This window comes from Streptomyces sp. NPDC028419 (genome assembly GCF_055565515.1).
Genome location: NZ_JBVHUE010000009.1, coordinates 68,983 through 126,653, shown reverse-complemented (window position 1 = coordinate 126,653; position 57,671 = coordinate 68,983). Strand labels below are relative to the sequence as shown.

Annotated in this window: 47 protein-coding genes (1 of these 47 running past the window's edge); 30 read left to right on the top strand and 17 right to left on the bottom strand. The window is 71.7% G+C overall.

Going from position 1 to position 57,671, the window contains the following annotated elements; genetic code table 11:
- Nucleotides 1–1,572 carry the 3' portion of a helix-turn-helix transcriptional regulator gene (locus tag ACZ4UB_RS13375; RefSeq protein ID WP_468070298.1) on the top strand. Its footprint begins 1,464 nt before the window's first position, so only the last 1,572 of its 3,036 coding nucleotides appear in the window; its start codon lies beyond the left edge, outside the window; it ends in the stop codon at nucleotides 1,570–1,572.
- Between the two features lie 57 nt (nucleotides 1,573–1,629).
- On the opposite strand, the gene ACZ4UB_RS13370 is transcribed toward ACZ4UB_RS13375, so the two are convergent.
- On the bottom strand, nucleotides 1,630–2,784 hold the full coding sequence (locus ACZ4UB_RS13370; protein ID WP_468070297.1) for a PQQ-dependent sugar dehydrogenase: 1,155 nt from the start codon (nucleotides 2,782–2,784) through the stop codon (nucleotides 1,630–1,632).
- A gap of 270 nt (nucleotides 2,785–3,054) precedes the next feature.
- Nucleotides 3,055–4,074, bottom strand: coding sequence for an aldo/keto reductase (locus tag ACZ4UB_RS13365; protein WP_354380018.1), 1,020 nt, complete (start codon nucleotides 4,072–4,074; stop codon nucleotides 3,055–3,057).
- Between the two features lie 73 nt (nucleotides 4,075–4,147).
- Here ACZ4UB_RS13365 and ACZ4UB_RS13360 point away from each other — a divergent pair, with 73 nt between their 5' ends.
- The 8 genes from ACZ4UB_RS13360 (at nucleotide 4,148) to ACZ4UB_RS13325 (ending at nucleotide 16,138) form a co-directional block, all read left to right on the top strand.
- On the top strand, nucleotides 4,148–5,095 hold the full coding sequence (locus ACZ4UB_RS13360; protein WP_468070228.1) for a 2-hydroxyacid dehydrogenase: 948 nt from the start codon (nucleotides 4,148–4,150) through the stop codon (nucleotides 5,093–5,095).
- A 275-nt stretch (nucleotides 5,096–5,370) separates the two neighbouring features.
- Nucleotides 5,371–8,373 (top strand): putative bifunctional diguanylate cyclase/phosphodiesterase, encoded by a 3,003-nt coding sequence (locus ACZ4UB_RS13355; RefSeq protein ID WP_468070227.1) that lies wholly within the window; start codon nucleotides 5,371–5,373, stop codon nucleotides 8,371–8,373.
- Nucleotides 8,374–8,577: 204 nt separating this feature from the next.
- Nucleotides 8,578–10,467, top strand: coding sequence for an acetolactate synthase large subunit (locus ACZ4UB_RS13350; protein ID WP_468070226.1), 1,890 nt, complete (start codon nucleotides 8,578–8,580; stop codon nucleotides 10,465–10,467).
- A 28-nt stretch (nucleotides 10,468–10,495) separates the two neighbouring features.
- A complete protein-coding gene (gene ilvN / locus ACZ4UB_RS13345) occupies nucleotides 10,496–11,020 on the top strand; it encodes an acetolactate synthase small subunit (RefSeq protein ID WP_354380022.1) in 525 nt (174 codons plus the stop codon).
- A 145-nt stretch (nucleotides 11,021–11,165) separates the two neighbouring features.
- Nucleotides 11,166–12,167 (top strand): ketol-acid reductoisomerase, encoded by a 1,002-nt coding sequence (ilvC, locus tag ACZ4UB_RS13340; protein WP_354380023.1) that lies wholly within the window; start codon nucleotides 11,166–11,168, stop codon nucleotides 12,165–12,167.
- A gap of 270 nt (nucleotides 12,168–12,437) precedes the next feature.
- Complete coding sequence (gene serA, locus ACZ4UB_RS13335) at nucleotides 12,438–14,027, top strand: phosphoglycerate dehydrogenase (RefSeq protein ID WP_468070225.1); 1,590 nt, start codon at nucleotides 12,438–12,440, stop codon at nucleotides 14,025–14,027.
- Nucleotides 14,028–14,154: 127 nt separating this feature from the next.
- Entirely contained in the window at nucleotides 14,155–15,384 is a 1,230-nt protein-coding gene (locus tag ACZ4UB_RS13330; RefSeq protein ID WP_468070224.1) for a hypothetical protein, read from the top strand.
- Nucleotides 15,368–16,138 carry a hypothetical protein gene (locus ACZ4UB_RS13325; protein ID WP_468070223.1) on the top strand — a complete coding sequence of 257 codons (771 nt, stop codon included), beginning with the start codon at nucleotides 15,368–15,370 and terminating at the stop codon, nucleotides 16,136–16,138. Before ACZ4UB_RS13330 ends, ACZ4UB_RS13325 begins: the two co-directional genes overlap by 17 nt.
- Nucleotides 16,139–16,193: 55 nt before the next feature.
- On the opposite strand, the gene ACZ4UB_RS13320 is transcribed toward ACZ4UB_RS13325, so the two are convergent.
- Nucleotides 16,194–17,408, bottom strand: a complete 1,215-nt coding sequence (locus ACZ4UB_RS13320; protein WP_468070222.1) for a PucR family transcriptional regulator — start codon at nucleotides 17,406–17,408, stop codon at nucleotides 16,194–16,196.
- A gap of 162 nt (nucleotides 17,409–17,570) precedes the next feature.
- Between ACZ4UB_RS13320 and ACZ4UB_RS13315 the strand changes: the two genes are divergently transcribed.
- The gene (locus tag ACZ4UB_RS13315) at nucleotides 17,571–18,497 is read left to right on the top strand and encodes a proline dehydrogenase family protein (protein WP_468070296.1); all 927 of its coding nucleotides are present in this window, start codon (nucleotides 17,571–17,573) and stop codon (nucleotides 18,495–18,497) included.
- 38 nt (nucleotides 18,498–18,535) lie between these two features.
- The gene (gene pruA / locus ACZ4UB_RS13310) at nucleotides 18,536–20,167 is read left to right on the top strand and encodes an L-glutamate gamma-semialdehyde dehydrogenase (protein WP_468070221.1); all 1,632 of its coding nucleotides are present in this window, start codon (nucleotides 18,536–18,538) and stop codon (nucleotides 20,165–20,167) included.
- 104 nt (nucleotides 20,168–20,271) lie between these two features.
- On the opposite strand, the gene ACZ4UB_RS13305 is transcribed toward pruA, so the two are convergent.
- Nucleotides 20,272–21,192, bottom strand: a complete 921-nt coding sequence (locus tag ACZ4UB_RS13305; RefSeq protein ID WP_468070220.1) for a quinone oxidoreductase family protein — start codon at nucleotides 21,190–21,192, stop codon at nucleotides 20,272–20,274.
- A 239-nt stretch (nucleotides 21,193–21,431) separates the two neighbouring features.
- Between ACZ4UB_RS13305 and ACZ4UB_RS13300 the strand changes: the two genes are divergently transcribed.
- Both ACZ4UB_RS13300 and ACZ4UB_RS13295 read left to right on the top strand, forming a co-directional pair.
- Nucleotides 21,432–22,271: a hypothetical protein gene (locus tag ACZ4UB_RS13300; protein WP_468070219.1), complete on the top strand. Its 840-nt coding sequence runs from the start codon at nucleotides 21,432–21,434 to the stop codon at nucleotides 22,269–22,271.
- A complete protein-coding gene (locus ACZ4UB_RS13295) occupies nucleotides 22,265–22,459 on the top strand; it encodes a hypothetical protein (RefSeq protein ID WP_399265609.1) in 195 nt (64 codons plus the stop codon). Before ACZ4UB_RS13300 ends, ACZ4UB_RS13295 begins: the two co-directional genes overlap by 7 nt.
- Here the strand turns inward: ACZ4UB_RS13295 and ACZ4UB_RS13290 are convergent.
- On the bottom strand, nucleotides 22,456–23,157 hold the full coding sequence (locus tag ACZ4UB_RS13290) for a nitroreductase family protein (RefSeq protein ID WP_354380033.1): 702 nt from the start codon (nucleotides 23,155–23,157) through the stop codon (nucleotides 22,456–22,458). The two genes, ACZ4UB_RS13295 and ACZ4UB_RS13290, sit on opposite strands and share 4 nt — an antisense overlap.
- Before the next feature lie 104 nt (nucleotides 23,158–23,261).
- On the opposite strand from ACZ4UB_RS13290, the gene ACZ4UB_RS13285 reads away from it, so the two are divergent.
- Nucleotides 23,262–23,798 (top strand): GNAT family N-acetyltransferase, encoded by a 537-nt coding sequence (locus ACZ4UB_RS13285; RefSeq protein ID WP_468070218.1) that lies wholly within the window; start codon nucleotides 23,262–23,264, stop codon nucleotides 23,796–23,798.
- Between the two features lie 21 nt (nucleotides 23,799–23,819).
- Here ACZ4UB_RS13285 and ACZ4UB_RS13280 read toward each other — a convergent pair whose 3' ends face one another.
- Together ACZ4UB_RS13280 and ACZ4UB_RS13275 are read right to left on the bottom strand one after the other, a co-directional pair.
- Nucleotides 23,820–25,844 carry a phosphocholine-specific phospholipase C gene (locus ACZ4UB_RS13280; protein ID WP_468070217.1) on the bottom strand — a complete coding sequence of 675 codons (2,025 nt, stop codon included), beginning with the start codon at nucleotides 25,842–25,844 and terminating at the stop codon, nucleotides 23,820–23,822.
- Between the two features lie 117 nt (nucleotides 25,845–25,961).
- Nucleotides 25,962–26,975, bottom strand: coding sequence for an NADP-dependent oxidoreductase (locus ACZ4UB_RS13275; RefSeq protein WP_468070216.1), 1,014 nt, complete (start codon nucleotides 26,973–26,975; stop codon nucleotides 25,962–25,964).
- A 79-nt stretch (nucleotides 26,976–27,054) separates the two neighbouring features.
- On the opposite strand from ACZ4UB_RS13275, the gene ACZ4UB_RS13270 reads away from it, so the two are divergent.
- The 4 genes from ACZ4UB_RS13270 to ACZ4UB_RS13255 all read left to right on the top strand — a co-directional run bounded on the left by ACZ4UB_RS13270 (nucleotide 27,055) and on the right by ACZ4UB_RS13255 (nucleotide 30,771).
- On the top strand, nucleotides 27,055–27,954 hold the full coding sequence (locus tag ACZ4UB_RS13270) for a LysR family transcriptional regulator (RefSeq protein ID WP_468070215.1): 900 nt from the start codon (nucleotides 27,055–27,057) through the stop codon (nucleotides 27,952–27,954).
- Nucleotides 27,955–28,205: 251 nt separating this feature from the next.
- Nucleotides 28,206–28,337 carry a hypothetical protein gene (locus ACZ4UB_RS13265; RefSeq protein WP_356412621.1) on the top strand — a complete coding sequence of 44 codons (132 nt, stop codon included), beginning with the start codon at nucleotides 28,206–28,208 and terminating at the stop codon, nucleotides 28,335–28,337.
- Between the two features lie 80 nt (nucleotides 28,338–28,417).
- Complete coding sequence (locus tag ACZ4UB_RS13260; protein WP_354380037.1) at nucleotides 28,418–29,458, top strand: 3-isopropylmalate dehydrogenase; 1,041 nt, start codon at nucleotides 28,418–28,420, stop codon at nucleotides 29,456–29,458.
- Nucleotides 29,459–29,685: 227 nt separating this feature from the next.
- Complete coding sequence (locus ACZ4UB_RS13255; protein ID WP_468070214.1) at nucleotides 29,686–30,771, top strand: branched-chain amino acid aminotransferase; 1,086 nt, start codon at nucleotides 29,686–29,688, stop codon at nucleotides 30,769–30,771.
- An 80-nt stretch (nucleotides 30,772–30,851) separates the two neighbouring features.
- Here the strand turns inward: ACZ4UB_RS13255 and ACZ4UB_RS13250 are convergent, their stop codons facing one another.
- The gene (locus tag ACZ4UB_RS13250) at nucleotides 30,852–32,282 is read right to left on the bottom strand and encodes a cytosine permease (protein WP_468070213.1); all 1,431 of its coding nucleotides are present in this window, start codon (nucleotides 32,280–32,282) and stop codon (nucleotides 30,852–30,854) included.
- A gap of 156 nt (nucleotides 32,283–32,438) precedes the next feature.
- Between ACZ4UB_RS13250 and ureA the strand changes: the two genes are divergently transcribed.
- The 6 genes from ureA to ACZ4UB_RS13220 all read left to right on the top strand — a co-directional run bounded on the left by ureA (nucleotide 32,439) and on the right by ACZ4UB_RS13220 (nucleotide 40,050).
- Nucleotides 32,439–33,176, top strand: a complete 738-nt coding sequence (ureA, locus tag ACZ4UB_RS13245; protein ID WP_468070212.1) for an urease subunit gamma — start codon at nucleotides 32,439–32,441, stop codon at nucleotides 33,174–33,176.
- Between the two features lie 47 nt (nucleotides 33,177–33,223).
- Nucleotides 33,224–34,906, top strand: coding sequence for an urease subunit alpha (locus ACZ4UB_RS13240; protein ID WP_468070295.1), 1,683 nt, complete (start codon nucleotides 33,224–33,226; stop codon nucleotides 34,904–34,906).
- A gap of 55 nt (nucleotides 34,907–34,961) precedes the next feature.
- Entirely contained in the window at nucleotides 34,962–36,026 is a 1,065-nt protein-coding gene (locus ACZ4UB_RS13235) for an agmatine deiminase family protein (RefSeq protein ID WP_468070211.1), read from the top strand.
- A 27-nt stretch (nucleotides 36,027–36,053) separates the two neighbouring features.
- A complete protein-coding gene (locus ACZ4UB_RS13230; protein ID WP_468070210.1) occupies nucleotides 36,054–36,698 on the top strand; it encodes a TetR/AcrR family transcriptional regulator in 645 nt (214 codons plus the stop codon).
- Nucleotides 36,699–36,993: 295 nt separating this feature from the next.
- Nucleotides 36,994–38,616, top strand: coding sequence for a citramalate synthase (gene cimA, locus ACZ4UB_RS13225; protein WP_354380043.1), 1,623 nt, complete (start codon nucleotides 36,994–36,996; stop codon nucleotides 38,614–38,616).
- Between the two features lie 96 nt (nucleotides 38,617–38,712).
- On the top strand, nucleotides 38,713–40,050 hold the full coding sequence (locus tag ACZ4UB_RS13220; RefSeq protein ID WP_468070209.1) for a hypothetical protein: 1,338 nt from the start codon (nucleotides 38,713–38,715) through the stop codon (nucleotides 40,048–40,050).
- A gap of 64 nt (nucleotides 40,051–40,114) precedes the next feature.
- Here the strand turns inward: ACZ4UB_RS13220 and ACZ4UB_RS13215 are convergent, their stop codons facing one another.
- Nucleotides 40,115–40,741 (bottom strand): YceI family protein, encoded by a 627-nt coding sequence (locus tag ACZ4UB_RS13215; RefSeq protein ID WP_468070208.1) that lies wholly within the window; start codon nucleotides 40,739–40,741, stop codon nucleotides 40,115–40,117.
- A 278-nt stretch (nucleotides 40,742–41,019) separates the two neighbouring features.
- Here ACZ4UB_RS13215 and ACZ4UB_RS13210 point away from each other — a divergent pair, with 278 nt between their 5' ends.
- Both ACZ4UB_RS13210 and ACZ4UB_RS13205 read left to right on the top strand, forming a co-directional pair.
- On the top strand, nucleotides 41,020–42,603 hold the full coding sequence (locus ACZ4UB_RS13210; RefSeq protein WP_404004823.1) for an acyl-CoA carboxylase subunit beta: 1,584 nt from the start codon (nucleotides 41,020–41,022) through the stop codon (nucleotides 42,601–42,603).
- A gap of 23 nt (nucleotides 42,604–42,626) precedes the next feature.
- Nucleotides 42,627–42,830, top strand: coding sequence for an acyl-CoA carboxylase subunit epsilon (locus ACZ4UB_RS13205; RefSeq protein WP_468070207.1), 204 nt, complete (start codon nucleotides 42,627–42,629; stop codon nucleotides 42,828–42,830).
- A gap of 102 nt (nucleotides 42,831–42,932) precedes the next feature.
- On the opposite strand, the gene ACZ4UB_RS13200 is transcribed toward ACZ4UB_RS13205, so the two are convergent.
- The 8 genes from ACZ4UB_RS13200 to ACZ4UB_RS13165 form a co-directional block, all read right to left on the bottom strand.
- Nucleotides 42,933–43,520 carry a GTP-binding protein gene (locus ACZ4UB_RS13200; protein ID WP_351048370.1) on the bottom strand — a complete coding sequence of 196 codons (588 nt, stop codon included), beginning with the start codon at nucleotides 43,518–43,520 and terminating at the stop codon, nucleotides 42,933–42,935.
- Nucleotides 43,501–44,088 (bottom strand): DUF742 domain-containing protein, encoded by a 588-nt coding sequence (locus tag ACZ4UB_RS13195; protein ID WP_468070206.1) that lies wholly within the window; start codon nucleotides 44,086–44,088, stop codon nucleotides 43,501–43,503. The genes ACZ4UB_RS13200 and ACZ4UB_RS13195 overlap by 20 nt, the downstream gene beginning before the upstream one ends.
- Nucleotides 44,089–44,181: 93 nt before the next feature.
- Complete coding sequence (locus ACZ4UB_RS13190; RefSeq protein WP_319722215.1) at nucleotides 44,182–44,595, bottom strand: roadblock/LC7 domain-containing protein; 414 nt, start codon at nucleotides 44,593–44,595, stop codon at nucleotides 44,182–44,184.
- 10 nt (nucleotides 44,596–44,605) lie between these two features.
- Nucleotides 44,606–47,842: a sensor histidine kinase gene (locus tag ACZ4UB_RS13185; protein WP_468070205.1), complete on the bottom strand. Its 3,237-nt coding sequence runs from the start codon at nucleotides 47,840–47,842 to the stop codon at nucleotides 44,606–44,608.
- Between the two features lie 292 nt (nucleotides 47,843–48,134).
- Nucleotides 48,135–48,722 (bottom strand): GTP-binding protein, encoded by a 588-nt coding sequence (locus tag ACZ4UB_RS13180; RefSeq protein ID WP_283459846.1) that lies wholly within the window; start codon nucleotides 48,720–48,722, stop codon nucleotides 48,135–48,137.
- The gene (locus tag ACZ4UB_RS13175) at nucleotides 48,703–49,098 is read right to left on the bottom strand and encodes a DUF742 domain-containing protein (RefSeq protein WP_330332826.1); all 396 of its coding nucleotides are present in this window, start codon (nucleotides 49,096–49,098) and stop codon (nucleotides 48,703–48,705) included. The genes ACZ4UB_RS13180 and ACZ4UB_RS13175 overlap by 20 nt, the downstream gene beginning before the upstream one ends.
- Nucleotides 49,099–49,246: 148 nt before the next feature.
- Nucleotides 49,247–49,660: a roadblock/LC7 domain-containing protein gene (locus ACZ4UB_RS13170; protein WP_008739864.1), complete on the bottom strand. Its 414-nt coding sequence runs from the start codon at nucleotides 49,658–49,660 to the stop codon at nucleotides 49,247–49,249.
- A 9-nt stretch (nucleotides 49,661–49,669) separates the two neighbouring features.
- Nucleotides 49,670–53,635, bottom strand: a complete 3,966-nt coding sequence (locus tag ACZ4UB_RS13165) for a sensor histidine kinase (protein ID WP_468070204.1) — start codon at nucleotides 53,633–53,635, stop codon at nucleotides 49,670–49,672.
- A gap of 583 nt (nucleotides 53,636–54,218) precedes the next feature.
- Here ACZ4UB_RS13165 and ACZ4UB_RS13160 point away from each other — a divergent pair.
- The 4 genes from ACZ4UB_RS13160 to ACZ4UB_RS13145 all read left to right on the top strand — a co-directional run.
- Nucleotides 54,219–54,413, top strand: coding sequence for a hypothetical protein (locus ACZ4UB_RS13160; RefSeq protein ID WP_354380053.1), 195 nt, complete (start codon nucleotides 54,219–54,221; stop codon nucleotides 54,411–54,413).
- A gap of 134 nt (nucleotides 54,414–54,547) precedes the next feature.
- On the top strand, nucleotides 54,548–55,351 hold the full coding sequence (locus tag ACZ4UB_RS13155; RefSeq protein ID WP_354380054.1) for a fumarylacetoacetate hydrolase family protein: 804 nt from the start codon (nucleotides 54,548–54,550) through the stop codon (nucleotides 55,349–55,351).
- The gene (gene gltX / locus ACZ4UB_RS13150; protein WP_468070203.1) at nucleotides 55,344–56,819 is read left to right on the top strand and encodes a glutamate--tRNA ligase; all 1,476 of its coding nucleotides are present in this window, start codon (nucleotides 55,344–55,346) and stop codon (nucleotides 56,817–56,819) included. The genes ACZ4UB_RS13155 and gltX overlap by 8 nt, the downstream gene beginning before the upstream one ends.
- 78 nt (nucleotides 56,820–56,897) lie before the next feature.
- Nucleotides 56,898–57,671, top strand: a 774-nt coding sequence (locus ACZ4UB_RS13145) for an HAD family hydrolase (RefSeq protein WP_468070202.1), incomplete at its 3' end; no start/stop codon positions are given.

The window sequence follows — 57,671 nt, the reverse complement described above, 5'->3', positions numbered from 1 at the left end:
ATAACCAAGATGGCCCTGCGGATGCTGGAGGACGAGGACGACCCGCTGCGCTCCGCCTGGTTCTGGACCGAGCGGTCCAAGCTGGTCGCCAGCCTGGGCCGCGGCGACGGCTGGGCCGAACTGAGCACCGCCCAGGAACTCGTCCAAGGGCTGCCCCCGTCCCACGTGCACGCCGAAGTGCTCTCCCGCGCCGCGGGGTGGGGCATGATCCACAACCCCGGCCTCGACAACATCGCGGCCGCCGAACGCGCCGTCGAGTACGCGCGGATGGTCGGCGCCCAGGAAGTCGAACTGCACTCCCGCATCACCCTGGGCTCCCTGCTCGCGGACGCCGGGGACGTGCCGGGCGGGCTCGCCCTGATGGAGGAGGTCAAGGAACGGGCCGCCGAACTCGGCCTGACCATGCTCTCGGGTCGCGTTCACATCAATCTCACCTCTCAGCTCGAAAACAACGGCCGCTCACGGGAAGCGGTGGAACTCGCGGAAGCGGGCGTCCAACTCGTCGGAGCCTCCCGGCTCCTGGACTCCGAGGCCTGGGTCCGCGGCAACATGGCGGAGAGCCTGTACAGCCTCGGCCGCTGGGACGAGGCCACCGAGGCGGCCCAACGCACCCTGCGCGTCAGCCAGAGCGCCGCCCCGCGCGGCATGGCCTCGGCGCGCCTGTCCTACCTCGCCCTGGCCCGCGGCGACGTGGCCGGCGCCGCCGAGTGGCTCGCCGCCGCCCACGAACACTTCGGCACCCACGACGCCCAGCCCCAGCACCGGATCCCGATGTACCGCCTGGCGGTCGGCCTGGCCGCGCTGGAGGGCCGGATCATCGACGTCCGCACGGAGGTCGCCGAGGCGATCCGCGCCGGATTCCCGCTCGGCCACCACCGCTACGCCTGGCCCCTGCTCCTGGCCGCCGCCTCCGCCGAGGCCGACGCCCGGGGCCTCCCGGCCGCCGCCGCGGGCCACGAGGAGGCCGTGCGGACCCTGCGCCGGGCCATGCTCGACCTGGCCGCCCCGGTGCCGCTGTGGGCCGCCCACGCCGACTTCGTCCGCGCCGAACTGCTGCGCGCCGAGGACCGCGACACCCCCGCCGACTGGATCGCCGTCGAGGCCGCGATCGAGCCGCTGGACCGCCCGTACCTGCTGGCCCGGGTCCGCCACCGGGTCGCCGAGTCACTGCTGGCCGCGGGCGGCGACCGCGAGCACGCCGCCGCGCTCGTCCGCGCGGCCCACGCGACCGCCGAGCACCTGGGCTCGCTCCGGCTCCGCGACGACCTGGCCCTGCTCGCCCGGCGCGGCCGCCTCCAGCTCACCGACCCCGACGAGGGCGCCGCCCCGGCTCCCGCCGGGCCCGACACCGACCCGGTCGAGAGCCTGGGCCTGACCAGCCGCGAGCGGGACGTACTGCGCCTGGTCGCGGCGGGCCACAGCAACCGTCAGATCGCCGAGGAGCTCTTCATCTCCCCGAAGACGGCCAGCGTCCACGTCTCGAACATCCTGGCCAAGCTGGGCGTCGCCGGCCGCGGCGAGGCGGCCGCCCTCGCCCACCGCCTGCGCCTGTTCACCCCCGTCCCCTCCTGAGGCAGCGGCTCCCGGCCCCGGCGGCCGGGGCCGGCCGGGCCCACCGGGAGCGGCGGGCTACCGGACCGTCAGGCTCAGGATCCGGTCGTCCCCCGCCTCGGGCGTCCCGCGCCCGTCCGTCTCGCTCGTGACCAGCAGCAGCTTGTCCCCGCCCAGGGACACCACCGTCCGCAGGCGCCCGTACGTCCCCTGGAGGAAGGCCTCGGGCTCCGCGAGCGCCTTGGTGCCGTCCAACGGGATCCGCCACAGCCGGGCGCCCTTGAGGCCCGCCATCCAGATCGAGCCCTGCGCGAAGGCGATCCCGCTCGGTGAGGCGTCATCGGTCTTCCACTGGGCCACCGGGTCGATGAGACCGGGCTTGCCCGCCTTCCCCTCGGCATCGGGCCAGCCGTAGTTCCCGCCGGGCCGGATCAGATTCAGCTCGTCCCAGGTGTCCTGGCCGAACTCAGAGGCCCACAGCCGCTTGTCCTTGTCCCAGGCCAGCCCCTGCACATTGCGGTGCCCGTAGGAGTAGACGACCGAATCGGCCTCCGGATTCCCGTGCACGGGCTGCCCGTCCGGGGTCATCCGGAGGATCTTCCCGCCCAGCGACTTCTTGTCCTGAGCGAGCCCGGTCTCCCCGGTCTCGCCCGTCCCCGCGTAGAGCATCTTGTCCGGGCCGAAGGCGATCCGACCGCCGTTGTGCACGAGCCCCTTGGGGATCCCCCGGAACACGGTGTCCGGGGCGCCCAGTTGCTGGCCGGGCTGTCTCTGCTCGTCGTACCTGAGCCGGGCGATCCGGTTGTCGGACTCCGTCGTGAAGTACACGTAGACCAGGTGGTCCGAGGCGTACGAGGGGGACAGGGCCAGACCGAGCAGCCCGCCCTCGCCGCCCGGAGCCACCCCGGAGACCTTGCCGATCTCCGTCGCCTTCCCCGTGCTGGCGTCGACCCGGGTGATCGTGCCCTTGTCCCGCGAGGCGACCAGGAGGTCCCCTCCCGGCAACGGGGCCACGCCCCACGGCGATTCCAGGCCCTTGGCCACCTCACCGGACACCGTCACCGCCCCCTTCGCCGGTGGCCCCGGGGCCGAGGCCCCCGCGGAGGCGGCACCGCCCCCGGAAGGACTGGCCCCCCGCGCCGGTGGCGAGGAACCCGCCGGAGCCCCGGACCCCGGCCCGCCGGCCGGAGCGCACCCGGCCACCAGCAACGCCCCGCAGCCGACCACGGCCACGGCCGCCCACACACCCCGTGCCGCCCCGCTCCGTACCGCCCCGCCCCGTACCGCCGCGCTCCCCGTCGCGCCGCGGCCCCGCATCGCTCCCGCACCCATCGCCCTGCTCCCTTCCACTGTCCACTGCCCGTCGATCCTGCCGGTCACCAGTCTCAACAGCCGGCGCGGCCGGCGAAGTTCCAGCCCTTCGTACACTCGATCGAGTGGGGATGGACGGCCCCGAACGGGGAAGAGGGCGATCGGACGGCCGGGCGGACCACCGCGTCCCGGTCAGTCCCAGGCCCCCACCGCCACCGGCAGCGCCGCGACCTCCTCCAGGTCCAGCGCCGTCAGCCGCACCTCCGCCGCCCCCGCGTTCTCCGCCGCCCAGGACGCCCGCTCCGCCCCCGGCACCGGCACCACCTGCGGCCCCTGGGCCAGTACCCACGCCAGCGCCACCTGGGCCACCGTCGCGGGCCGCCCGCCCGGCCCCTCGTGCCGCCGGGCTATCCGCCGCAGCCCCGCGACGAGCACCTGGTTCGCCGCCATCGCGTCCGCCGTGAACCGCGGGTGCCGGGCCCGCGCGTCCGCCTCCTCGAAGCCCTGCCCCGGCGTCAGCGTCCCGGTCAGGAAGCCGCTGCCCACCGGCATGGCCGCCAGCAGCCCCACCCCGCGCGTGCGGCACCACGGCAGCAGCTGCCAGGCCGCCTCCGGCGACCACACCGACAGCTCCGCCTGCACCGCGCTCACCGGGAACACCTGCTGCATCCGGTCCAAGTGGCGCAGGGTCGCCGTGTAGGCGCGGTCCCCGAGCCGCCCCGCCCCGGGCCCCGCGCCCGCCCCGAGCGCGCAGAAGCCCAACGCGCGCACCTTGCCGGCCCCGACCAACTCGGCCATGGCCCCCCAGGTCTCCTCCACCGGCACGTCGGGATCCACCCGGTGCAACTGGTAGAGGTCTATGACGTCGGTCCGCAGCCGCCGCAGCGAGGCGTCACAGGCCCGCCGCACGTACCCGGGCCGCCCGTCGGCCACCACGTGCTGGTCGCCCGCCCGCAGCCCGACCTTGGCCGAGACGAACGCCTCCGCCCGGCGCTCCTGGAGCACCCGCCCCACCAACAGCTCGTTGGTGTAGGGCCCGTAGATGTCGGCCGTGTCCAGCAGGCTGGCGCCCAGATCCAGCGCGGTGTGCACCGTCCGCAGCGATTCCTCGCTCCGGCGCCCCGAGGCGGCGTACCCCCAGCTCATCGGCATGCAGCCGAGCCCGATGGCACCCACCGTCAGAGCCGATGCCCCGATCGACCTGCGCTCCACTCCTGGGTCCCCCTCCCGGTCCGCCACACAAACTAACGGCTCGACCTGGATCGCTTCGCATAGCCTCGCGATCATGACTTCAAAGATCGAGGACGTCTGGCTGCCCTTCCCCGCCGAGGAGATCGAGGGTCTCCCCGACGCCTACCGCTACCGGCACTGGGACGGCGAGGAGGAGTTCCCGGCCGACCCGGCCGCCTGCGTCTTCTACGTCACCCCCTACATGAAGTCCCCGGAAGTCACCCTGCGTCCGCTCGCCCACATGCCCGACCTGCGCGTGGTGCAGACCCTGACCGCGGGCATCGACCACGTCCTGGGCGGCCTCGACGACCTGCGGCCCGGCGTGCACCTCTGCAACGCCCGCGGCGTCCACGAGGCCAGTACGGCCGAGCTGGCCCTCACCCTCGTCCTCGCCTCCCTGCGCGGGATCCCCGGCATGGTCCGCGGCCAGGACCGCGAGGAGTGGCGCTCCGGCTTCTACGACGCCCTCGCCGACAAGACCGTCCTCGTCGTCGGCTACGGATCGATCGGCGCCGCCATCGAGGACCGGCTCGCCCCCTTCGAGTGCGCACGGATCATCCGCGTCGCCCGCTCGGCGCGCACCGCCGCCCACGGCCCCGTGCACGCCCTCGCCGACCTGCCGGGGCTGCTGCCGCAGGCCGACGTGGTGATCCTCTCCACCCCGCTCACCGAGGACACCCGGGGGCTCGCGGGAGCCGGGTTCCTGGCCCGGATGCGGGACGGCGCGCTGCTCGTCAACGTCGCGCGCGGACCGGTCGTCGACACCAACTCCCTGCTGAAGGAGGTGGAATCGGGCCGGCTGCGGGCGGCCCTCGACGTCACCGACCCCGAACCGCTGCCCCAGGGGCACCCCCTCTGGCATGCTCCGAATGTCCTGATCACCCCCCATGTCGGTGGCAGCAGCTCCGCTTTCGAGCCACGGGCGAAGCGACTGGTGGTCCGCCAACTCACCGCGCTGGCCGCCGGCGAGCCGCTCGCGAACACGGTGCTGACCACGACCTGAGCCGGCCCCGCGCACCGCCCGTAGTCGCGCGAGCGCACCGCGTGTCCACAACTCCCCTGGTGGTGACGGAGAGTAGAGCATCTATGTCCCTGAGTGACGAAAGTGGTGTATCGTCCGGACCAAGGGGCTGCAGCGCGTTCGTCTGGCGCTGGGGAGTGATTCAGACATTTTGGGGGGCGACGGGCGATGTACGGCCAATGGGTGAACGATCCGACGCGGCTCGGCCGCCGGAAGCGACGACAGTGCGTGCGGAAACCGGCCAGCGGGGCGGACCGGTGAGCGCCCCCGGGGCCCTGCTGACCCGGCCGCCCGCCGTCAGCGGCGGCCGGGGTCTGGCGGCGCAGCTCCTCCTCGCCGTGATCAGCGCCGGCTATGCCGTAGGGGCCGCCGTCGGCTGGGGGTCCAAGGAAGCCGCCGAGATCATGGGCGACTTCGGCCTCAGCGGCGCCGGATTACTGGCCGCGGTCTCCTGCTACCACTACGCGAGGACCATCGGCCGCCGCGAACGCCCCGCCTGGCTGCTGTTCGCGTTCTCCTCGCTCATGGCGGCCGTCGGCAACCTCGTCTGGGGCTGGTACGAGGTCGTCCTCGGCCAGGAAGTGCCGAAACCCTCGGTCGCCGACTTCGCCTTCCTCTGCTTCGCACCGTCCGCCATCGTCGGACTCCTCGTCCTCGCCAAGCGCCCCGTCACCCGGGCCGGCTGGGTCTGCCTCGCACTCGACTCCTGGCTGATCGCCGGATCCCTGCTGACCCTGTCCTGGAGCCTGGCCCTCGCGCACGCCGCCCGGACCGCCCAGTCGGGCGCCCTCGGCAGCGTCCCGCGCGCCGCGCTGTCCCTGGCCTACCCGCTGCTGGACATCGCGCTGGTCTCCATGGTGCTGGTCCTGCACTTCCGCCGCTCCGCGACGAACCGCTCGGCCGTCAACACGGCCATCGCGGCCCTCGCGCTCACCGTGCTCAGCGACGCCCTCTTCACCTCGCCGCTGCTGAGCGCCCACTACCAGTCCGGCCAGCTGCTCGACGCGGGCTGGTTCGCCGGCTCGCTGCTCCTGGCCTACGCGCCCTGGGGCGCCCGGCGGATGCATCCGGTCCCCGAGGCGCCCCGCCCCGCGCCCGACCCGCGCCCGCGGCGCGGGCGCGGGGGAGCGGGCCGCACGGCAGCGGCCCGGCGGGGCGCCGTGCACGGCGCCGAGCAGCTCTCCGCGCACGCGCGCGAGGGCCGCCCGGTCAGCCGCCCGATCACCGGGTCGCTGCCCGCGCTGACCCCGTACCTCGCCGCCGCCGTGTGCACCCTGGGCATCCTCTACAACGTGATCGAGGGCCGGAAGGTCGACCGCATGGTCGTCTTCACCGGCTGCACCGTCGTGCTCGCCCTGGTCATCCGGCAGGGCATCATGCTCCTCGACAACATCGCGCTGACCCAGGAACTGGCCCAGAAGGAGAACCACTTCCGCTCCCTGGTCCAGGGCTCCAGCGATGTGATCATGATCGCCGCGCCCACCGGGATACTGCGCTACGTCAGCCCCGCCGCCGCCGGGGTCTACGGCCGCGACGCCGAGGAGCTGGTCGGCAGCGAACTCTCCGCCCTCATCCACCCCGAGGACCTCGGCCGGGTGGTCCACGAGGTGCGCCGGTTCCTCGCCGCGCCGCCGGCCGAGGAGCCCACCACCCGCATCGAATGCCGCTTCAAGTCCGGTGACGGCGAGTGGCTCAATGTGGAGTCCACCGTCAACCGGCACCAGGGCGGGCTCATCCTCAACAGCCGGGACGTCACCGAGCGGGTCCGGCTGCAGGCCCAGCTCCAGCACAGCGCCGAGCACGATCCGCTGACCGACCTGCCCAACCGGGCCCTGTTCACCCGCCGGGTCCGCCAGGCCCTCACCGGCCGCCGCGCCGGGGACCACAGCACCGCGGTGCTCTTCATCGACCTCGACGGCTTCAAGGCCGTCAACGACACCATCGGCCACCAGGCGGGCGACGAACTGCTCATCGAGGCCGCCCGCCGCCTGCAGGACTCCGTCCGGGCCGGCGACACCGCGGCCCGGCTCGGCGGGGACGAGTTCGCCGCGCTGATCCTCGGCGACGGCAACCGGGACCGCTCCGCCCGCGAGTACCAGGTCCACGAGATCGCCGACCGGCTGCGCACCACGCTCTCCCAGCCCTACCGGATCGCGGGCAGCGAGGTCCGGGTCGCTGCCAGCATCGGCGTGGCCTTCGCCGACCCCGGCATCACCCCTTCGGACCTGATGCGCAATGCGGATCTGGCCATGTACCGGGCGAAGGCCGGCGGCAAGAACCGGGTGGAGCTGTACGCGCCCCAGATGCAGGCCGAGGTGGTCCGCAAGGCGGAGCTGGCCGGGCGGCTGCGCACCGCGCTCCATGAGGGCGAGTTCGCGCTGCTCCACCAGCCCGTCGTCTGCCTCGGCAATGGCGCGGTCACGGCATTGGCCGCGCAGGCCCGCTGGCGATCGGCCCAGGGGATCCTCTTCACCCCCGCGGAATTCCTCCGGGTGGCCGAGTACAGCGAGGGCGCGGCGGGCCCCGGCGGACCCGCGGGACCGGCCGGGGCCGCCGCGCCGGACGCCACCCGGACCGCCGAGCTGAGCCGCTGGCTGCTGGAGGAGGCGGTGGACCAGGCGGCCGACCGCCACCGCTCCGGGCACGACGTACCGGTGGCCGTCCGGATGACCGCTCAGCGGCTCCTGGACCGGTCGATGCCGGGCGGCTCGGTGGAGTCCCTGCTGACCCGCTACGGGCTGCCCCCGGACGCGTTGGTGATCGAGCTGGCGGACAGCGACCCCAGAGTGCCCTTCGACGAGCTGGAGCGCCGCCTGACGGCCTTGCGGCGGCTAGGCGTCCGGATCGCCCTGGACGGCTTCGGCAGCGGTTACGCGGCCATCAGCGCCCTCCGCAGGCTCCCCGTCGACGTGCTCAAGCTGGACCGCGGCCTGGTCGAAGGCGTGGTCGAATCGCCCAGACTGCACAAGATCACCGCAGGTCTGTTGCGGATCGCAAACGATCTGGGAATGCAGTCGGTGGCCGACGGGGTGGACCTGCCCGAGCAGCTCATGGCGCTGCGCGCGATGGGCTGCACGCACGGCCAGGGAATGGCCTTCTCCGGGCCACTCGACGAGTACCGGCTGCGCCGCGCGCTCGTGCGCGGTACGTTCCCTGTACCGGGCGCGGCGGTTCACCCCGCCTTGGCCGGCGGGCCCCTCGGGGGCTCGATGGCCGTCCATAGGGGCTCAAATAATGAGACGCCCGTCCCACCCGCTTGACATCGACCTCCCGCCGGAGGGAGGGTCAGTGCCATGCGCACCCGAATTCTCGTACTTGGAAAGCGCGTCGGCTGAAGCAGGGTCAATCATGCCCCCGCTCACTGCACCCGACGCGCTCCCCTCGCTTGCCTCCCGGCACGAGGGGTTTTTTGTTGCACTGGCACACACCGAACCCTCGCAAAAACCCTCAGCTTCGAGAAGAGAATGCCGATGACCGAGCAGGCCACCGGGGCCCACCATCCGCAGCCGCGGGCCCGTAACGGCGGATCCCACACCGCCGCAGTTGAGCACGTCACGGGTGCGCAGTCCCTCATCCGCTCTCTCGAAGAGGTGGGGTGCGACACGGTCTTCGGCATCCCGGGCGGCGCCATCCTCCCCGCGTACGACCCGATGATGGACAGCCGCAAGGTCCGTCACATCCTGGTCCGCCACGAGCAGGGCGCCGGTCACGCCGCCACCGGCTACGCGCAGGCCACCGGCAAGGTCGGCGTCTGCATGGCGACCTCCGGGCCCGGCGCCACCAACCTCGTCACGCCGATCGCCGACGCGCACATGGACTCCGTGCCGCTCGTCGCGATCACCGGTCAGGTCTCCTCCAAGGCGATCGGCACCGACGCCTTCCAGGAGGCGGACATCGTCGGCATCACGATGCCGATCACCAAGCACAACTTCCTGGTCACCAAGGCCGAGGACATCCCGCGCACGATCGCCGAGGCCTTCCACATCGCCTCCACCGGCCGCCCGGGACCGGTCCTGGTCGACATCGCCAAGGACGCCCTCCAGGCGAAGACCACCTTCAGCTGGCCGCCGCACCTGGACCTCCCGGGCTACCGGCCGGTCACCAAGCCGCACGCCAAGCAGATCCGCGAGGCCGCCAAGCTCATCTGTCAGGCCAAGCGCCCGGTCCTGTACGTCGGTGGCGGCATCATGAAGTCCGGCGCGACCGCCGAACTGAAGGTCCTCGCCGAGCTGACCGGCGTCCCGGTCACCACCACGCTGATGGCGCTCGGTTCCTTCCCCGACAGCCACCCGCTGCACGTGGGCATGCCCGGCATGCACGGCGCCGTCACCGCGGTCACCGCGCTGCAGAAGGCCGACCTGCTGATCGCGCTCGGCACCCGCTTCGACGACCGCGTCACCGGCAAGCTGGACAGCTTCGCCCCCTTCGCGAAGATCATCCACGCGGACATCGACCCGGCCGAGATCGGCAAGAACCGCGCCGTCGACGTCCCGATCGTCGGTGACGCCCGCGAGGTCATCGCCGACCTGGTCCAAGCCGTCCAGGCCGAGCACACCGACGGCCACGCGGGCGACTACACCGCCTGGTGGAACGACCTCAACCGCTGGCGCGAGACCTACCCGCTGGGCTACGACCTGCCCGAGGACGGCATGCTCTCGCCGCAGCAGGTCATCGAGCGGATCGGCGCGCTCGCGCCGAAGAGCACGATCTTCGCCGCGGGCGTCGGCCAGCATCAGATGTGGGCCTCGCACTTCGTCAAGTACGAGGAGCCCCGCACCTGGCTGAACTCCGGCGGCGCCGGCACCATGGGCTACGCGGTCCCGGCCGCGATGGGCGCCAAGGTCGGCATGCCGGAGCGCACGGTCTGGGCGATCGACGGCGACGGCTGCTTCCAGATGACCAATCAGGAACTGGTCACCTGCGCGCTGAACAACATCCCGATCAAGGTCGCGATCATCAACAACGGCGCGCTGGGCATGGTCCGCCAGTGGCAGACCCTGTTCTACAACCAGCGCTACTCCAACACCGTCCTGCACGCCGACGAGACCGGCCAGGACACCGCGGTCGGCTCGCAGCTCGGCGAGTCCAGCGCCCCCCGCAAGGGCACCCGCGTCCCGGACTTCGTCAAGCTGTCCGAGGCCATGGGCTGCGTGGCGCTGCGCTGCGAGGACCCGGCCGACCTGGACAGGGTCATCGCCGAGGCCAACGCGATCAACGACCGTACGGTGGTCATCGACTTCATCGTCCACGAGGACGCCATGGTGTGGCCGATGGTCGCCGCCGGCACCTCGAACGACGAGGTCCTGGCCGCCCGGGGCGTCCGTCCCGACTTCGGCGACAACGAAGACGACTGAGCGAAGAGCGAAAGAGAGAACGACCGACATGTCCAAGCACACGCTCTCCGTCCTGGTCGAGAACACGCCCGGCATCCTCGCCCGGATCGCCGCGCTGTTCTCCCGCCGCGGGTTCAACATCGACTCGCTGGCGGTCGGTGTCACGGAGCACCCCGACATCTCCCGCATCACCATCGTCGTCAACGTCGAGGACCTGCCGCTCGAACAGGTGACCAAGCAGCTCAACAAGCTGGTCAACGTGCTCAAGATCGTCGAGCTGGAGCAGCACCACGCCATCGAGCGCGAGCTCGTCCTGGTGAAGGTCCGCGCCGACAACGAGACCCGCTCGCAGATCGTCGAGATCGTCCAGCTGTTCCGCGCCAAGACGGTCGACGTCTCCCCGGACGCCGTCACCATCGAGGCGACCGGCGGCACGGACAAGCTCGGCGCGATGCTGAAGATGCTGGAGCCCTTCGGCATCAAGGAACTCGTGCAGTCCGGCACGATCGCCATAGGGCGTGGCGGCCGGTCCATCACGGACCGCAGCCTGCGCGCGCTCGACCGCAGCGCCTGAGCCGTTCTTCCCCCTCGCCCTGGCGGCAGAGCCCTCTGCTCGCATAGCGGCAGCGTCTTTTGCTCGCATAGCGAGACTTGAAACCTGATATTCCGTTCCCCGCCGTACGGTGGGAGCAACACCAGCGCACCAAGGAGATATCCCAGTGGCCGAGCTGTTCTACGAGAACGACGCCGACCTGTCCATCATCCAGGGCCGCAAGGTCGCGGTCATTGGCTACGGCAGCCAGGGCCACGCCCACGCGCTGTCCCTGCGCGACTCCGGTGTCGACGTCCGCGTCGGCCTCCAGGAGGGCTCCAAGTCCAAGGCCAAGGCCGAGGAGCAGGGCCTGACGGTCGTCTCCGTCGCCGACGCCTCGGCCTGGGCCGACGTCATCATGATCCTGACCCCGGACCCGATCCAGGCCGAGGTCTACGAGGCGTCCATCAAGGACAACCTCAAGGCCGGCGACGCGCTCTTCTTCGGTCACGGCTTCAACATCCGCTACGGCTTCATCCAGCCGCCGGCGGACGTGGACGTCGCCCTCGTCGCCCCGAAGGGCCCGGGTCACCTGGTCCGTCGCCAGTACGAAGAGGGCCGCGGTGTTCCGTGTATCGCGGCGGTCGAGCAGGACGCGACCGGCAAGGCCTTCGACCTGGCCCTGTCCTACGCGGCCGGCATCGGCGGCACCCGCGCCGGCGTCATCAAGACCACCTTCACCGAGGAGACCGAGACCGACCTGTTCGGTGAGCAGGCCGTCCTCTGCGGTGGCGCCTCCGCCCTGGTCAAGGCCGGTTTCGAGACCCTGACCGAGGCCGGCTACCAGCCGGAGATCGCGTACTTCGAGTGCCTCCACGAGCTGAAGCTCATCGTGGACCTCATGTACGAGGGCGGCCTGGAGAAGATGCGCTGGTCGGTCTCCGAGACCGCCGAGTGGGGCGACTACATCACCGGCCCGCGCGTCATCACCGACGCCACCAAGGCCGAGATGAAGAAGGTCCTCGCCGAGATCCAGGACGGCACCTTCGCCAACAACTGGATGGCCGAGTACAAGGCCGGTCTGCCGAAGTACAACGAGTACAAGAAGGCCGACGAGGAGCACCTGCTCGAGACGACCGGCAAGAAGCTGCGCAAGCTGATGAGCTGGGTCGACAACGACGAGAGCTGAGCCGTTCGCGGCAGGGCCGGGACGCGCCGTCCCGGCCCCGCCGCGTACCCGCACCACCGGATTCCGGCCTTCCGGCCGCGCGCCTTGTCCACCCCGTCCAACCACGGACGGGTGATCCTTCCGGACAGGCGGAAAAGCGGTCCCGCAACGCGATTACACTGCTCAACACAACGCGTCAGGCCCACAGTGTCGTGCGTCTTCCACGCGGCTACCCCCTCCACGCCTGCGGCCGTCGGGACGGCCGTCCGCACTGGACTTGTGAGGACCCACGTGAGCTCGAAACCTGTCGTACTCATCGCCGAAGAGCTGTCGCCCGCCACCGTCGAGGCTCTCGGCCCCGATTTCGAGATCCGGCACTGCAACGGCGCCGATCGCGCGGAGCTGCTGCCCGCCATCGTCGACGCCGACGCGATCCTGGTGCGCTCCGCCACCAAGGTCGATGCGGAGGCCATCGCCGCCGCGAAGAAGCTGAGGGTCGTCGCCCGCGCGGGCGTCGGTCTGGACAACGTCGACGTCTCGTCCGCCACCAAGGCCGGCGTGATGGTCGTGAACGCTCCGACCTCCAACATCGTCACCGCCGCCGAGCTGGCCTGTGGCCTGCTCGTCGCCACCGCGCGCAACATCCCGCAGGCCAACACCGCCCTGAAGAACGGCGAGTGGAAGCGGAACAAGTACACCGGCGTCGAGCTGAGCGAGAAGACCCTCGGTGTCGTCGGCCTCGGCCGCATCGGCGTCCTGGTCGCCCAGCGCATGTCGGCCTTCGGCATGAAGATCGTCGCCTACGACCCCTACGTACAGCCCGCGCGCGCCGCCCAGATGGGCGTCAAGATGCTGACGCTGGACGAGCTGCTGGAGGTCGCCGACTTCATCACCGTGCACCTGCCCAAGACCCCGGAGACCCTCGGTCTCATCGGTGACGAGGCCCTGCACAAGGTGAAGCCGTCGGTCCGCATCGTCAACGCCGCCCGCGGCGGGATCGTGGACGAGGCCGCGCTGTACTCCGCCATCAAGGAGGGCCGCGTCGCGGGCGCCGGTCTCGACGTGTACGCGAAGGAACCCTGCACGGATTCCCCGCTGTTCGAGCTGGACCAGGTCGTCTGCACCCCGCACCTCGGCGCGTCCACGGACGAGGCCCAGGAGAAGGCCGGCGTCTCGGTCGCCAAGTCGGTGCGCCTCGCGCTCGCCGGCGAACTCGTCCCCGACGCGGTCAACGTGCAGGGCGGCGTCATCGCCGAGGACGTGCGTCCCGGCCTCCCGCTCGCCGAGAAGCTCGGCCGCATCTTCACCGCCCTCGCGGGCGAGGTCGCGGTCCGCCTCGACGTCGAGGTCTGCGGCGAGATCACCCAGCACGACGTGAAGGTGCTCGAACTCTCCGCGCTCAAGGGCGTGTTCGAGGACGTCGTCGACGAGACGGTCTCCTACGTCAACGCGCCCCTGTTCGCCCAGGAGCGCGGGGTCGAGGTACGCCTGACCACCTCCTCGGAGTCCCCGGACCACCGCAACGTGGTCACCGTGCGCGGCACCCTGTCGGACGGTCAGGAGATCTCGGTCTCCGGCACCCTCGCCGGCCCCAAGCACCTGCAGAAGATCGTCGGCATCGGCGAGTACGACGTGGACCTCTCGCTCGCCGACCACATGGTCGTCCTGCGCTACACCGACCGCCCCGGCGTGGTCGGCGCGGTCGGCCGGCTGCTGGGCGAAGGCGGCCTGAACATCGCGGGCATGCAGGTCGCCCGCGCCGAGGAGGGCGGCGAGGCGCTCGGCGTGCTCACCGTGGACGCCGAGGTGCCGGCGGAGGTCCTCGCGGCCATCTCCGAGGAGATCGGCGCGGTCTCCGCCCGCTCCGTCAACCTGGGCTGACCGGGGCACCGCACGATCGTGTGAAGGAAGGGCCCGGGGGAGACCCCGGGCCCTTCCGCGTACGCGGAGCGCGGCGGGCCCCGGTAGTCGTTCGCGCTCTCGTCGCGCCGCTTGTTAGATTCCTTCGATGTCCACAGCAGAGCCGATAGAAGCCCGCATCGACGATGCGGGCAACATCCTGGTCGCGCCCTCGGCGTTGCGGGACGACGACGCGGTCAAGGGCTTCTTCGGGACCGTGATCGCGCCGGAGGACCTCGATTCCGGTGCGGTCGACCTCGCGCGCAAGACCGTCTACCTGTGCGGCGACACGTCCGGCATCGATGGCCGCCGACTGGCCGGGGCCGCGCGGGTGTTCGTCGTGCGGGAGCTTTCGCACGGTGGCAGCGAGGACGCCGACGCGCCGTGGCCCGTCGTCGACCTCGGCCGCGTTCCCGTCCGGGTGCACGGGGTCGGCGCGTACTACCGGCGCTTCTTCGACCTCGGCGCCGATCACTTCGGACGGATCCGCGCGGAACACGCCTTCCAGTCCCTGACGGAGTCCACCAAGCCCGGAACGGCCCATCGCAGCGGCATCTACCTGACGCCCGTCACGCGCGACGGCGACGCCCTGCACTTCCGCCTGCTCCGGTGCTCCACGAACCTCTCGGGACCGACCGAGGGCTTCCGCCCGACCGACACGCACATCGTCGACGCCCTGAACCGCGAGGCCGCCTCCGTCTTCCGCGACCAGGCACCGCTGAACCACGTCCTCGCCCAGATCTACCACAACGCCCGCGCCACGACCGAGCGCAAGCAGTCCAAGGCCAAGATCTCGGCCCATGCCGACAAGACCAAGGACATGCCCGTCAACGGCGTCATGGCCTTCTGCACCTTCTACGACGGGGTCGAGGGGCTCCAGCCCCTCGCCGGGGACCCCTTCGACCGCGGTGTGAAGGGTGTCAGCGGGCTGACCACGCTCCGCTTCCGTCTCAAGGAGCCGACCGGGGAACTCGACGGGGTCGCCCTTCCCCCGCGGTTCAGCCTGACGCTCTATCCGGGCTCCGTGTTCTTCATGCCGCTGTCCACCAACCGCCTGTACACGCACGAGATCAGGCCCTCGGCGCTGGACCCCGATGTGCTGCCGACCCGACTGGGATACGTGGTGCGCTGTTCCGGTACCGAAGCCGTCCACCGCAACGGCCGCACGTTCCTCAAAGTGCCCGGGGACCTGGTGGAACTCGGACCCCCGACACCGGCCGGCCTGGACGAGCTGCGCGGGTTGTACGCCGAGGAGAACAGGACGTCGTCCTTCATCGACTACGGCGACAGATTCCCCTTCAGCATGAACACCGGAGATTACCGTGCCCCACGAGCCTAGGATCTCGGACGAGGTCCTCTCGTACGCCGTCCCGACCGAGGGGAACGCCTTCACGGAGTTGTCCGCGTCGGCTCGTTGGGAAGACGTGGGAAAGGGGCGGCGGGGCGCCGTGCTCGCCAAGGCGGACGCGGCGGGTGGCGTTCCCCTCGTACGCACCACCACGTCGTACGGCGTTCCGGCCCAGCGTTTTCGGCCGGTGCACGAACGGCTCGCGGAGCGGATCCGAGAGCGCGCGGCGCTGCCGGTCGGCTTCAACAACGCCCTCATGGAGAGCTATACGAACGCCTACGCCACCATGGGCGGTCACTGCGACCAGGCCCTCGACCTGGCCGACGCGTCGTTCATCGCGGTCTTCTCCTGCTACCGGTTCCCCGAAGCGAGCCCGTCGAGGAAGCTGATCTTCACATCGAAGGGCTCCGGGGGCGCGCGGTTCGAGATTCCGCTCGCCCACCACGGTGTCGTCGTGTTCTCCGTCGAGTCGAACAGGCGACTCATGCACAAGATCGTGCTGGACGCCTCCGCCCGGGCCGTGGACAACCCGTGGCTGGGCGTGACCTTTCGCACGTCGAAGACCTTCGTCCGCTTCCGCGACGGGCACCCCTACCTTCCGCGGGGGGAGCGTCTGCGGTCGGCCGACGACGAGCAGAGGCGCGCGTTCTTCTCCCTGCGGCGCCGCGAGAACAAGGAAACGGACTTCGTCTACCCCCCGCTGAGCTACACCCTCAGCGAGAGCGATCTGATGCCGCCGCTCTGACGCGGCCCCCACGGCCGCCCGGCCGCGCAGGCGTCGCGGGGCATCTCGGGGCGTCTCAAGCGTGCAGCCGGGACGCCTTCAGGGCCATGTGGAGCAACAGTCGGTCCTCGCCCGCGTCGAGGTCCAGACCGGTCAGCTTCTCCACCCGGGCCAGCCGGTAGTACAGGGTCTGGCGGTGGATGCCCAGGGCCGCCGCCGCCCGGCCCGCCTGGCCGGCGCAGTCGAGGTACACCTCCGCCGTACGGGCCAACTCGGCGTGGGTCGGAGCCAGCAGGGCAGCGGTCGCCGGGTCGTCCCTGGCCAGCTCCGGAGCCGCGGCCAGGGCCGCCAGCATCCGGTAGGGGCCGATCTGCGACCACTGGGCCACGGGCCCCAGCCCGGGCTGCGCCGCCGCCGCGCGGGCCGCGGCCACCGCTTGCTCCCAGGCGCCCGGCAGCCCGGCCAGGCCGGTCCGGGGCAGCCCGACCCCGGCGGTCGCGGCCCGGGTGGTCGTGCCCGCGGCGTCGTCCACCCCGGCCCCGGAGCCGGCGGCGGTCCCGGCCAGCAGTCGGGTCGCCGTCGAGAGCACCGGGGCCAGCTGGTCCATGGTCCGCAGCCGCACCAGCACCGCCAGCGCGAAGCCGGAGCCCCCCTCGCCGCCGCCGTCCCCGCCGGCCCGGGGGACCAGGCAGACGGCCGCCGCACCCGGCACCGACGGCGGGGCCTGCCCGCTCCAGGGGGCCACGCAGACCACCGCGTGCGGCCCTTCCGCGCCCGGCCCCAGGGCCACCCGGAGCGCGGCCACCGCCATGTCCCGCTGCCAGCCGCGCCCGGCGGTGACCACCGCGCGGAACTCCCGGGACAGGTCGGCCCCGGCCTTCGCCTCCTCGGCCATCAGGACGCCGATCCGCTCGGCCACCTCCATCGCCGCGGCCAGCTGCTCCGGCCCGGGCCCGGGCTCGGCGTCCAGGAGCCACACGTACCCCTGGGCGATCCCGCGGTAGCGCACGGGCAGGCAGATCCGGCCGCGGAAGACCCCCGCCTCGGGCGCCGCGGGGATCCGGACGGGCGCGGTGGCCCGGGTGATGCCGAACCCCTCGAACCAGGCCCGCACGGCCGCCGTCGACTGGCGGGTCAGGATCGAGCGGGTCCGTACGGGGTCCATCGCGAGGTCGTCCTCGCTGTCGTGCGCGCCGAAGGCGATGAGGCGGAAGTCCCGGTTCTCCAGCGTCGCCGGGGCGCCGAGCAGCGCGGAGATCTCGTCCACCAGGTCCTGGTAATCGCCTTTCACCCGGACATTCTCCCACCCTCCCGTTCATGTTTCAGACATATGTATGAGATCGCGGCCACGGATGCGTGACAGCTGTCGATGGCAGAGGATCGAGGCGATCTCTAGGTTTCACGGTGGTCTTACTTGCGAGTCTCTTACTTCTGCCACCCGTTGGAGGTGCCCGTGCTGGGTCCCGTGATCCTTGCCGCTTCACGCAGCGACAAGATGCGCCGCATCGTTTCCGCCGCTCCGGTGACCAAGCCCGTGGTGAACCGGTTCATCCCGGGTGAGACGGTCGACCAGGTCATCCCGATCGTGGTGGACCTCACGCAGAAGGGCCTGGAGGTCACCCTCGACGTGGTCGGTGAGGACATCACCACCGTCGAGCAGTCGCACGCCGCCCGCGACGCCTACCTCCAGCTCATCGAGCACCTCGCCGAGCTGGGCCTGGGCGAGACGGTCGAGATGTCGGTCAAGCTCTCCATGTTCGGCCAGGCGCTGGAAGGGGGCCACGAGCTGGCCCTCGCCAACGTCCGCCCGGTCGTCGAGGCCGCCGCCGCGATCGGCACCACCGTCACGCTGGACGCCGAGGACCACACCACCCTCGACTCGATGTTCGCCATCCACGAGGAGCTGCGCCGGGACTTCCCGCAGACCGGCTGCGTGATCCAGGCGTACCTCTTCCGCACCGAGGCCGACGCCCGCCGCCTGGCCGCCGCCGGCAGCCGCGTCCGGATCGTGAAGGGCGCCTACAAGGAGCCCGCCGAGGTCGCCTACCAGAACAAGGCCGAGACGGACAAGGCGTACGTCCGCATCCTGAAGACGCTGATGGAGGGCGAGGGCTACCCGATGATCGGGTCCCACGACCCGCGCCTGATCGCCATCGCCCAGGAACTGGCCCGCCAGGCCGGACGCAAGCCCGACGAGTACGAGTTCCAGATGCTGTACGGCATCCGCAGCGACGAGCACCTGCGCCTGGCCGCCGAGGGCCACCGGATGCGCGTCTACACGGCGTACGGCACGGACTGGTACGGCTACTTCATGCGCCGCCTCGCGGAGAAGCCGGCCAACCTGCTCTTCTTCGTCCGCTCGATGATCACCAAGAACTAGCCGCGAACCGAGAACTAGCTCAAGGAGTTACCAGCCCCATGGATGCTGTGACCCAGGTCCCCGCGCCGGTCAACGAGCCGGTCCACTCGTACGCCCCCGGCACCCCGGAGCGCGCACGTCTCGAATTCCAGCTCAAGCAGCTGGCCGAGAACCCGATCGACCTGCCGATGACCATCAACGGCGAGAAGCGGATGGGCGGCGGCGACCGCTTCGACGTCGTGCAGCCGCACGACCACAAGTCCGTCATCGGTACCTACGCCAACGCCACCCAGGCCGACGCGCAGGAGGCCATCGACGCCGCCCTCGCCGCCGCCCCGGCCTGGCGCGCGATGGACTTCGACGACCGCGCCGCGATCATCCTGCGCGCCGCCGAGCTGCTGTCCGGCCCGTGGCGCGAGAAGCTGGCCGCCTCCACCATGCTCGGCCAGTCGAAGACCGCCCAGCAGGCGGAGATCGACACCCCGTGCGAGCTGGTCGACTTCTGGCGCTTCAACGTCCACTTCGCCCGCCAGATCCTGGCCGAGCAGCCGGTCGCGAACTCCGCCGGCGTGTGGAACCGCAGCGACCACCGCCCGCTCGAAGGCTTCGTCTACGCGATCACGCCCTTCAACTTCACGGCCATCGCGGGCAACCTGCCGACCGCCCCGGCCCTGATGGGCAACGTGGTCCTGTGGAAGCCGTCCCCGACCCAGACCCACTCCGCCGTCCTCCTCATGGAGCTGCTGGAGGCCGCCGGTCTGCCCAAGGGCGTCATCAACCTGGTCACCGGCGACGGCATCGCCGTCTCCGAGGTGGCGCTGAACCACCCCGAGCTGGCCGGCATCCACTTCACCGGCTCGACCAAGACCTTCCAGTACCTGTGGAAGACGGTCGGCAACAACATCGAGAACTTCAAGTCCTACCCGCGCCTGGTCGGCGAGACCGGCGGCAAGGACTTCGTCGTCGCGCACCCGTCCGCGGACCGCGCCATCCTGAAGACCGCCCTGACCCGCGGCTCCTTCGAGTTCCAGGGCCAGAAGTGCTCGGCCTCCTCGCGCGCCTACGTTCCGGCCTCGATCTGGAACGACGGCTTCAAGGAGGAGTTCGCGGCCGAGGTCGACGGCATCACCATGGGTGACGTCCGCGACCTGTCGAACTTCATCGGCGCGGTCATCGACGAGCGCTCCTTCGCGAAGAACAAGGCCGCGATCGACCGCGCGAAGGCCGACCCGACCTGCGAGATCGTCGCCGGTGGCAGCTACGACGACTCGGAGGGCTACTTCGTCCGCCCGACCGTCATCGCCTGCACCGACCCGGCGAACGAGGTCTTCACGACCGAGTACTTCGGTCCGATCCTCGCCGTCCACGTCTACGAGGACGACGCCTTCGACGCGATGCTGGAGCAGATGGAGTCGGTGTCGGCGTACGCGCTGACCGGCGCCGTCATCGCCCAGGACCGCTACGCGGCGGCCGACGCGATGGAGAAGCTCCGCTTCGCCGCGGGCAACTTCTACATCAACGACAAGTCGACCGGCGCCGTCGTCGGCCAGCAGCCCTTCGGCGGCGGCCGCGCGTCCGGTACGAACGACAAGGCGGGCGCGGCCTCCAACCTGCTGCGCTGGACCTCCACGCGCTCCATCAAGGAGACCCTGGTCCCGCCGACCGAGTACGGCTACCCCCACATGGGCTGACGCCCCGCCCGGGCCGCTCCACGGCCCCGCTGAACCCCGCCCCCGCTCCGGTACCCCCAAGTCCGGAGCGGGGGCGGTCTCCATTGCGGTCCCCTTCCGGTGTCCTACGGGACGAGGACGACCTTGCCGAGGTTGCGCCGCTCCTCGATGACGGCGTGCGCCCGCGCGGCCTCGGCCAGCGGCACCTCGCCGTGCACCGCCGGGCGCAGCACGCCCCGCTCCCACATCTCCCACAGCTCGCGCAGCCAGCGGGCGTACACCTCGGGCTCGCCGCGCGCGATCACCGCCATCTGGAAGCCGATCACCGACGCGCCGCGCACCAGCAGGTCGTACGCCTCCACCGTGCCGCCGCCGGAGCTGAAGGCCACCAGCCGGCCGCCGGGGGCGAGCGCGCGGACGGCGGGGCCGAGCAGCTCGCCGCCGACCCCGTCGAGGATCACGTCGTACGGGTCCCCCCAGTCGGCCGCGTCGTAGCTCACGACCTCGTCGGCGCCCAGGGCGCGCACGAAGTCCGCCTTGTCGGGGCTGCCGACCGCCGCGACCACCCGCTTCGCGCCCCCCGCCCGGGCGTACTGCAGGGCCAGCGAGCCGACCGCGCTCGCGGCGGCGGTGACCAGCACCGACCCGCCGGGCGCCGGGGAGCCCGCCTCGTAGGCCCCGCGCGCCACCAGCCCGCTGCGGACCAGGGCGATCGCGGTGGCGGCGCTCGCCGCGTCCGGGATCCGGGAGGCGAAGGCGGCCGGTACGACGGCGTACTCGGCGTAGGCGTGCGCGAAGCACAGCCCGGTCACCCGCTCCCCGACCGCGAAGTCCACGCCCGCTCCGACCGCCTCCACGACGCCCGCGACCTCGCCGCCGAGCGGTACCGGTCCGTCGCCCTCGCGGACCTTGCGGACGGTCGGCAGCGTCACCCCGATGGCCTCGGCGCGCAGCAGCACCTCCCCGGGGCCGGGCACGGGGACCTCGACCCGCTCGGTGAACAACACCTCGGGACCGCCGTTGACCTCGAACCGGACGCGCAGCATGCGTTCCTCCCCCCTGTGACCTCGATGAACGTCACAGGGTACGGAAGCCCTCCCGAAGGGTCGCCATCCGGTGCTAGCCTGGCGGGAGTTGTCGTGTACGGCGACACGCTCCACGACTCGGGCCCGGCTTCCCGAGGGGGCGAAGGGCTCTCGCGAGTTCCCGTGCGGGGTGGATGCTTCACGCAGGAGATACGCAACCTCTACGCGTCCGTGCCGGGACGGGGGCCCCGAGGAGACGTATGTCCCGCCGCACCGACAACCGCCACCGCGTGGCCACGATCTGCCGCGAGGCCACGGGGCTGCCGCACCACATCTGCCTCCAGTGGGCCGCCGACGGCCTGATCTCGCGCGGGCTGCCGGTCCCGGACGCGGAGAGCGCCGCGCAGCGGGCCTTCGAGGCGCGGGTGGTGGTGGCCCTGGCCGACGCCCTTACCTACGAGCCGACGCACGGCGCGCTGTGGGGGATCACGGCGGTGTGGCCCACCGCCTCCGGGCTCGGGATCGAGCTGGACCCGCGGACGTCGCACCGTGTGTTCGCCGCCCTGATACCGATGCTCGACGCCGAGAGCGGCGCCCTCGCCGGGGTGCCGGGCCTGCGCCGGGGCCACCGGCGGGACGGCGGACTCCACCTGCGGTGCGCGGCGGGCGGCGGAGCCATCCGCCTGCTGCCGTCCGCGCCCGCCTGGCAGCGGCCCCTGAGCCGGGCGGGCGCGATCGCCCTGGGATACGGGGACACCCCGCTGCACGGCGCCGAACGGGCGCGCCTCGACGACTGGGACCGCGGCACGGCCGCCCGGGACCGGCTGCTCAGCCGCGTCCTGCGGCGCCCCCGGGTGCTCAACGCCGTCGGTGCGGCGCACGGCCGGGCGCATACCTACGGCCACGGACGGTCGGACCTCGTCATCGAGTGGGACGCGGATCCGGGGCTCGCGGCAGTGGAGCGCAGGCTCCGGCGCAGCGGGCTGGCCGCCCCGGCCCCCGGGGCCGGCCCGCCCGGCCCGTCGACGGCCGGGACCATCTGCCTGGGCGGGGCCAGGCTCGTCCTGCGGACCACCGGGGAGGTGTGTCCCGCGTGCTGACCGGAGCGGTGGTGGCGGCGGCCGTGCTGGGCGTGGCCAAGGTGGTGCGGGACTGGTTGGTGCTGCGGCAGGTGCGGGCGGCCCTGGAGGGATGCAGCGCCGAGGACCGGGTGCGGATCGGGTTGCGGCTGGCCGCGGCCCTCGGCGGGCGGGAGGCGCCGCCCGCCGAGGGCGGTGGGAACGGTTAGACCTCGACCATGACCTGGTCCAAGGACTTGCGCAGCAGGTCGGGGACCTCGCAGTCGTCGGCCGGGTAGCCGACCGGGATGACCGCGAAGGCCTTCTCGTTCTCGGGGCGGCTCAGGACGTGGCTGAGGAAGCGCATCGGGCTCGGCGTGTGGATCAGGGCCGCCAGCCCGCTCAGGTGCAGGGCGGAGAGCAGCATGCCCACCGCGATGCCGACCGACTCGTCGACGTAGTAGTGCTTGCGCTTGGCGCCGTCGGGGCCGAGCCAGTAGCGCTGCTGGAAGACCACGATCAGCGCGGGCGCGTCGGTCAGGTGCGTCTTGACCGCGTCCGTGCCGATGGGGCGCAGGGCCGCGAGCCACTCGTCCCCGAGCCGGCCGTCGTAGGACAGCTGCTCCTCCTGCTCGGCCGCCGCGCGGATCTGCGCGCGCACGGCCGGGTCCTTGACCAGGACGAAGGTCCACGGCTGCTGGTGCGCCCCGGACGGCGCGGTCGCGGCGCAGGCGATCGCGTCCCGGACGGCCTGCTCGGGCACGGGCTCGGCGGAGAAGTGGCGCACGGTGCGCCGCTGGTCCATCCGCTCCCGCAACTCGGCGGCCCGCGCCAGGGTTTCGGGGGCGGGCATCCGCTCGGGACGGTAGGCGACGGCGCGGTAGGGCTCGCCGTGGGTGGGGGTCCATTGCTGGGTCTGAGGCGACATGCGCCGAGTCTGCCGAGAGCGGGACCGCCCTGACCAGCACCGCGTCGGCCGAATCCGGCCGGTGCGACCCCCTTCGGCGTCCGCAATGCGGGTACGGTCCCCGCATGAGCGTACGCGTCGTGCACACCGCCGGGCTGGGGGAGGACGGGCTCCGCGAGGTGCGGGCCCTGCTGGAGGGCGCCTTCGACGGGGACTTCGACGACCTCGACTTCGAGCACGCGCTCGGCGGGATGCACGCCCTGGCGTACGAGGGGGACCGGATCGTCGCGCACGGCAGCGTCGTCATGCGCCGGGTGGTGCACCGGGGCCGGTCCCTGCGCACCGGGTACGTCGAGGCGGTGGCCGTGCGGCCCGACCGGCGGCGCCGGGGGCTGGGCGCGGGGATCGTGGCCGCCCTGGAGCAGGTGATCGCCGGGGCCTACGTGCTCGGCGCGCTCTCGGCCTCGGAGCAGGGGGCCGCGCTGTACGCGGGCCGGGGCTGGAGCGTGTGGGGCGGGGAGATCGGGACCCTGGGGCCCGGCGGGCCCGAGCGGCTCGCCGAGGAGGAGGGGTCGACGTACGTGTGGGCGCCGCCCGGCGGGGTCCGGCTGGACCCCACCGGGCGGCTCGACTTCGACTGGCGGGACGGGGACGTGCTCTGAGACCGGCCGTCGGGCCCGCGCTCAGCCGCTGACGCTCGGTGCGCCCGTCTCGATGTGGCCCGTGTAGCGGCGCGACCAGGTGCCGTCGGAGTCGGCCAGGATCGTGAAGTCGTACCAGCCGTTGGAGTAGGCCACCGCGTTCCAGAAGTCCTCGCGGGAGGAGTTCGCGGGCACCGTGTAGGTCCAGGGGCCGTCCGTGCGGTAGGCGTTGGAGCGGACGGTGAAGGTGACCGCCGAGGCGGAGGTGTTGGTCAGCTTGAAGTAGATCGCCGTCTTGCCGCTGCCCGGCTCGGTCGCGAAGCGGGCCGCGACCTCGATCGACTTGCCGGCCTTGGTGGTGTCGCCGATGAAGCGGCGCAGGAAGCGGTTCGGGCCGACCATCGAGAGGTCGTACTTGCCGGAGCCGCTGCCCGTGCCGATGTTGAAGTAGTCGCTCGCGACGCCGCCCGGGTCGACCGTGTACTCCCAGGACGCGGTGTCGCGGTACTGGTGCGGGCGGATCTGGAAGTGCGCCGCGCTCGTGGCCTGCGCGCCCTGGTTGGTCATCGAGAACCAGGCGAGGATCTTGCCGGCGGCCCCGAACTCGAAGCGGTCGAGGTTGCCGTTCACCTGGTAGGGCAGGGCGCGCGCCGGGCGGGTCCCGGCTTCCTGCACCGGCAGGGCGTTGTCCTGGGGGACCGGGTTGGACAGCGGGCCGCAGGTCGACTGCCCGATCACCTTCGCGGTGGACGGCAGGCCCGCCGGGACCCCGTAGACCGGGTGGGCGAAGTCGAAGACGCCGGTGAGGTCGCCGGTCACCTTGCGGCGCCAGGCGCTGATGTTGGGACAGGTGGCCGGGGTGCCGATGGCCGCGGTCCAGGTCTCCATGAACTGGAGCACCGAGGTGTGGTCGAAGACCTCGGAGCTGACCCAACCGCCGCGCGTCCAGGGGGACATCACGATCATCGGGACGCGGAAGCCCAGGCCGATCGGGGTGCCGTCGATGTACTCGCCGGGGGTGCCGGGCGGGGCGACCGGCGGGGGGACGTGGTCGAAGAAGCCGTCGTTCTCGTCGTAGTTGAGGAAGAGGACGGTCGAGTCGAAGACCTCGGGGTTGGCGGCCAGGGCGCGGTAGACCAGGTCCACGAAGTGCGCGCCGTCGCCGGGCGGGGCGTACGGGTGCTCGGAGAAGGCCTCGTTGGCCACGACCCAGGAGACCTGGGGGAGGGTGCCCGCGATCACGTCGGCGCGGATGGCGGCCGCGATGTCGTCGGGGGTGGAGCCGGTGACCTTGGGGACCGATCCCATGCCCCGGTCCCACAGCGGGTTGCCGGGGGCGGCGTCGGTGAACTTCTTGAAGTACGCCAGACCGTTGTCGCCGTAGTTGTCCTGGGCGTTCTGGTAGACCTTCCAGCTCATGCCCGCCCGCTGGAGGGCCTCCGCGTAGGTCTCCCAGGTCAGCCCGGACTCGTCGCCGCCGTCCTTGCTGCCCGCGTCGACCTTGCCGCTCCACAGGAAGGTGCGGTTGGGGCCGGTGGCGCTGAGGGTGGAGCAGAAGTAGGCGTCGCAGATCGTGTAGTTGTCGGCGAGGCCGTAGTGGAAGGGGATGTCCCCGCGGTCGAGGTAGCCGAGGGTGCGGGTGTTGCCGACGCCGGTGACGAAGTTGTCCATCCGGCCCTTGTTCCAGGCCGCGTGCTGCGAGGACCAGCTGTGCGGCAGGTCGCCGTTGCACTGGGCGAGGGTCTCGCCGTCGACCCCGCCGACGGCCGGGGTGGAGCTGAGCTTCCACGGGTACTGCCGGCCGCCCCAGTTGTACTGGTTGAACATGCCCCAGCCGCCGGGGAGGTTGCCCGCGGCGCGGTCGCCGAAGCCGCGGACGCCCTTCAGCTTGCCGAAGTAGTGGTCGAAGCTGCGGTTCTCCTGCATGAGGATCACCACGTGCTTCACGTCCGTGATCGTGCCGGTCGCGGCGGCCGCGGCGGCCGTCGCCGTCATCGGGGGCAGGGCCGCCCCCGCCACCAGCCCCGCGCCGATACCCACGAATCCCCTGCGGCTGATCGGAGTCACTGGCCACCACTCCCCACTCGGGTGCCCTGTCGGCACGTCAGCCGCAAGAGTGGCGGCGCGGGGTTCAAAGGTCTACAGCCGTGCGGTAAGGGTTCGGTGAACTTCGGGTGGTCGGATTCAGCCAGCGATCCTGACGAGCATCTTGCCGAGATTCTCCCCGCGGAGCATGCCCAGGAAGGCGTCCACCGTGTGCTCGAAGCCCTGGACAACGGTGGTGTCGGTGCCGATCCGGCCACTGCGCAGGTGCGGGACGAGGAAGTCCTCCAGCTCGTCCTGCAGATTGGTGTGATTGCGAACCAATACCCCTTCCAGGCGCAGCGACTTGTGTACGACCTCGAAGAGGTTGCGCGGCGCGGCGGGCGAGCGGTCGCCGTTGTACATCGAGATCGCGCCCACCCAGGCGATCCGGCCGTACTCCCGCAGGACGTCGATCGCCCCCGCCAGGTGGTCGCCGCCGACGTTGTCCACGTACACGTCGATGCCGTCCGGGGCGGCCGCCGCCAACTGCTCGCCGACCGGGCCGTCGTGGTAGTCGAAGGCGGCGTCGAAACCCAGGTCGCCGGTCAGGTGGGAGACCTTGGCCGCCGAGCCCGCGCTGCCGATGATCCGGCGCGCGCCGAGCAGCCGGGCGATGTGGCCGGTGGCGACGCCGACCCCGCCCGCGGCGGCCGAGACGAAGAGGTCCTCGCCCGCGCGCAGCTCCGCCGTGCGGGTCAGGGCCGCGTAGGCGGTCAGCCCGGTGCCGCCCAGGATGCTCAGGTACGCCTCCAGCGGCACGCCCTCGTGGCCGCGCAGCAGGCGGGTCCCGTCCACGCCGCGGGTGACCAGCGCGTGCGTGCGCCAGCCCGCCCGGTGGAAGACCAGGTCGCCCTCCTTCAGGCCCGGGTCGCGGGAGGCGATCACCCGGCCCACCGAGCGGCCCTCCAGCGGGGTGCCCAGCTCGAAGCCGCCCTCGCCGCCGTCCATCATTCCGCGGTGGTACGGGTCCACGGAGAGCAGCAGGTTCTCGACCAGGGCGGTGCCCGGGGCGGGGGAGGGGACGGGAGCGGCGGCGACGGTGAAGTCGGCGGCGGTGGGGAAGCCGGTGGGGCGGGCGCTCTGGTGGACGGCGTACGCGGTCGGGGAAGTCATGATCAGGAGGCTAGGAAGGAATCACCGGGTCGGGCAGGGGGTTGCGTTCATGGATGGGAGCCATCCATGAACGACGCTCATGGAACGAGGTGGGAGGCCCGTGGAGCTGTTGCCCCAGGAGCTGCGGGTGTTGGTCGCGGTCGCCGGGGCGGGTGGCTTCTCGGCCGCCGCCCAGAGCCTCGGACTCACCCAGTCCGCCGTCTCCCACTCGGTCCGCGGCAGCGAGGCCAAGCTCGGCGTCGTCCTCTTCGAGCGGGGCCGTACGGGCGCCAGGCCCACGCCCGCCGGGGAGCGCGCCGTCGCCCACGCCCGCCGGATCCTGCGGTTGTACGAGGTGCTGGCCGCCGAGGCGCGCGGCGCCGGCCGGGACTCCGGGGCCGACCGCGTCGAGGGGCCGTTGCGCGTCACCGCCTTCCGCAGCGCCGCCCTGCACCTGCTGCCGCCCGCCCTGGAACGGTTGACCGCGCTGCACCCCGGCATCCGACCCGAGGTGCGCGTGGTGCGCGAGCTGGGGGCCGGCAGCGCGGGCGAGGTCGCCGCGGGCCGCGCCGACCTGGGCATCGCGACGCTGGGCGGGTCCGGCGAGATGCCGCCCGGGCTGCTGACGGGGGTGCTCGTGGAGGAGGCGTACGCCCTGGTCCACCCGGCCGGGCACCCGAGCCCGCGCGCACTGCCCCTAATGGACTGGGACGAGAACTGCGGTTCCTACACCCGTGCGTGGTGGCGGGCCCAGGACTGGATCCCCGGCGCCACGGTCAAGGCCGAGGACGACGCGATGGTGCTGACCATGGTCGGCCGGGGGCTGGGGATGGCGATCATGCCCGAGCTGTCGCTGCGCGAGGCCACGGACGCCGTGGAGATCGTCGGTCTCGGCCCGCGCGGGCCCGTGCGGAGCGTGGGATACGTCACCACGCCGGAATCCGCCTCCACCCTGGCCGTCAGGGCGCTGATCAGGGAACTCAGGGCCGAGAGGGGCTGAAGCGGACCGATCGGGAGGGGCTCGGACAGCTCCTTCCGGTGGGTTCGCCGTCTCAGATAGTAGGAAGTCCGAGTAATTGCGGAGACATACAGGGCGGGCTGGCCTAGCTTTGTAGGAGCCGAACGTCTCGCTGATCCAGCGAATGGCGGTCGAGAGCGTGCGCCCCGAGACAGGCAACCCCTGTGGCGCACCGTTCCCCGCCCCTTCCGGCGCCTTGAAGATCCCCCTCTCTTCTCAAGGAGTCGTTCACCATGTCCCAGACCTCTGCCGTCCGCCGCGTCCGCCACGCCTCCCGCCCCGCCGACGCCGACCGCAAGAACGCCGCCGCCGCCCTCCAGCGGGCCCTCGACCGCCGTGACAACGGTGGCTCGACGGGGCACTGACCAGCTCCTGCCCACGACATGTCCCGTCCACATCGTGGACGGGACATGTCGAGGACTGGGACTGGGAGTACGGTTTCGACATGGCGACCAGCATCAATCTCGCAGTGATCCCCGGTGACGGAATCGGCCAGGAAGTCGTGGCTCAGGGCCTCAAGGTCCTTGCCGCGGTCCTGCCCCAGGACGTGAAGCTGGAGACCAAGGAATACGACCTCGGCGCCCGGCGCTGGCACCGCACCGGTGAGACCCTCCCGGACGCGGACCTCGAATCCCTCAAGGGGCACGACGCGATCCTCCTGGGCGCCATCGGCGACCCGTCGGTCCCGTCGGGCGTTCTGGAGCGCGGGCTGCTGCTCAAGCTCCGCTTCGCCTTCGACCACTTCATCAACCTGCGCCCGTCGAAGCTCTTCCCCAACACCGCCACCCCGCTGGCGGGCCGTCCGGACATCGACTTCGTCGTCGTCCGCGAGGGCACCGAGGGCCCGTACACCGGCAACGGCGGCTCGCTGCGCACCGGTACGCCCGCCGAGGTGGCCACCGAGGTCAGCGTCAACACCGCCTACGGTGTGGAGCGCGTGGTGCGTGACGCGTACGAGCGCGCCAACGCCCGCCCCCGCAAGAAGCTGACGCTCGTCCACAAGAACAACGTCCTCGTCTTCGCCGGCCACCTGTGGAAGAACATCTTCGACACGGTCGGCAAGGAGTACCCCGAGGTCACCACCGACTACCTGCACGTGGACGCCGCGACGATCTTCTTCGTCACGCAGCCCGAGCGCTTCGACGTGATCGTCACGGACAACCTCTTCGGTGACATCCTCACCGACCTCGCCGCCGCGGTGACCGGCGGGATCGGCCTGGCCGCCTCCGGGAACATCAACCCGACCGGCGCCTTCCCGTCCATGTTCGAGCCGGTCCACGGCTCGGCCCCGGACATCGCGGGCACCGGCAAGGCCGACCCGACCGCGACGATCCTCTCCGTCGCCCTCCTGCTGCGCCACCTGGGCTACGAGGCCCAGGCCGCCCGCATCGAGGACGCGGTCTCGGCCGACCTGGCCGAGCGCGACGGCACCTTCCGCAGCACGGACCAGATCGGCGACGCCCTCGTCGCACGAGTAGCCGGCTGACCCGGCAGCTCCACTTCCAGGAAGCCGCCGGGTGGCACACCGCACCCGGCGGCTTTTCCTGCACGGCCCCGGGTGCCACCATCTCCCCTGGGCCGCAACACCCCGTTTCACCGGAGCCATCGCGCGCGCGATAATCGAACGCGAGGCCGCGGAATGCGGGGAAGCTCGGACGTCCTAGTACGCCGTGAGCGCGGTCCGCCCTACGAACCGGTGAAGGACAAGCACTCATGACGACGCCCACGATCGAGCTGAAGCCCTCCTCGAACCCCCTGTCCGACGCGGAGCGCGAGGCGATCCTGGCCAGCCCCGGCTTCGGCCGCCACTTCACCGATCACATGGTGACGATCAAGTGGACCGAGGGACGCGGCTGGCACGACGCCGAGCTGGTCCCCTACGCGCCGCTGTCGATGGACCCGGCCAACATGACGCTGCACTACGCGCAGACGATCTTCGAGGGCCTCAAGGCCTACCGCCAGCCCGACGGCACCGTCTCCACCTTCCGCCCGCAGGCCAACGCCGAGCGGTTCCAGCGCTCGGCCCGCCGCATGGCGATGCCGGAACTGCCGACCGAGCTCTTCATCGGGGCGTGCGACGCGCTCATCAAGCAGGACCGCGCCTGGGTGCCGGACTCCGGCGAAGCCTCGCTCTACCTGCGCCCGTTCATGTTCGCGAGCGAGGTCGGCCTCGGTGTCCGCCCGGCGAACGAGTTCCTCTTCATCGTCATCGCCTCCCCGGCCGGCGCCTACTTCCCCGGTGGCGTCAAGCCGGTCTCCGTCTGGCTCTCCGAGGAGTACGTCCGCGCCGTCAAGGGCGGCACCGGCGACGCGAAGACCGGCGGCAACTACGCCGCCTCCCTCGTGGCCCAGGCCCAGGCCGCCTCGCACGGCTGCGACCAGGTGGTCTGGCTCGACGCGATCGAGCACCGCTGGATCGAGGAGATGGGCGGCATGAACCTGTACTTCGTGTACGGCGACCGCATCGTCACCCCGGAGCTGACCGGCTCGCTCCTGCCGGGCATCACCCGCGACTCCCTCCTCACCATCGCCCGCGACCTCGGCTACACCGCCGAAGAGGGCCGGATCACCACCGAGGACTGGAAGCGCGACAACGAGAACGGCACCCTCACCGAGGTGTTCGCCTGCGGCACCGCCGCCGTCATCACCCCGGTCGGCTCGGTCAAGTCCGAGCGCGCCGACTGGACCCAGGGCAACGGCGAGCCCGGTGAGGTCACCCTGAGGCTCCGCAAGGCGCTCCTCGACCTCCAGACCGGCCACGCGGCCGACACGCACGGCTGGATGCACCCGCTGGGCTAGCCCCTCCCGCCCCGCCGGTACGACGACGGCCCGCGTCCCCTGCGTCGGGGGCGCGGGCCGTCGTCGTCGGCGGTCGGGGCTCAGACGCCGGCCAGCTCCTCGGCGGCGGCCGCGGCGGCCGGGTCCCGGGCCGGTTCGGCGCGGGCGGTCAGCGCCGCGTAGACCAGGCCGCCGGCCAGGCCGGAGAAGATGAAGGAACAGTCCACCCCGCCGGTCAGGGCGAGCAGCGGGCCCTCGTAGAAGGGGGTGCTCACGGCGAGCAGGCCGACGCCCGCGCCGATCGCCCAGGAAGCGGTGGCGGCGAGGTTCCAGCCGCCGCGGTACCAGTAGATCCCGCCCACCGCACGGCGGTTGAAGACCTGGAGCGCGTCGGCGTCGTACCGGCCCCGGCACCGGAAGAAGCCGATCAGGGTGATCACGGCCCAGGGGGTGCCGAGCGCGGTCAGCACCAGGACGAAGGACGTCATCGCGGACTGCACGTTCCACTCGAAGGAGCCGACGAAGACGAAGGCGGTGGCGACGGCGGCGGCGATCACGGTGGCCCGGGTACGGGTGGCCCTGGGCACGATCGCGTCGAGGTCCAGGCCCATGGAGTAGAGCATCAGCCCGGCGTTGCCGACCGAGCCGGCCGCGGCGGCGGCGAGCAGCGGGACCAGGTACCAGAAGGGTGACGCGGCCACGAGGGGACCCGCGTAGTCATCGGCGCCCGCCCCCGCGGCGAGCGCGGTGTAGGTGCCGAACAGCTGCGGGATCAGCAGCCCGATCAGCAGGCCGAAGCCGGTGGCCCAGAACACCTTGCGGGGGCTGTGCGCGCGGGGGGAGACGTAGCGCGTGTAGTCGCCGAGCAGGGTGATGAAGGCGACCGGGCCGCTGAGCCCGGCGGCCACGGCGGCCAGCAGCCAGGTCGGCCAGAAGCCGCCCAGGAGGTAGGAGGTCTCCGCCGGGGCGGTGGTGAAGTCGGGGGCGTAGGCGAAGACGCCGATCGCCAGCAGGACCACCATGGCGACGGAGAGCACCTTGCTCATGCGCAGCAGGAGCCGGTAGCCGAAGACGGCCCCCACGACGGTGCAGGCGGCGAGCACGCCGTACATCGCGGCCCGCGAGACGCCGGTGTCCGGCAGTCCGGTGAGCCGGGACAGGGCGCCCACCATCACGTCGCCGCCGATCCACAGCGTCAGGGCGGTGTAGCCGAGCGAGAGCAGCAGGCCCACGACCGAGCCGACGAGCCGCCCGCGGACGCCGAACTGGGCGCCGCTGGAGGTGGAGAGGTTGGTCGCGGTCCGCAGCGAGACCAGTGCCAGCGGCGCGGTGACGGCGATTCCGACGATGGTGCCGGTCACGATGGCGGTGACCGACGGCCACAGGCCCAGTCCGAAGGACGGGGGCAGCCAGCCGAAGACGATCACACCGAGGCAGAGATTGGACCCGAGAAGGATCGAGATCAGGTCACGTGGACCGCTCGTTCGCTCCTCCTCCGGGATGGTGTCGACTCCGCGCTGTTCGATGGGCATGGGGGGACTCCCTTGGCAGGGCGGGGGGCGGCAACGCATTGTTTGAGCGCCATTCAATGTGACCTAAGCCCAGGTCTCAGGTCAATGCTTCATTGCCGAGAAATGAAGAGTTAGAGTGATGCTCTAACCCATCGACGCAAGAGGTGGTGGATCGACGTGCGGCTGACCCCTACGGAGCGTGACCGGCTGCTGCTCCGCAGCGCTGCGGAACTGGCCAGGGCCCGCCGGGCCCGCGGGCTCAAGCTCAACGTTCCCGAGGCCACGGCGCTCATCGCGGACACGGTCTGCGAGGCCGCGCGCGACGGCAAGCGACTGGCGGAGGCCATCGAGGAGGCCCGCTCCGTCCTCGGCCCCGACGACGTCCTGCCCGGCGTCAGCGACGTGGTCACCGAGGTGCACGTGGAGGCCGTCTTCGACGACGGGTCCCGCCTCGCGGTGGTCTCCGCCCCCATCCGGGGCGCCGTCGGCCTCGGCGAGCACGCCCCGGGCGCGGTCCTACCCGGCCCCGGCGCGCCCCGGCCGGAGCCCGTCGTGCGGCTGCGCGTGCGCAACACCGCCGCCGTGCCCGTCAGCGTCACCTCCCACTTCCACTTCTTCGAGGCGAACCCGCGCCTCGACTTCGACCGGGCCGCCGCCTACGGCATGCGGCTGTGCGTCCCCGCGGGCTCCTCGGTCCGCTTCGACCCCGGCGGCGCGGCCGAGGTCGGGCTGGTCCCGATCGGCGGCGAGCGGATCGCCGTCGGCTTCGCCGGGCTGGTCGACGGCCCCCTCGACGCCCCGGGCGCCAAGGCCGAGGCGCTGCGCCGCGCGGCCGCCTGCGGCTACCTCGGCACCGGGGACGGCGGCGCCGGAGCCACCGGAGCCGCCGACGGAGCGGACGGAGGGCGGGCGTGAGCAAGCAGACCCGGCACAGTGACCACTGCGCCCCCGGCAGCCGCCACATCGACCCCCACGAGTACGCCGGCGTCTTCGGCCCCCGGGCCGGGGACCGCGTGCGCCTGGGCGACAGCGGCCTCACCGTGCGGGTCGAGCACGACGCGCAGAAGCCGGGCGACGAGTTCCTGGCCGGCTTCGGCAAGACCGCCCGGGACGGCCTGCACCTGAAGGCCGCCGCGGTCCGCGAGACCTGCGACGTCGTCATCAGCAACGTCCTGGTCATCGACGCGGTCCTCGGCATCCGCAAGGTGTCCATCGGCATCCGCGAGGGCCGCATCCACGCGATCGGCCGGGCCGGCAACCCGGACACCCTCGACGGGGTGGACGTGGTGGTCGGCACCGGCACCTCCATCGTCTCCGGCGAGGGCCTGATCGCCACCGCCGGCGCCGTGGACACCCACGTCCACCTGCTCTCCCCGCGGATCATGGAGGCCTCGCTCGCGGCGGGCGTCACCACGATCATCGGCCAGGAGTTCGGCCCGGTCTGGGGCGTCGGCGTCAACTCCCCGTGGGCGCTGCGGCACGCCTTCAACGCCTTCGACGCCTGGCCCGTCAACATCGGCTTCCTGGCCCGCGGTTCCTCCTCCCACGACGCCCCCCTCGTCGAGGCCCTCGCCGAGGGCGGCGCCTGCGGATTCAAGGTCCACGAGGACATGGGCGCGCACACCCGCGCCCTGGACACCGCCCTGCGCGTGGCCGAGGAGTACGACGTCCAGGTCGCCCTGCACAGCGACGGCCTCAACGAGTGCCTCTCGGTCGAGGACACCCTGCGCGTCCTGGACGGGCGCACCATCCACGCCTTCCACATCGAGGGCTGCGGCGGCGGACACGTCCCCAACGTGCTCAAGATGGCGGGCGTCCCCCATGTCATCGGCTCCTCGACCAACCCGACCCTGCCCTTCGGCCGGGACGCGGTCGCCGAGCACTACGGCATGATCGTCTCCGTCCACGACCTCAAGCCCGACCTCCCGGGCGACGCGGCCATGGCCCGCGACCGGATCCGCGCGGGCACGATGGGGGCCGAGGACGTCCTGCACGACCTGGGCGCCATCGGCATCACCTCCTCCGACGCCCAGGGCATGGGCCGCGCGGGGGAGACCATCCGCCGCACCTTCGCCATGGCCGCCAAGATGAAGGGCGAGCTCGGCCCGCTGGAGGGCGACGGCGAGGGCGACGACAACGCCCGGGTGCTGCGCTACCTGGCCAAGCTGACCATCAACCCGGCCATCGCCCACGGCCTGGCCCACGAGATCGGCTCCATCGAGGTCGGCAAGCTCGCCGACATCGTGCTCTGGCGCCCGCAGTTCTTCGGCGCGAAGCCACAGCTCGTCCTCAAGTCCGGGTTCCCGGCCTACGGGGTCACCGGCGATCCGAACGCGGCCACCGACACCTGCGAACCCCTCGTCCTCGGGCCGCAGTTCGGCTCCCACGGCGCCACCGCCGCCGACATCTCCGTCGCCTTCGTCTCGGCGGCGGGGGCCGCCCTCGGCGGCGACGAGATGCCCACCCGCAGGCGCCGGGTCGCCGTCCGCGGCACCCGCGGCATCGGCCCCGCCGACCTGCTCCTCAACTCCCGGGTGGGCGCGGTCGATGTGGACGCGCGCAGCGGACTCGTCAGCCTCGACGGTGAACCGCTGCGCTCCGAAGCGGCCGACTCCGTCGCGCTGAACCGCCTCTACTTCCTCTGATCCGCCCCGCACCACCCCTTGCGCCCCGTCCCGCAGCCCGGAAGGACCTTCCGCCATGAACGCCACGCCCGCCACGCCCGCCAACGACGCCACGCCCGCCGCCGCCGGTTTCCGCATGCCCCCCGAGTGGGCCCCCCACGAGCGGACCTGGATGGCCTGGCCCAGCCCCAACCCGACCTTCACCAACGAGCAGGAGCTGGCCGAGGCCCGCCGGGCCTGGGGCGCCGTCGCCCGCGCCGTGCGCGACTTCGAACCGGTGACCCTGGTCGTCGCGCCCGGCGACGCCGACAGCGCCCGCGCCGTCGTAGGCGACGACGTCGAGCTGGTGGAGCGCGAGCTGGACGACGCCTGGATGCGGGACATCGGCCCGACCTTCGTCACCAACGACGCGGGCGAGCTGGCGGCCGTGGACTGGACCTTCAACGGCTGGGGCGCCCAGGAGTGGGCCCGCTGGGAGCACGACTCGAAGATCGCCCGGCACGTCTGCGACCTCGCCGGCGTCCGGACGTACAGCACCCCGCTCGTCAACGAGGGCGGCGCCATCCACGTCGACGGCGAGGGTACGGTCCTGCTCACCGACACCGTGCAGCTGGGCGCGGGCCGCAACCCCGGCTGGACCCGGGAGCAGGTCGAGCGGGAGGTCCACGCGCACCTGGGCACCACCAAGGCGATCTGGCTGCCCTACGGCCTCGCCGGTGACTACGGCACCTACGGCACCCAGGGCCACGTGGACATCGTCGCCGCCTTCGCCCGCCCCGGTGTGGTGCTCGTGCACACCCAGCCCGACCCCGCGCATCCCGACCACGAGCGCTGCAAGCTGATCGCGGCCCTGCTGCGCGGCCAGAGCGACGCCCGCGGGCGCCGGCTGGAGGTCGTCGAGGTCCCCGCGCCGACCGTGCTGGAGGAGGACGGCGAGTGGGTGGACTACTCCTACATCAACCACTACCTGTGCAACGACGGCGTGGTGCTGTGCTCCTTCGACGACCCGCGCGACGAGGAGGCCGCCGAGATCTTCCGCGGACTGTTCCCCGAGCGGACCGTGCGGCTGGTCGACGCGCGTACGATTTTCGCCGGGGGTGGCGGTATCCACTGCATCACCCAGCAGCAGCCGAAGGTGTGACCCGCGGCGGACGGTAAGGAGTGGCCCATGGCGGCCCCGGTAGTACGCGCGCGGAAGAACGCGCCGCCGCGCGAGGACGTGCTCGTCGCCGCCATGGCCATGATCGCCGAGCGCGGTCTGGAGGGCCTGACCATGGCCGGCCTGGGCCGCCAGGTCGGCATGAGCAGCGGCCACCTCCTCTACTACTTCCGCAGCAAGGACGAACTCCTGCTGCAGACCCTGGAGTGGAGCGAGTCCGCCCTCGGCGACGAGCGGCGCGGCCTGCTCTCCCGCCGCGGCCCGGCCCGCGAGCGGCTCCAGGCGTACGTCGACCTGTACGTGCCCGACGGCGCCCGCGACCCGCACTGGACCCTGTGGATGGAGGTCTGGAACCGCTCGCAGAACGCCGGACCCGAGGAACGCGACCGCCAGGCGGCCGTCGAGGGCGCCTGGCACCGCGACCTGGTGGCGCTGCTCGCCGAGGGAATCTCGCGCGGGGAGTTCCGCCCGGTGGACGCCGACCGCTTCGGCGCCCGGCTGCGCGCGCTGCTGGACGGGTTCAGCATCCAACTGGCCGTGGGCCTGCCCGGGATCGGGCGCGAGGACATCCTGACGCACGTCGGGGAGTTCCTCGACGAGTCGCTCCTGGCCGCCCCCCACCGACCCGCGGATGCCCGTTCGACCGGATCGTGAGACGGCCCGCTCGCGGGGCGGACGGTGTGGCAGACTGCGGACGTGCTTGCTCAGCCCATGATTATCGGCAGCAGCGCGCCGGTCCGCAGTGACCGCTGAGACCGTGGAAGAACTTCGCGGCAGCGGCATCGTGCCCCAGACCCGCGCGCAGACCTCTCGCACCCGCGAGGGGTTTTTTCGTTTCCCGGCCCCATTCCTGCCGGGAGCGGACCGCGCGCGATGATGGGGGCAAGCGACGGCGGCCTTCCCTCGGGCGGGCGTCCGGAGCCACTCATCCGACAGGAGTCAGATCAGCATGACGACGACAGAGGCGACAGCGGCGAGCGCGGTCCTCGACGACGGCTTCCACGTCTTCGACACCACCCTGCGCGACGGCGCGCAGCGCGAGGGCATCAACCTCACCGTCGCGGACAAGCTGACGATCGCCCGGCACCTGGACGACTTCGGGGTGGGCTTCATCGAAGGCGGCTGGCCCGGCGCCAACCCGCGCGACACCGAGTTCTTCGCCCGCGCCCGCAATGAGATCGACTTCCAGCACGCCCAGCTGGTCGCTTTCGGCGCGACCCGGCGCGCGGGCGGCTCGGCCGCCGAGGACCCGCAGGTCCGCGCCCTGCTGGAGTCCGGCGCCCCGGTCATCACCCTCGTGGCCAAGTCGCACGACCGGCACGTCGAGCTCGCCCTGCGCACCACCTTGGACGAGAACCTCGCCATGGTCCGCGACACCGTCTCCTACCTGCGCGAGCAGGGCCGGCGGGTGTTCGTCGACTGCGAGCACTTCTTCGACGGCTACCGCGCGAACGCCGCCTACGCCAAGGCGGTCGTGCGCGCCGCGCACGAGGCCGGCGCCGATGTGGTCATCCTCTGCGACACCAACGGCGGCATGCTGCCCGCCCAGGTGAGCGCCGTCGTCGCCACCGTCCTCGCCGACACCGGCGCGCGCCTGGGCATCCACGCCCAGGACGACACGGGCTGCGCGGTCGCCAACACGCTGGCCGCCGTCGACGCGGGCGCCACCCACGTGCAGTGCACGGCCAACGGCTACGGCGAGCGGGTCGGCAACGCCAACCTCTTCCCGGTGGTGGCCGCGCTGGAGATCAAGTACGGCCGCACCGTGCTCCCCGAGGGCGCGCTGGCCGAGATGACCCGGATCTCGCACGCCATCGCCGAGGTCGTCAACCTCACGCCCTCCACCCACCAGCCCTACGTCGGCGTCTCGGCCTTCGCGCACAAGGCGGGTCTGCACGCCTCGGCGATCAAGGTGGACCCGGACCTCTACCAGCACATCGACCCCGAGCGGGTCGGCAACACCATGCGGATGCTGGTCTCCGACATGGCCGGGCGGGCCTCGATCGAGCTCAAGGGCAAGGAGCTGGGCGTCGACCTCGGCGGGGACCGCGCGCTGGTCTCCCGGGTGGTGGAGCGGGTCAAGGAGCGCGAGCTGGCCGGCTACACCTTCGAGGCCGCCGACGCCTCCTTCGAGCTGCTGCTGCGGGCCGAGGTCGAGGGCCGGGCGCGCAAGTACTTCCGTACGGAGTCCTGGCGCGCGATCGTCGAGGACCGCCCCGACGGCACGCACGCCAACGAGGCCACGGTGAAGCTGTGGGCCAAGGGCGAGCGGATCGTCGCCACCGCGGAGGGCAACGGCCCGGTCAACGCCCTCGACCGGGCCCTGCGGGTGGCGCTGGAGCGCTTCTACCCCCAGCTCGCCAAGTTCGAGCTGATCGACTACAAGGTCCGCATCCTGGAGGGCAAGCACGGCACGGACTCCACGACCCGGGTGCTGATCTCCACCACCGACGGCCACCGCGAGTGGTCCACGGTGGGCGTGGGCACGAACGTGATCGCGGCGTCCTGGCAGGCACTGGAGGACGCCTTCACCTACGGCCTGCTGCACGCGGGCGTGGAGCCCGCGGAGTAGGTCCGGCGGACGGCCGACCGGGGGTCCGTGGGTGGACCCCCGGGGGCTTATGTCCTGCTCACACAGGAAACGACCGGTTCCGGTACCGTCGTGACCATGAGGACCAGGCTGATATCCGTACTTTCCGGTCTGCTGCTGGCCCTGTCTGCGACTGCCCTCGTGGTCGCGCCACAGGCCGCCGCGGCCACCGGACCCGCAGCCGTGGCGGAGGCCCTCAAGAAGGGCCCGGTCTACGTCGACCCCCGCGCCGAGGCGCAGCTCCCCAAGGACCGGGCGGACGCCCTGGCGAAGAAGATCAAGGACGCGGGCAAGCCCGTGTTCGTCGCGGTGCTGCCCGCCACCGCCGAGTTCCCGGCCGACAGCGTGCTGCGCACCGTCCGCACCGAGACCGGCATCACGGGGCTCTACGCCATCCGGCTCGGCGACGGCTTCAACGCCGCGGCCGACCGCACGGTCATGCCGGTCAATGCGGTCCGCAACCTCACCGACGCCGTCAAGGCGGGCGGTCCCGTCGACGCGGCCACCCAGCTCGACAACTTCGTCGACCAGGCCCTGTCCCAGACCAAGGGCCGCGCCCCGGCCTCCTGGGGCGGCGGCTCGGACGACGACGGCGGCGGCTCCGGTGCGCTGATCGGCCTGGGCGCGGTGGCGCTCGTGGGCGGCGGCGGCGCGTACGCACTGGTGCGCCGGGGCCGCAAGAAGAAGGAAGAGGCGGAGCGCGAGGCGGTCCGCAAGCTCTCCGTGGTCGTCGACGAGGACATCACGGCCTTCGGCGAGGAGCTGGACCGGCTGGACTTCCACCCCGGTGAGCCCGGGGCCGACGACGCCATGCGCAAGGACTACGAGCAGGGCCTGGACTCCTACGAGAAGGCCAAGCAGATCATGGCCTCGGTGCGGCACCCCGAAGAGGTGCGGGGCGTGACCCAGGCGCTGGAGGACGGCCGGTACGCACTGGCCTCGCTGGACGCGCGCCGTCAGGGCAGGCCCGTGCCCGAGCGTCGGGCGCCCTGCTTCTTCGACCCGCGCCACGGACCCAGCACCGCGGACGCCGACTGGGCCCCGGCCGGCGGGGCGCCCCGGACCGTCCCGGTCTGCGCGGCGGACGCCGTCCGGCTGCGCGACGGCCAGGACCCGGCGGTCCGTACGGTCGACACGGAGCACGGCCCGCGCCCCTACTACGACGCCGGCCCGGCGTACGGTCCCTGGGCCGGCGGATACTTCGGCGGCGGCATGTTGCCCGGGCTGCTCATGGGCACGATGCTCGGCTCGATGATGATGTCCGGTCCCGCCTACGCCTCCGACATGGGCGACGGCGGTTTCGACGGCGGGGACGTCTCGGGCGCCGACTTCAACCCCTCCGACTTCGGAGGGGGCGACTTCGGCGGGGGCGGCGGTTTCGACGGGGGCGGCGGCTTCGGCGGCGGGGACTTCTAGGAGGTCCTGGTCGAGGGGGGGACGGGCCGACCGGCCCGTTCCCCGCGCGCGGCCGCCCGCGGCATCAGCCCTGCTTGATCGCGGAGATGTCGAAGGTCAGCTTGACCTTGTCGCTGACCATCACACCGCCGGCCTCCAGGGCGGCGTTCCAGGTCAGGCCCCAGTCGGAGCGCAGGATCTCGGCGGAGCCCTCGAAGCCCACGCGCTCGTTGCCGTAGACGTCCTTGGCGGATCCACCGAACTCCAGATCGATGGAGAGCGGCCGGGTGACGTCCTTGATCGTCAGCTCGCCGGTGATGCGGTAGGCGTCGCCGGAGAGCGGGGCCGCCGCGGTGGAGCGGAAGGTCATCAGGGGGAAGGTCTCGGCGTCGAAGAAGTCTCCGGAGCGCAGGTGACCGTCGCGGTCGGCGATCCCGGTGTCGACCGAGGCGATCCGCACGTCGATGGAGGCCGTCGAGCGCGACGGGTCGGCGCCGTCCAGACGCAGGGTGCCCTCGTGGTCGGCGAAGGTGCCGCGGACGTTGGTCACCATGGCGTGGCGGACGGTGAAGCCGATGCGGCTGTGCGCGGCGTCGATGACGTAGTCACCGGTGAGCGCGGCCAGCGCCGGGTCGACGTCCAGCGTGGCGACCGCGGTCGACGTGCCGGCGGCGGGGGTGGTGTTCTGGCTGCGGCGGGTGAAGATTCCCATGACTCACTCCTCGGTTCTGGCGCCCGGTGGGAGCGCTTCTCGTTGAGGCCTTGTTGTTTAACCTTCAACGACATTGACGTTAGACCCATTCTGTTCAAATTTCAACATCTCGGGGTCGGGTCGCGCTGCTTTGTTATATCTCCACAAAGGACGAAGGTCCCAACTGGTGGAGTCCTCGCATGAGGCAAGCCATCTGTCCGGGCCGGACAGCGGATCGGGCCGGAGACTGTGCGGAACCAACGGAGGGTTTTCGGCGATCCGCTTCGTAAGGTCGGTACATGACCGTTGTGGACCAGACTTCGAGCGAGCCCACGGACGCACGTGGCCGGGTGGCCGAGCTGCACGACCTGCGGGAGCAGGCGCGGCGCGGACCCAGTGACCGTGCGACCGAGGCGCAGCATGCCAAGGGCAAGCTGACGGCGCGGGAGCGGATCGCGCTCCTGCTCGACGAAGGGTCCTTCAAGGAGGTCGAGCAGCTGCGTCGCCACCGTGCGACGGGCTTCGGCCTGGAGTCGAAGAAGCCCTACACCGACGGTGTGATCACGGGCTGGGGCACGGTCGAGGGCCGGACGGTCTTCGTCTACGCCCACGACTTCCGCATCTTCGGCGGCGCGCTGGGCGAGGCCCACGCGACGAAGATCCACAAGATCATGGACATGGCGATCGCGGCGGGTGCTCCGCTGGTGTCGCTGAACGACGGTGCGGGCGCCCGCATCCAGGAGGGCGTCTCGGCGCTCGCCGGATACGGCGGCATCTTCCAGCGCAACACCAGGGCCTCGGGCGTGATCCCGCAGATCTCGGTGATGCTGGGCCCGTGCGCGGGCGGCGCGGCGTACTCGCCGGCACTGACCGACTTCGTCTTCATGGTCCGCGACACCTCGCAGATGTTCATCACCGGCCCGGACGTGGTCCGCGCGGTGACCGGCGAGGAGATCTCGCAGAACGGTCTGGGCGGCGCCGACGTGCACGCGGAGACCTCGGGCGTCGCGCACTTCGCGTACGACGACGAGGAGACCTGCATCGCCGAGGTCCGCTACCTCATCTCGATGCTGCCCTCGAACAACCGGGAGAACCCGCCGGTCCACGAGAGCACGGACCCGGCCGACCGCCGCTCCGACGTGCTGCTGGACCTGGTGCCGGCGGACGGCAACCGTCCGTACGACATGCTCAAGGTCATCGAGGAGCTCGTCGACGAAGGCGACGTCCTGGAGATCCACGAGCGCTGGGCCCGCAACATCATCTGCGCGCTGGCGCGGATGGACGGCCAGGTCGTCGGCATCGTCGCCAACCAGCCCGGTCACCTCGCCGGCGTGCTGGACATCCACGCGTCGGAGAAGGCCGCACGGTTCGTGCAGCTGTGCGACGCCTTCAACATCCCGATCATCACGCTGCTGGACGTGCCCGGCTTCCTGCCGGGCGTGGACCAGGAGCACGGCGGGATCATCCGGCACGGCGCGAAGCTGCTGTACGCCTACTGCAACGCGACCGTGCCGCGGATCTCGCTCATCCTGCGCAAGGCGTACGGCGGTGCCTACATCGTCATGGACTCCCAGTCCATCGGTGCGGACATCACGTACGCGTGGCCGACCAACGAGATCGCCGTGATGGGCGCCGAGGGCGCCGCCAACGTGATCTTCCGCAAGCAGATCGCGGACGCCGAGGACCCCGAGGCGATGCGCGCGCGGATGGTCAAGGAGTACAAGTCCGAGCTGATGCACCCGTACTACGCGGCCGAACGCGGTCTCGTCGACGACGTCATCGACCCCGCCGAGACCCGCGAGACCCTCGTGGCCGCGCTCTCGATGCTCCGCAACAAGCACGCCGACCTGCCGTCGCGCAAGCACGGCAACCCGCCGCAGTAAGAAGTGAAGGAGACCTGCCACCCATGAGCATCAGCACCGGCACCCTGCTGCGCGTCGAAAAGGGCCACGCCGAGCCCGAGGAGCTGGCCGCGATCACCGCGATCCTGCTCGCCCGCGCCGCCGCCACCCCCGAGGCCGGCCCGGTCCGCACCACCGGCTCCACCGCCGGATGGCGCCGCCTGGAGCGCACCCCCGGCTTCCGCGCCCCGCACAGCTGGCAGGGCTAGTCGTTCGGGCGGGCCGCGCACCCCGCGGCCCGCACCGCGCACCACACGAAAGGCCCCCCGCACTCTTGCGAGTGCGGGGGGCCTTTCGTCGTCCTGCGGTGGCTACCGCAGGCGGGCCATCAGCGCGTGCTCGACGAGAGTGATCAGGGCACTCTTGGCGTCGCCGCGGTGGCGGGCGTCGGTGGTGATGATCGGCGCGTCGGGGCCGATCTGCAGGGCCTCGCGGACCTCTTCGGGGGTGTACGGCTGGTGCCCGTCGAAACCGTTCAGGGCGATCACGAAGGGGAGGCCGCTGTTCTCGAAGTAGTCGACGGCGGGGAAGCAGTCGGCGAGACGGCGGGTGTCCACGAGGACGACGGCGCCGATGGCGCCGCGCACGAGGTCGTCCCACATGAACCAGAAGCGGTCCTGCCCGGGGGTGCCGAACAGATACAGGATCAGGTCCTGGTCCAGGGTGATGCGGCCGAAGTCCATGGCGACCGTGGTGGTCGTCTTGTCCCCGGTGTGGGTGAGATCGTCGATCCCCGCGGAAGCGGACGTCATCACGGCTTCGGTGCGCAGCGGGTTGATCTCGGAGACGGCGCCCACGAACGTGGTCTTGCCCACGCCGAAGCCACCCGCCACCACGATCTTCGCGGAGGTGGTGGAGCGAGTCGCTCCGCCGCCGCCGCTAGAGCTTGCGAAGTCCACTGAGCACCCTTTCGAGCAGTGTCACGTCTGGCTGACCGCCGGCGGATTCGTCCCCGCCGGGCTGATGGATGGCGACAAGGCCCGCCTCCGCCAGGTCGGCGACGAGGATTCGGGCGACGCCGAGGGGAATGGAGAGCAGGGCCGAGATCTCGGCGACCGACTTGATCTCGATGCAGAGTCGGCAGATGCGCTGGTGCTCGGGCAACTGCCCTTGCAGGCGCGAGGGATCGGCCGTGGTGCTGACCAGTGCCTCGATGGCGAGCTGGTAGCGGGGCCGGGTCCGGCCGCCGGTCATGGCGTACGGACGCACCAGCGGGTTGTGCGCCTTGGGGGCCGGCGGCTGCGAAGGCCGCTGCGGCTGCTGGTGTTGCTGCGGGTGCTGCGGGGGCGTGTACGGCTGCTGCCGCTGCGGAGCCTGCGAGGGCTGTCCGTAGGGCTGCTGCGGGTAGGGCTGGTGCTCCGGCACGGGCCGGCTGGGAGTGGAAGGGAAGTTGAAGCGGTTCTGGTCGTGCCCACCCTGCGGCTGCTGCGCGCCGCCATAAGGATGTCCTCCGTGGGGTGTTGTCACGTTTCCTCCTCCGACTCCAAGAACGCAGTACTCCCTGTGGAACCGCGCCACCGCACCCTATGGTGCGATGGCGCGAAACGCACTGCCTGTCTGCTAGTTGAGAAGACTGCCCTGCAGCTCCGCGCGCAGGTCCGGGGTGAGGACGCTGCCCGCGCGATCCACGAGCAGGGCCATCTCGTAGCCCACCAGACCGATGTCGCACTCGGGGTGCGCGAGCACCGCGAGGGAGGATCCGTCGGACACCGACATGAGGAAGAGGAACCCGCGGTCCATCTCCACCACCGTCTGGTTGACGGCGCCGCCCTCGAAGATGCGCGAGGCACCCGCGGTCAGCGAGGTCAGTCCGGAGGCCACGGCCGCCAGCTGGTCGGCGCGGTCCCGCGGGAAGCCTTCCGACATGGCCAGAAGCAGGCCGTCGGCGGAGACCACGACGGTGTGGGACACCCCGGGGGTGTTGTCCACGAAGTTCGTGATCAACCAGTTCAGGTTCTGTGCCGCCTGGCTCATCGGGCTCACACTAACGCTCCTGGTCATAGCTGTTACTTGACTGCTCCGAACCCGCGGTGCGTCCCTGTTGGACACCGCGGCGCAGGTTGCTCAACCTGCCGCGGACGTCCTCCGGGGCGCGGGAGACCTGTGGGCCGCCCTGCGGAGTCGATTCCGCCGCGCCCTCGACCAGGTTGGCCTTGGGCACCCGCCGAGGGAGACCGGACGGGGTGACCCCGCCCGCCTTCGGCTCACGGAGCTTTCCGGCCTGCTGCCAACGCTCGTCATTGCGCGAGCGCCAGGAGTCGGGGCCTGGTGCTTCCTCCGGGGCCGTCTCCGTTTCGGCGGACTGCTGCTGTCGCTGCTGCCGCCCCTCGAAGAGGGATCCGGTGGACTCCGTTTCCTTCTGTGCCGGCTGCCACTGCTGCTGGCTGCCGCGACGCGGCAGGCCCGCTCCGGTCAGTGCGTGACCGGTGTCGGCAGCGGTGTCCGGACGGTCGAAGCCTACGCGCTCCGGGGCGGGTTCGGCACCGGCCGGTGATTCCGATTCGGTCCCGTAATCCTGCTGGTAGGCGGCCGGATAGGTGTTCTGTTCCGGCCACTCCGCCTGGTGGGACTGGGCATCGTAGCCACCCGCGTAGGGCTGTTCACCCTGCTGGTTGTCCTGGTACCCGTCTTCCGGATAGGCGTAACCGTCCTGCTGGTACGGCGCGTAGCCGGCCTGCTGGGGGTAGCCGTCGGGGGTGCCCTGGGCGCCCTGGGCGTCGTAGGCGGCGCTCTCGTAGCCCTGCTCGGGCTGCTGCTCGTACCCCTGGTACTGCTGGTAGCCGTGTTCAGGCTGGGGTTCCGCATACTCCTGCTGCGAGGGCTGCGCCTGCTGTTGCTGCTGCGGGAAGCCGACCTGGGCCTCCAGCGCGGCCCGGCGCTCGTCGCGGCTCAGCGAGCGGCCGACGGCGTCCAGCTCGCGCGGGGCGCCGTCCGGGTCGCCCCCGGGGGCCGGGCGGCGGTCGTACTGCGAGTCGTCGAAGCCGAGCTCGGCGGCCGTGCGCAGCGGCGTGCTCTGCTGGAGCTGGTGCTGCTCCGGGATCATCTGCGAGACGGTGAAGTCGTCGTCGGGTATGCCCTCGCCACCACCACCATGGGTGATCGCGTCCGGGAGCATGACCAGCGAGGTCGTACCGGCCTGCTCGCCCGAGGGGCGCAGCTGGACCCGGATGCCGTGCCGGTCCGACAGCCGCCCGACCACGAACAGACCCATGCGCTGCGAGATCGCGGCGTCCACGGTCGGCGGGTTGGCCAGCTTGTGGTTGATGTCCGCGAAGTCCTCGGCGGTGAGGCCGATGCCCTTGTCGTGGATCTCGATCATGACGCGGCCGTCGGGCAGTCGGGTCGCGTTGACGCGGACCTTCGTCTGCGGGGAGGAGAAGGTGGTGGCGTTCTCCAGCAGCTCGGCGAGCAGGTGCACGAGGTCGGTCACGGCCTGGCCGTGGATCTCGGCCTCGGAGACGCCCGACAGCTCGATGCGCTCGTACTGCTCCACCTCGGAGGAGGCGGCGCGCAGGACGTCGACCAGCGGGACCGGCTGGTCCCAGCGGCGGCCCGGTTCCTCACCCGCGAGGATGAGGAGGTTCTCGCCGTTGCGGCGCATACGGGTGGCCAGGTGGTCCAGCCGGAAGAGGTTCTCCAGCTGGTCCGGGTCGGCCTCGTTGTTCTCCAGGTCGGTGATGAGGGTCAGCTGGCCCTCGATCAGCGACTGGTTGCGCATGGAGAGGTTCGTGAAGATCGCGTTGACGTTGCCCCGCAGCAGGGCCTGCTCGGCGGCGAGCCGGACGGCCTCGCGGTGGACCTGGTCGAAGGCGCGGGCGACCTCGCCGATCTCGTCCTGGGAGTCGATCGGGATCGGCACGACGCGGGTGTCGACCTTGCCGGGGTCGGTGCGCGAGAGCTGGTCGACGAGCATCGGCAGGCGCTGCTCGGCGACGTCGAAGGCCGCGCTGCGCAGGCGGCGCATCGAGCGGCCCATCTGGCGGGCCATCATGCCCGCCAGGATGAAGGCGGCCAGCAGGGCCACGACGACGATGGCGCCGTTGGTGATGGCGGCGTTGCGGGCGTCGTCGGAGATGACGATGGTGTCGCTGACGGCCTTGTCGAGCAGGTCCTTCTCGACCTCGGCGTAGCCGTCGAACTTGGCGGTGGAGGCGGCCTGCCAGGCCAGCGGGGTGGTACCGCCCGCGGCGAGCTTGGTGTTCTTGTCGCCGCCGGCTATCGCCTCGGTCATGCCCGTCAGGGCGGAGCCGTTGACGACCGGCGGGGCCTTGAAGGGCGTCCCGGACTGCTGGGCCTGGTTCTGGGCCTCGGCGAGCTTGGCGGCGCCCGCGGCGGACCGCTTGCCCATGACCGTCTTGAGCTTCTCCGTGTCCTCCTCGGTACCGGCGGAGACGTACTCGCCGATCGCGATGTCTTCGAGGTAGGCGTAGGAGGAGAAGGCGACCAGCTGGGCCTTGCGGATCTCCTCGCTCTCGTTCGGGCGGACCAGGAGGTGGGTGCCGACCGAGCGCTGGAGCGAGTTCGCGGCCTTGGCCAGCTCGATCGCGTAGACCATGCGGCCGTAGCTCGTGATGTTTCCGGTGCCCAGACCCAGTTCGTTGGAGAACGACATGAGGTTGTGCTGCACCAGGACGTAGCCCTCTTCGGTCGGGATGGGCCCGGCCGACTTGGGGAGGTCCTTCTTCGCGGTCTCCGGAGCGGAGTACGCGGTCTTGCGGATGGCGTCGAGCTTGGGCTCCTCCTCCTGGAAGAGCTGGAGGCGGCGTTCGAGGCTCTGCTTCTTCGGCATGCCCTTGACGGCATCGGCGAACTTCGCCCTGGCCGCGTCGGTCGCCGCGTACGCCTTGGTGACCACCTCGCTGCCGCGGTCCCCCTTGAGGAGGGGCTCGGCGGTGAGGTCGCGCTCGTTGAGCAGCGCTTGGCCGTATTCGGCCGCTGCCTGGACGATGCGGGCCGTCTTCTCGGCGTCCTTGGCCTCGTTCCAGGTGTCGACCGAACCCTTCACCTGGAAGCCGCCCATGACCAGTCCGACGAGGACCGGGACGAGCAGGATGGCGTTCAGCTTGGTCGGCACGCGCCAGTTGCGGGGCGCGAACCTGCTGGTGCTGCCACCGCCGACGGGCGCGTCCACGGGCACGTCGAAGGACGCCCCCGCGCGCGGCGGCGGGGTGAAGTTGCCGCGCGCGGGTTCCTCCGCGGGGCTCGAATTGCTTCGCCTCACTCGACCAACAACCTCTCGGCGGTGCTACTAGCTAGTTCATTGATTCCAGCACGGTTAACGGCCGTGTTCCAAACAGTTGAATCCGGCCATACCTAGGGCCTTATGCCCCGCATAAACCGGACATAAAGAGCAACCGACGGGGAAAATGGGGGCAGTTGTGAACGGAGCGGAAGCAACCGACCGCAGGGCGTGTCCGGAGGGGGGCAATTCTCTGTCGAAACGTTATGAAAAGAAAGGGCGGGCCGTGTCGCATGACACAGCCCGCCCTGAACCCTCGGAGGGGACATCCGTGTTACTTGAGGCGCGCCATCAGCGCGTGCTCGACCAGCGTGATCAGCGCGCTCTTGGCGTCCGCGCGGTGGCGGGCGTCGGTGGTGATGATCGGCGCGTCGGGCCCGATCTGCAGGGCCTCGCGCACCTCTTCGGGGGTGTACGGCTGGTGCCCCTCGAAGCCGTTGAGCGCGACGACGAAGGGGAGGCCGCTGTTCTCGAAGTAGTCGACGGCGGGGAAGCAGTCGGCGAGACGGCGGGTGTCCACGAGCACGATCGCGCCGATGGCGCCGCGCACGAGGTCGTCCCACATGAACCAGAAGCGGTCCTGCCCGGGGGTGCCGAACAGGTACAGGATCAGGTCCTGGTCCAGGGTGATGCGGCCGAAGTCCATGGCGACCGTGGTGGTCGTCTTGTCCCCGGTGTGTGTCAGGTCGTCGATGCCCGCGGAAGCGGACGTCATCACGGCCTCGGTGCGCAGCGGGTTGATCTCGGAGACGGCGCCCACGAACGTGGTCTTGCCCACGCCGAAGCCACCCGCCACCACGATCTTCGCGGAGGTGGTGGAGCGGGTCGCTCCGCCGCCGCCGCTAGAGCTTGCGAAGTCCACTGAGCACCCTTTCGAGCAGCGTTACATCCGGCGTTCCGCCGGCCTCTCCATTGCCCGGCTGGTGGATGGCCACCATGCCGGCCTCCGCCAGGTCGGCGACGAGGATCCGGGCGACGCCGAGCGGCATCGACAGCAGCGCGGACACTTCCGCGACCGACTTGACCTCGCGGCACAGCGTGCAGATGCGCTGGTGCTCGGGAAGCAGGCCCGAGAGGTGCATCGGATCGGCGGTGGTGCTGACCAGTGCCTCGATGGCGAGCTGGTAGCGGGGCCGGGTCCGGCCGCCGGTCATCGCGTAAGGGCGGACCAGCGGCTGATCGCCTTCCGAGTACGACGGGTCGCCGTAGTGATCGGAATAGGCGGGGGGCGGGGTCATGAATCCTCCGGGCTGGACAGCAGTGGTCAACGTGCCGTCCGACGGGGCCGGTGGGGGGACGGGATGACGGCCAAACGGCGGTACTGGGTTCCGGGGTGGGGCCCCGTTCTCCCGGCCGGCAGTACCCGCCGGCCGGGAGATCTGGACGTCAGATGAGGAGGCTGCCCTGCAGTTCCGCGCGCAGGTCCGGGGTGAGGACGCTGCCCGCGCGGTCCACGAGCAGGGCCATTTCGTAGCCCACGAGGCCGATGTCGCACTCGGGGTGCGCCAGCACGGCCAGCGAGGATCCGTCGGAGACGGACATGAGGAAGAGGAATCCCCGGTCCATCTCCACCACGGTCTGGTTGACGGCGCCGCCCTCGAAGATGCGGGAGGCGCCGGCGGTCAGCGAGGTCAGCCCGGAGGCCACCGCGGCGAGCTGGTCGGCCCGGTCCCGGGGGAAGCCCTCGGACATGGCCAGAAGGAGGCCGTCGGCGGAGACCACCACGGTGTGGGACACCCCGGGGGTGTTGTCCACGAAGTTCGTGATCAACCAGTTCAGGTTCTGTGCCGCCTGGCTCATCGAACTCAACTATCGCTCCTGCTGGTAAGTGGGGTCGATGTGGTAACTGCCGGTCGCCGGACCGGTGGTGCCGGCCTGACGGCCCTGCTGGATACCGCGCCGGAGATTGGTGAGTCGGCCGCGGACGTCGTCCGGGGCGCGCGAGACCTGCGGACCCGCCTGGGCCTCGGCCTGCTGCTGCGCGGTACCCGCCACGAGATTGGCGCGGGGCACCCGACGGGGCAGGCCCGAGGTGGTGATCCCGCCCGCGGCGGGCTGGCGCACGCGCTCGGCCTGCCGCATCAGCTCGTCGTTGGGGGAGGAGCGCCAGCTCACCGTGGGCGAACCGGGCGCCGGGTGCTGCGCGGACTGCTCGCCCGCACGCTCCTGGCCGCGCTGCGGCAGCGGCTGCTGCGGGGAAGCGGGGACCGGCGTGGGGCCGGTCGGCAGCCCCTGCTGCGGCTGCTGGGGTACGGCCGGCACCGGACCGGAGGGCTGCTCGCCCTCCTGGCGGAACCAGTTCGACTCCAGGTTGTCGAAGAGCGGGGTCCGGGCCTCGCCCAGCGGCTGGGCCGGGGGCAGCGCCTCCGGCTGGCGGGACTGGGGCGGGCGCGGGGCCTCGCCCCGGGCGCCCGGTACGGGCCCCCCGAGCGGCTGCTGCGCCTGCGGGGCCTGGTACTGCTGCGGAGCCTGGGGCGCCTGCTGGGCGCCCTGGTCGCCGTAGCCGCCGACACCGGGACCACCGGTCCGCGGGGCCGCGAAGTCGGGCCGCGCGAACTGGCCGGTGGACGCCGGGTCCTGGGCGGCGGGGAACTCCGGGCGGGCGAACTGGCCCGTGCCGGAGGGGTCCTGGGGCCCGCGCATGTCGGCCCGCTCGAACTGGCCCGTCCCGGACTGCGGGAAGTCGGGCCGCGCGAACTGGCCGGTGGTGGAGGTGTCCTGGGTGCCCGGGAAGGCCGGGCGCGGGAACTGGCCCGTACCGGAGGGGTCCTGGTTGCCCGGGAAGTCGGGGCGCGCGAACTGGCCGGTGGACGCCGGGTCCTGGGGACCGGGGAACTCCGGGCGGGCGAACTGGCCCGTCGTGGAAGCGTTCCCGGAACCGGGCATCGGGGCGTTGTAGTCCGGGCGGGCGAACTCGGCCGTGGAGCCGGGGCCCTGGACCTCGTCGTGCCCGCGCGGCACGTCCGGGCCACCACGGCGGCCCGGGTCGGCGCCCCAGCTGGCGCTCGGCGGCAGCCCGGCGGAGGCGGCGGTGCCGGCGCCCGGGAGCTCCGGACGCGGCGCGCCACCGCGCGGCGGCAGCTGCGGCCGCACCCGCGGGGTCACCGGTCCGCCCTGACCCGGCGCCTGGGGCTGCGGACGCTCGAAGCCGTTGCCGCCCTGCGCCGAGGGGCCGAACGGGTCGTTCTGCGGGAAGGCCGCGGTACCGGACTGCGTGGCACCGGTCGGGGCCGCGCCCGGACGGGCCTGGGGCCCGCCGGCGCCGCCGCGACCGCCCGCCGGAGCACCGGCGCCGAAGGCGTTCGGGCCCTGCGGGGCCTGGCCGCGGCCGCCCTGCTGGCCCTGCTGTCCCTGGGGACGCTGCTGGCCGGAGTTCTCGCGACCGGGCAGCGCGGCGCGCTGACCGCCGCCCGCGACCTGACCGCGCTGCGGGGCCGCGCCCACCGGGGGACGGGCGCCCGTACCGGAGACCGCTCCCTGCTGGCCGGCCGCACCCGGGATGCCCGGGCCGCCCTGGCCCGGCATCGGAGCGGGCTTCTTGCCGCCCTGGGCCACATCGACCGGGAGCATGACGAGTGCCGTCGTACCGCCGGAGTCGGAGGGGCGCAGCTGGATCCGGATGCCGTGTCGCAGGGACAGGCGGCCGACCACGAACAGACCCATGCGGCGCGAGACCGAGACGTCCACGGTCGGCGGCGAGGCGAGGCGCTCGTTGATCGCGGCGAGGTCCTCGGGGGAGAGGCCGATGCCGGTGTCGTGGATCTCGACCAGCACGCGCCCGTCGGGCAGCGCGTGGCCGGTCACCTTGACCTTGGTCTGCGGGGAGGAGAACGAGGTGGCGTTCTCCAGCAGCTCGGCGAGCAGGTGCACGAGGTCGTTGACGACGCGGCCGGCGACGTCGGTGCCGGGCACCGACGAGAGTTCGATGCGCTCGTACTGCTCCACCTCGGACGCCGCGGCGCGGAGCACGTCGACGAGCGGGACGGGGCGGGTCCACCGGCGGCCCGGCTCCTCGCCCGCGAGGACGAGGAGGTTTTCGCCGTTACGGCGCATGCGGGTCGCGAGGTGGTCGAGCTTGAAGAGCGAGGACAGCTGGTCCGGGTCGGCCTCGCGCGACTCCAGCTCGGAGATGAGCGAGAGCTGGCGCTGGATGAGGCCCTGCGAACGGCGCGAGAGGTTGGTGAACATCGCGTTGACGTTGCCCCGGAGGAGGGCCTGCTCGGCGGCGAGGCGGACGGCCTCGCGGTGCACGTCGTCGAAGGCCGCGGCCACCTGGCCGATCTCGTCGCGCGAGTGCACACCGACCGACTCCACGGAGGTGTCGACGTCCTGCGGGTCGGTCTCCGAGAGCTGCTTGACCAGCTCGGGCAGGCGTTCCTGGGCGACCCGGGTCGCGGTGTCCTGCAGGCGGCGCAGCGAGCGGATCATGGAGCGGGCCATGACGAAGGCGCCGACGAGGGAGACGCCGAGGACGAGGAGGATCAGCGCACCGTTGATGATGGCGTCCTGCTGCGACTCGGTCTTGAGCTCGCGGGCCTTCTGCTCCATGTCGTCGAGCAGGGTCAGCTCGATGACCTTCATGGCCGCGAGCTTGGTGTCGTCGGCGTCGTACCAGTCCATCCAGGACCGGTTCTTCTCCTTGCCGAACTGGCCCTCGGTGGTCAGCACGCGGCGGGCGTAGTGGTCGGCGGTGCCGATCTCGCTGTTGCCGTCGCCGAGCGACTGGAGGAGTTCCTCCGGCTTGCCCTGGTAGACGAGTTCGAAGGTCTTCTTCGCCTGGCTCTCGCCGCGCTGGGCGGCCAGGGCGTACAGACGGTCGTTCTCGCTGAGCTTGCCGGGCTTGTCACCGGTCTCGGGCAGCGCCGCGGCGATGACCGCGCGCTGGATCGAGGCGTACTCCTTGGCGGAGGAGAAGGCGGCCAGGGCGCGCGTGCGCTTGATCATCTCCGGGCTGGAGGTGGCCTGGGCCATGTCCTGGGAGAGCGAGAGCAGCGAGACGATGAGGCCGTTGTACTCGGAGACCGTCTGCTGGGCGCTGTTCTGGTACGCCTTCTTGCGGATGTCCTCGATGCCGGCGAGCTGGCGGCCGATCTGCAGGACGTTGTTGCGGATCGACTTGAGGGTGTCGTCCTTGTCCTCGGCGCTGTCGATCTTGTCGGTGGCGCTGGCGAAGGCGGTCGCCGCGGCGTCCGTCTGGTCGCGCACACCGGCGACGAGGCTGTTGGCCGGGGCCGGGGTCCCGCCCGTGTTGGCGGCCGCGGCGGCCTTGGCCACCGACAGCGGACCGGCCGACTTGTCGCGCTCCTCCTGGAGCGCGGCGGCCAGGTTGGTGGCCTGCCGGGTCATCGTCGTCAGCAGCTGCATGTGGTCCAGCTGCGCGATGTCGTTCATCGAGTCGTTGATGCGGAAGCCACCGAGCGTGGTGGCGGCAACGACGGGCAGGGTCAGCAGCGACACCAGTCGCGTGCTGATGCGCCAGTTCTGCAGGGCGAGCCGGGAGCCGGGCCCACTGGGGGCCTTCGGTATCGCCTGGTCCCGCTCGGCGGACTCCTCCAGGGCGGTCTTGCCGGTCGCCTTGGCCTTCGTCTTCGCTTTCGCCTTCGGGCCCTTGCCCCGGCCCTTCGCCTTACCGGCGGGGGGCGTGTCGGGGCCACCCGTGCCACCGGCAGCCGGCCCGTGGTTCTGGGCGTGCTGGGGCGAGGAGCCACGGTCGGTCCCGCTGCGCGGCTCCTGCTCCGCCGCAGCGCTGCCATCCCTCTTGAAACGTCCCTGCACTAGCTCGCAACCTCTGGACCAGGCGTCCCGCCGGGAGACCGGTGGGACGGTGTCGAGTCGTGGGGCACTGACGGCCCCATGGTGGTCGTCGGTGACCGGCGCGTGTCCCTCTCCTTGCCACCGCAGCTCGGCGCTTGGTCGCGCCGCTTGCACCGGCTGATTCCCGCGGCGGTCCCGCGAATTCCAGCACAGTGCCGGATCTCCAACAAGGTGCGAGGGTTCCCTCGGAGAGTCGGTGACGGCTTGTGACAAAGGCACTACCGGATGTGGAGTCTCTTTCGGGGCGAACCGGACTTTACCTGTGTAATCGCTATGATCCACTAGGTGTCCCAGTCGCCATGATCGGGAGCGGAATGGCGCATTCAGTGGCGCAATGTCCGTTTCTGGCACTTGAATTGACTGACCGTATTGACCGGAATGCCCGGTCGTAGGTGAGCAAACTCACACAGCCATGGCCATTACTTCCCGGTTCCTCGGGGGATTCAGATGTTTAGCCTGGCCCTTTACAGGGATGGCACGCCCGACAACCGGCGCCCACGAGGTGCGTCCGGCCCACACATCGACCAAGGGTTCCGACACTCCGATGAGCACGCAGAAGACGACGATGATGTTCCGCAACATAGCCAACCCGCGCCGCACCACCCTCGCGCACCTCAAGGACGCCGAGGAGCTGCAGGCGGTTGAGACGCCGGAGCACTCGGTCGACCTGCCCACGCAGACCGCGAACCCGCGCCGCACCGTGCTGATGGACGCCCCGGTGGCCTCCGCGGCGCAGTAGCCCCGCACCGCGCACCGACCCCGCACCGCGGGGGAATCACGCGAAGTGCCCCGGTCCGCCGCGTTAGCCTGGAGTCCGCAGACTCCGGCCCACTCGGGCCACCCAGTGGACGGACAGAGGGGCAGACGCAACACGTGCGCATCGCCAGGTTCTCGATCGACGGAAATGTCGCCTTCGGCGCGGTCGAGGGCGACGCAGCCCCCGGCGCCGAGGGCGGGCTCGTCCTCGACATCATCAAGGGCATCCCGTACGGGGACTTCGAGCTGTCGGGCACGAAGGTCCCGCTCGACCCGTCCTCCCGGGACCGGGTCCGGCTGCTCCCGCCCGTCCTGCCCAGCAAGATCGTGGCCATCGGCCGCAACTACGCCGAGCACGCCGCGGAGCTGGGCAACGCGGTGCCCGACGCCCCGATCACCTTCTTCAAGCCCTCCACCTCGGTGGTGGGCCCCGGTGACCCGATCGCGTACCCCTCCTTCTCCCAGGACGTCCACCACGAGGCCGAGCTGGCCGTGGTGATCGGCCGCATGTGCCGCGACGTCCCGCGCGAGCGCGTCAAGGACGTCATCCTCGGCTACACCTGCGCCAACGACCTCACCGCGCGCGACGTCCAGCAGCGCGAGAAGCAGTGGGCCCGGGCCAAGGGTTTCGACGGAGCCTGCCCCCTCGGTCCCTGGATCGAGACCGACCTCGACCCGAGCGACCTGGCCATCCAGTGCACCGTGAACGGCGAACAGCGCCAGCTCGGCCGCACCAGTGACATGGTCCGCTCCATCGAGGACCTGATCGTGCACATCACCGAGGCCATGACGCTGCTCCCGGGCGACGTCATCCTCACGGGGACCCCGGCCGGAGTCGGCCCCCTCAACGTCGGCGACGAGGTCGCCGTCACCATCGAAGGCATCGGCACTCTCACCAACAAGGTGATCAAGCGTGGTTAACGGACCTGTCCGCGTACGTTTCTGTCCCTCCCCGACCGGCAACCCCCACGTGGGCCTGGTCCGCACAGCCCTCTTCAACTGGGCGTTCGCCCGCCACCACGGCGGCACGTTCGTCTTCCGCATCGAGGACACCGACGCGGCCCGCGACTCCGAGGAGTCCTACGGCCAGCTCCTGGACTCGCTGCGCTGGCTCGGCTTCACCTGGGACGAGGGCCCCGAGGTGGGCGGCCCGCACGCCCCGTACCGCCAGTCCGAGCGCATGGACATCTACGCGGACGTCGCGAAGAAGCTCAAGGACGGCGGCTACGCCTACGACTGCTACTGCACCACGGAGGAGCTGGACGCGCGCCGCGACGCCGCCCGCGCCGCCGGCAAGCCCTCCGGCTACGACGGCCACTGCCGCGACCTGAGCGCCGAGCGGGTGGCGGCGTACCAGGCCGAGGGCCGCGCCTCGATCGTCCGCTTCCGGATGCCCGACGAGACCATCACCTTCACGGACCTGGTCCGCGGCGAGATCTCCGTCACCCCCGAGAACGTGCCGGACTTCGGCATCGTCCGGGCCAACGGCGCTCCGCTGTACACCCTGGTCAACCCGGTCGACGACGCGCTGATGGAGATCACGCACGTGCTGCGCGGCGAGGACCTGCTGTCCTCCACCCCGCGCCAGATCGCCCTCTACGGCGCCCTGATCGAGCTCGGCATCGCGAAGGCGGTCCCGGCCTTCGGGCACCTGCCGTACGTGATGGGCGAGGGCAACAAGAAGCTCTCCAAGCGCGACCCGGAGTCCTCGCTCAACCTCTACCGCGAGCGCGGCTTCCTCCCCGAGGGCCTGCTGAACTACCTCTCGCTGCTCGGCTGGTCCTTCTCCAAGGACCAGGACGTCTTCTCGATCGAGGAGATGGTGGCGAAGTTCGACATCCCGGACGTCAACGCCAACCCGGCGCGCTTCGACCTCAAGAAGGCCGAGTCGATCAACGGCGACCACATCCGCATGCTGGACGTGAAGGACTTCGCCGACGCCTGCACCCCTTGGCTGCGCGCCCCGCACGCCCCGTGGGCCCCCGAGGCCTTCGACCAGGCGGCCTGGGAGGCCATCGCCCCCCACGCGCAGACCCGCATGGCGGTCCTGTCGGAGATCACGGCCAACGTCGACTTCCTCTTCCTCGACGAGCCGGTCTGCGACCAGCCCTCGTGGGACAAGGCGATGAAGGGCGAGCCGGCGGCCCTGCTGACCACGGCGCGCGCCAACCTGGAGGCGGCGAACTGGAGCGACCCCGAGTCGCTCAAGCAGGCCGTCCTGACGGCGGGCGAGGCCCACGGCCTCAAGCTCGGCAAGGCGCAGGCCCCGGTCCGCGTCGCGGTCACCGGCCGCACCGTCGGTCTCCCGCTCTTCGAGTCCCTGGAGATCCTGGGCAAGGACAAGTCCCTGTCCCGCATCGACGCGGCGCTGGCGAAGCTGTCCGCGTAGCACCACCTCGCACTCCTCCCCGGGGGCGGTAGCCGTAAAGGCTGCCGCCCCCGAGGTGCTGCGGCGTAGGGTCGGGGCATGCCGATACGCGCGGTGCTGTGGGACATCGACGACACGCTCTTCGACTACACCGGGGCCGACACGGCCGGGCTCCGGGCGCACCTGGAGCGGGAGGGGCTCGCCGAGCGGTACGGGGCGCCGCACGAGGCGCTGGCGCTGTGGCGGGCGCACACCGACCGCCACTGGGCGCGCTTCGCCGCCGGGGAGGTCGACTTCCAGGAGCAGCGCCGGGAGCGGGTGCGGGACTTCCTCGGGCAGCCGGAGCTGGACGCCGCGGGGGCCGACGCGTGGTTCGGCCGCTACGTCGAGCACTACAAGGCGGCCTGGGCCGTCTTCCCGGACGTGTTGCCCGTACTGGACGCCCTGGCCCACAGCCACCGGCACGGCGTGCTCTCCAACTCCTCCCTCGCCAACCAGGACCCCAAGCTGCGCGACCTGGGCCTGCGCGAACGCTTCGAGGTCCTGGTGTGCGCCGCCGAGCTGGGGGTCAGCAAACCCGACGCGGCGGCCTTCCTGGCGGCCTGTGCGGCGATGGGGCTGGCTCCGGGGGAGGTGGTCTACGTGGGGGACCAGCCGGAGATCGACGCCCGTGGGGCGCGCGACGCGGGGCTGATCGCGGTCTGGCTCGACCGGGACGGCGGTAGCGAACCCGGGCGGGGGGGGGGGGGGGGGGGGGGGGGGGGGGGGGGGGGGGGGGGTGGGGGGCCGGGGGGGGGGGGGGGGGGGGGGCGCCACCCGACTGAGCAGAGGAAAGGTCGTCTGGTTCGAGCTGGCGCTGCCGGGGGCGGCGCC

Excerpts from the sequence above, each read along its gene's own strand:
- ACZ4UB_RS13275 (WP_468070216.1), bottom strand. The coding sequence starts at position 26,975 with ATGACTTCCCCGACCGCGTACGCCGTCCACCAGAGCGCCCGCCCCACC.
- ACZ4UB_RS13360 (WP_468070228.1), top strand. The coding sequence starts at position 4,148 with ATGACTTCAAAGATCGAGGACGTCTGGCTGCCCTTCCCCGCCGAGGAG.
- ACZ4UB_RS13235 (WP_468070211.1), top strand. The coding sequence starts at position 34,962 with ATGAACGCCACGCCCGCCACGCCCGCCAACGACGCCACGCCCGCCGCC.
- ACZ4UB_RS13285 (WP_468070218.1), top strand. The coding sequence starts at position 23,262 with ATGAGCGTACGCGTCGTGCACACCGCCGGGCTGGGGGAGGACGGGCTC.
- ACZ4UB_RS13270 (WP_468070215.1), top strand. The coding sequence starts at position 27,055 with ATGGAACGAGGTGGGAGGCCCGTGGAGCTGTTGCCCCAGGAGCTGCGG.
- ACZ4UB_RS13255 (WP_468070214.1), top strand. The coding sequence starts at position 29,686 with ATGACGACGCCCACGATCGAGCTGAAGCCCTCCTCGAACCCCCTGTCC.
- ACZ4UB_RS13305 (WP_468070220.1), bottom strand. The coding sequence starts at position 21,192 with ATGCTGCGCGTCCGGTTCGAGGTCAACGGCGGTCCCGAGGTGTTGTTC.
- ACZ4UB_RS13250 (WP_468070213.1), bottom strand. The coding sequence starts at position 32,282 with ATGCCCATCGAACAGCGCGGAGTCGACACCATCCCGGAGGAGGAGCGA.
- ACZ4UB_RS13220 (WP_468070209.1), top strand. The coding sequence starts at position 38,713 with ATGAGGACCAGGCTGATATCCGTACTTTCCGGTCTGCTGCTGGCCCTG.
- ACZ4UB_RS13170 (WP_008739864.1), bottom strand. The coding sequence starts at position 49,660 with ATGAGCCAGGCGGCACAGAACCTGAACTGGTTGATCACGAACTTCGTG.
- ACZ4UB_RS13175 (WP_330332826.1), bottom strand. The coding sequence starts at position 49,098 with ATGACCCCGCCCCCCGCCTATTCCGATCACTACGGCGACCCGTCGTAC.
- ACZ4UB_RS13210 (WP_404004823.1), top strand. The coding sequence starts at position 41,020 with ATGACCGTTGTGGACCAGACTTCGAGCGAGCCCACGGACGCACGTGGC.
- ACZ4UB_RS13215 (WP_468070208.1), bottom strand. The coding sequence starts at position 40,741 with ATGGGAATCTTCACCCGCCGCAGCCAGAACACCACCCCCGCCGCCGGC.
- ACZ4UB_RS13205 (WP_468070207.1), top strand. The coding sequence starts at position 42,627 with ATGAGCATCAGCACCGGCACCCTGCTGCGCGTCGAAAAGGGCCACGCC.
- ACZ4UB_RS13190 (WP_319722215.1), bottom strand. The coding sequence starts at position 44,595 with ATGAGCCAGGCGGCACAGAACCTGAACTGGTTGATCACGAACTTCGTG.
- ACZ4UB_RS13350 (WP_468070226.1), top strand. The coding sequence starts at position 8,578 with ATGCCGATGACCGAGCAGGCCACCGGGGCCCACCATCCGCAGCCGCGG.
- ACZ4UB_RS13160 (WP_354380053.1), top strand. The coding sequence starts at position 54,219 with ATGAGCACGCAGAAGACGACGATGATGTTCCGCAACATAGCCAACCCG.
- ACZ4UB_RS13300 (WP_468070219.1), top strand. The coding sequence starts at position 21,432 with ATGTCCCGCCGCACCGACAACCGCCACCGCGTGGCCACGATCTGCCGC.
- ACZ4UB_RS13260 (WP_354380037.1), top strand. The coding sequence starts at position 28,418 with ATGGCGACCAGCATCAATCTCGCAGTGATCCCCGGTGACGGAATCGGC.
- ACZ4UB_RS13290 (WP_354380033.1), bottom strand. The coding sequence starts at position 23,157 with ATGTCGCCTCAGACCCAGCAATGGACCCCCACCCACGGCGAGCCCTAC.
- cimA (WP_354380043.1), top strand. The coding sequence starts at position 36,994 with ATGACGACGACAGAGGCGACAGCGGCGAGCGCGGTCCTCGACGACGGC.
- ACZ4UB_RS13230 (WP_468070210.1), top strand. The coding sequence starts at position 36,054 with ATGGCGGCCCCGGTAGTACGCGCGCGGAAGAACGCGCCGCCGCGCGAG.
- ACZ4UB_RS13330 (WP_468070224.1), top strand. The coding sequence starts at position 14,155 with ATGTCCACAGCAGAGCCGATAGAAGCCCGCATCGACGATGCGGGCAAC.
- ilvN (WP_354380022.1), top strand. The coding sequence starts at position 10,496 with ATGTCCAAGCACACGCTCTCCGTCCTGGTCGAGAACACGCCCGGCATC.
- pruA (WP_468070221.1), top strand. The coding sequence starts at position 18,536 with ATGGATGCTGTGACCCAGGTCCCCGCGCCGGTCAACGAGCCGGTCCAC.
- ACZ4UB_RS13265 (WP_356412621.1), top strand. The coding sequence starts at position 28,206 with ATGTCCCAGACCTCTGCCGTCCGCCGCGTCCGCCACGCCTCCCGCCCC.